At 41.6% G+C, this 54,130-nt stretch carries 71 protein-coding genes and 2 other annotated features; of the genes, 69 read left to right on the top strand and 2 right to left on the bottom strand.

Annotated elements, in window-relative coordinates; genetic code table 11:
* Positions 1-197 precede the first annotated feature (197 nt).
* From radA to salA, 67 genes are all read left to right on the top strand, one after another.
* Entirely contained in the window at positions 198-1,574 is a 1,377-nt protein-coding gene (radA, locus tag AC6CIB_RS22660; RefSeq protein ID WP_427601251.1) for a DNA repair protein RadA, read from the top strand.
* Positions 1,575-1,577: 3 nt separating this feature from the next.
* The gene (disA, locus tag AC6CIB_RS22655; RefSeq protein WP_498284499.1) at positions 1,578-2,651 is read left to right on the top strand and encodes a DNA integrity scanning diadenylate cyclase DisA; all 1,074 of its coding nucleotides are present in this window, start codon (positions 1,578-1,580) and stop codon (positions 2,649-2,651) included.
* Positions 2,652-2,865: 214 nt separating this feature from the next.
* Positions 2,866-3,957: a PIN/TRAM domain-containing protein gene (locus AC6CIB_RS22650; protein ID WP_498284497.1), complete on the top strand. Its 1,092-nt coding sequence runs from the start codon at positions 2,866-2,868 to the stop codon at positions 3,955-3,957.
* A gap of 76 nt (positions 3,958-4,033) precedes the next feature.
* Positions 4,034-4,738, top strand: a complete 705-nt coding sequence (gene ispD, locus AC6CIB_RS22645) for a 2-C-methyl-D-erythritol 4-phosphate cytidylyltransferase (RefSeq protein WP_498284495.1) — start codon at positions 4,034-4,036, stop codon at positions 4,736-4,738.
* Positions 4,731-5,207 carry a 2-C-methyl-D-erythritol 2,4-cyclodiphosphate synthase gene (gene ispF, locus AC6CIB_RS22640; RefSeq protein ID WP_498284493.1) on the top strand — a complete coding sequence of 159 codons (477 nt, stop codon included), beginning with the start codon at positions 4,731-4,733 and terminating at the stop codon, positions 5,205-5,207. Before ispD ends, ispF begins: the two co-directional genes overlap by 8 nt.
* 87 nt (positions 5,208-5,294) lie before the next feature.
* Complete coding sequence (gltX, locus tag AC6CIB_RS22635; protein WP_498284491.1) at positions 5,295-6,752, top strand: glutamate--tRNA ligase; 1,458 nt, start codon at positions 5,295-5,297, stop codon at positions 6,750-6,752.
* Positions 6,753-6,795: 43 nt separating this feature from the next.
* Positions 6,796-7,017, top strand: a binding site (T-box leader).
* A 204-nt stretch (positions 7,018-7,221) separates the two neighbouring features.
* Positions 7,222-7,872 carry a serine O-acetyltransferase gene (gene cysE, locus AC6CIB_RS22630; protein ID WP_498284489.1) on the top strand — a complete coding sequence of 217 codons (651 nt, stop codon included), beginning with the start codon at positions 7,222-7,224 and terminating at the stop codon, positions 7,870-7,872.
* On the top strand, positions 7,869-9,269 hold the full coding sequence (gene cysS, locus AC6CIB_RS22625; protein ID WP_498284487.1) for a cysteine--tRNA ligase: 1,401 nt from the start codon (positions 7,869-7,871) through the stop codon (positions 9,267-9,269). The genes cysE and cysS overlap by 4 nt, the downstream gene beginning before the upstream one ends.
* Positions 9,269-9,688: a Mini-ribonuclease 3 gene (locus AC6CIB_RS22620; protein ID WP_498284485.1), complete on the top strand. Its 420-nt coding sequence runs from the start codon at positions 9,269-9,271 to the stop codon at positions 9,686-9,688. Before cysS ends, AC6CIB_RS22620 begins: the two co-directional genes overlap by 1 nt.
* Before the next feature lie 2 nt (positions 9,689-9,690).
* Entirely contained in the window at positions 9,691-10,434 is a 744-nt protein-coding gene (gene rlmB / locus AC6CIB_RS22615; RefSeq protein WP_498284483.1) for a 23S rRNA (guanosine(2251)-2'-O)-methyltransferase RlmB, read from the top strand.
* A 5-nt stretch (positions 10,435-10,439) separates the two neighbouring features.
* Positions 10,440-10,949, top strand: coding sequence for an NYN domain-containing protein (locus AC6CIB_RS22610; protein ID WP_498284481.1), 510 nt, complete (start codon positions 10,440-10,442; stop codon positions 10,947-10,949).
* A 77-nt stretch (positions 10,950-11,026) separates the two neighbouring features.
* Positions 11,027-11,671, top strand: a complete 645-nt coding sequence (gene sigH / locus AC6CIB_RS22605; RefSeq protein ID WP_374056919.1) for an RNA polymerase sporulation sigma factor SigH — start codon at positions 11,027-11,029, stop codon at positions 11,669-11,671.
* A gap of 72 nt (positions 11,672-11,743) precedes the next feature.
* Entirely contained in the window at positions 11,744-11,890 is a 147-nt protein-coding gene (gene rpmG / locus AC6CIB_RS22600) for a 50S ribosomal protein L33 (RefSeq protein WP_079534455.1), read from the top strand.
* A gap of 48 nt (positions 11,891-11,938) precedes the next feature.
* Entirely contained in the window at positions 11,939-12,118 is a 180-nt protein-coding gene (gene secE, locus AC6CIB_RS22595; RefSeq protein WP_044340513.1) for a preprotein translocase subunit SecE, read from the top strand.
* Positions 12,119-12,287: 169 nt separating this feature from the next.
* On the top strand, positions 12,288-12,821 hold the full coding sequence (nusG, locus tag AC6CIB_RS22590; protein ID WP_498284479.1) for a transcription termination/antitermination protein NusG: 534 nt from the start codon (positions 12,288-12,290) through the stop codon (positions 12,819-12,821).
* Positions 12,822-12,996: 175 nt separating this feature from the next.
* Positions 12,997-13,422: a 50S ribosomal protein L11 gene (rplK, locus tag AC6CIB_RS22585; protein WP_032085258.1), complete on the top strand. Its 426-nt coding sequence runs from the start codon at positions 12,997-12,999 to the stop codon at positions 13,420-13,422.
* 119 nt (positions 13,423-13,541) lie between these two features.
* Positions 13,542-14,243, top strand: coding sequence for a 50S ribosomal protein L1 (gene rplA, locus AC6CIB_RS22580; RefSeq protein WP_498284477.1), 702 nt, complete (start codon positions 13,542-13,544; stop codon positions 14,241-14,243).
* Positions 14,244-14,294: 51 nt separating this feature from the next.
* Positions 14,295-14,439: a sequence feature (ribosomal protein L10 leader region), on the top strand.
* Positions 14,440-14,481: 42 nt separating this feature from the next.
* Positions 14,482-14,982 carry a 50S ribosomal protein L10 gene (gene rplJ, locus AC6CIB_RS22575; protein WP_113970880.1) on the top strand — a complete coding sequence of 167 codons (501 nt, stop codon included), beginning with the start codon at positions 14,482-14,484 and terminating at the stop codon, positions 14,980-14,982.
* A gap of 57 nt (positions 14,983-15,039) precedes the next feature.
* A complete protein-coding gene (gene rplL, locus AC6CIB_RS22570; protein WP_148971233.1) occupies positions 15,040-15,399 on the top strand; it encodes a 50S ribosomal protein L7/L12 in 360 nt (119 codons plus the stop codon).
* A 156-nt stretch (positions 15,400-15,555) separates the two neighbouring features.
* Complete coding sequence (locus tag AC6CIB_RS22565; RefSeq protein WP_498284475.1) at positions 15,556-16,164, top strand: class I SAM-dependent methyltransferase; 609 nt, start codon at positions 15,556-15,558, stop codon at positions 16,162-16,164.
* A 232-nt stretch (positions 16,165-16,396) separates the two neighbouring features.
* Positions 16,397-19,954, top strand: a complete 3,558-nt coding sequence (gene rpoB / locus AC6CIB_RS22560; RefSeq protein ID WP_498284473.1) for a DNA-directed RNA polymerase subunit beta — start codon at positions 16,397-16,399, stop codon at positions 19,952-19,954.
* A gap of 51 nt (positions 19,955-20,005) precedes the next feature.
* Positions 20,006-23,605 (top strand): DNA-directed RNA polymerase subunit beta', encoded by a 3,600-nt coding sequence (gene rpoC / locus AC6CIB_RS22555; protein WP_498284471.1) that lies wholly within the window; start codon positions 20,006-20,008, stop codon positions 23,603-23,605.
* A gap of 160 nt (positions 23,606-23,765) precedes the next feature.
* On the top strand, positions 23,766-24,014 hold the full coding sequence (locus AC6CIB_RS22550; protein WP_498284469.1) for a 50S ribosomal protein L7ae-like protein: 249 nt from the start codon (positions 23,766-23,768) through the stop codon (positions 24,012-24,014).
* Positions 24,015-24,113: 99 nt separating this feature from the next.
* Complete coding sequence (gene rpsL, locus AC6CIB_RS22545; protein WP_032085266.1) at positions 24,114-24,536, top strand: 30S ribosomal protein S12; 423 nt, start codon at positions 24,114-24,116, stop codon at positions 24,534-24,536.
* Positions 24,537-24,580: 44 nt separating this feature from the next.
* Positions 24,581-25,051: a 30S ribosomal protein S7 gene (gene rpsG, locus AC6CIB_RS22540; RefSeq protein ID WP_034765993.1), complete on the top strand. Its 471-nt coding sequence runs from the start codon at positions 24,581-24,583 to the stop codon at positions 25,049-25,051.
* A 51-nt stretch (positions 25,052-25,102) separates the two neighbouring features.
* Complete coding sequence (gene fusA, locus AC6CIB_RS22535) at positions 25,103-27,181, top strand: elongation factor G (RefSeq protein ID WP_498284467.1); 2,079 nt, start codon at positions 25,103-25,105, stop codon at positions 27,179-27,181.
* A gap of 130 nt (positions 27,182-27,311) precedes the next feature.
* Positions 27,312-28,502, top strand: coding sequence for an elongation factor Tu (tuf, locus tag AC6CIB_RS22530; RefSeq protein WP_113970887.1), 1,191 nt, complete (start codon positions 27,312-27,314; stop codon positions 28,500-28,502).
* A gap of 442 nt (positions 28,503-28,944) precedes the next feature.
* Positions 28,945-29,253 carry a 30S ribosomal protein S10 gene (gene rpsJ / locus AC6CIB_RS22525; protein ID WP_007085291.1) on the top strand — a complete coding sequence of 103 codons (309 nt, stop codon included), beginning with the start codon at positions 28,945-28,947 and terminating at the stop codon, positions 29,251-29,253.
* Between the two features lie 35 nt (positions 29,254-29,288).
* Positions 29,289-29,918 (top strand): 50S ribosomal protein L3, encoded by a 630-nt coding sequence (gene rplC / locus AC6CIB_RS22520; protein WP_498284465.1) that lies wholly within the window; start codon positions 29,289-29,291, stop codon positions 29,916-29,918.
* 30 nt (positions 29,919-29,948) lie between these two features.
* Entirely contained in the window at positions 29,949-30,572 is a 624-nt protein-coding gene (gene rplD, locus AC6CIB_RS22515) for a 50S ribosomal protein L4 (protein ID WP_498284463.1), read from the top strand.
* Positions 30,572-30,856 carry a 50S ribosomal protein L23 gene (gene rplW / locus AC6CIB_RS22510; RefSeq protein WP_113970891.1) on the top strand — a complete coding sequence of 95 codons (285 nt, stop codon included), beginning with the start codon at positions 30,572-30,574 and terminating at the stop codon, positions 30,854-30,856. Before rplD ends, rplW begins: the two co-directional genes overlap by 1 nt.
* 31 nt (positions 30,857-30,887) lie before the next feature.
* A complete protein-coding gene (gene rplB / locus AC6CIB_RS22505; protein ID WP_044340525.1) occupies positions 30,888-31,718 on the top strand; it encodes a 50S ribosomal protein L2 in 831 nt (276 codons plus the stop codon).
* 60 nt (positions 31,719-31,778) lie between these two features.
* Complete coding sequence (gene rpsS, locus AC6CIB_RS22500; RefSeq protein WP_148971241.1) at positions 31,779-32,057, top strand: 30S ribosomal protein S19; 279 nt, start codon at positions 31,779-31,781, stop codon at positions 32,055-32,057.
* Between the two features lie 19 nt (positions 32,058-32,076).
* Entirely contained in the window at positions 32,077-32,418 is a 342-nt protein-coding gene (gene rplV, locus AC6CIB_RS22495; RefSeq protein WP_498284461.1) for a 50S ribosomal protein L22, read from the top strand.
* 3 nt (positions 32,419-32,421) lie between these two features.
* A complete protein-coding gene (rpsC, locus tag AC6CIB_RS22490) occupies positions 32,422-33,078 on the top strand; it encodes a 30S ribosomal protein S3 (protein WP_034765973.1) in 657 nt (218 codons plus the stop codon).
* Positions 33,079-33,080: 2 nt separating this feature from the next.
* A complete protein-coding gene (gene rplP / locus AC6CIB_RS22485; RefSeq protein ID WP_034765971.1) occupies positions 33,081-33,515 on the top strand; it encodes a 50S ribosomal protein L16 in 435 nt (144 codons plus the stop codon).
* Positions 33,505-33,708: a 50S ribosomal protein L29 gene (gene rpmC / locus AC6CIB_RS22480; protein ID WP_032085278.1), complete on the top strand. Its 204-nt coding sequence runs from the start codon at positions 33,505-33,507 to the stop codon at positions 33,706-33,708. The genes rplP and rpmC overlap by 11 nt, the downstream gene beginning before the upstream one ends.
* A gap of 20 nt (positions 33,709-33,728) precedes the next feature.
* Positions 33,729-33,992: a 30S ribosomal protein S17 gene (rpsQ, locus tag AC6CIB_RS22475; RefSeq protein WP_032085279.1), complete on the top strand. Its 264-nt coding sequence runs from the start codon at positions 33,729-33,731 to the stop codon at positions 33,990-33,992.
* 44 nt (positions 33,993-34,036) lie between these two features.
* Complete coding sequence (gene rplN, locus AC6CIB_RS22470; RefSeq protein WP_032085280.1) at positions 34,037-34,405, top strand: 50S ribosomal protein L14; 369 nt, start codon at positions 34,037-34,039, stop codon at positions 34,403-34,405.
* A gap of 39 nt (positions 34,406-34,444) precedes the next feature.
* Positions 34,445-34,756: a 50S ribosomal protein L24 gene (rplX, locus tag AC6CIB_RS22465; RefSeq protein ID WP_034765969.1), complete on the top strand. Its 312-nt coding sequence runs from the start codon at positions 34,445-34,447 to the stop codon at positions 34,754-34,756.
* A gap of 26 nt (positions 34,757-34,782) precedes the next feature.
* Complete coding sequence (rplE, locus tag AC6CIB_RS22460) at positions 34,783-35,322, top strand: 50S ribosomal protein L5 (RefSeq protein ID WP_113970893.1); 540 nt, start codon at positions 34,783-34,785, stop codon at positions 35,320-35,322.
* Between the two features lie 24 nt (positions 35,323-35,346).
* A complete protein-coding gene (locus AC6CIB_RS22455) occupies positions 35,347-35,532 on the top strand; it encodes a type Z 30S ribosomal protein S14 (RefSeq protein ID WP_044340528.1) in 186 nt (61 codons plus the stop codon).
* Positions 35,533-35,562: 30 nt separating this feature from the next.
* Positions 35,563-35,961 (top strand): 30S ribosomal protein S8, encoded by a 399-nt coding sequence (rpsH, locus tag AC6CIB_RS22450; RefSeq protein ID WP_060674108.1) that lies wholly within the window; start codon positions 35,563-35,565, stop codon positions 35,959-35,961.
* A 30-nt stretch (positions 35,962-35,991) separates the two neighbouring features.
* Positions 35,992-36,531, top strand: a complete 540-nt coding sequence (rplF, locus tag AC6CIB_RS22445) for a 50S ribosomal protein L6 (RefSeq protein WP_148971243.1) — start codon at positions 35,992-35,994, stop codon at positions 36,529-36,531.
* Between the two features lie 33 nt (positions 36,532-36,564).
* Complete coding sequence (gene rplR, locus AC6CIB_RS22440; RefSeq protein WP_149158145.1) at positions 36,565-36,927, top strand: 50S ribosomal protein L18; 363 nt, start codon at positions 36,565-36,567, stop codon at positions 36,925-36,927.
* A gap of 22 nt (positions 36,928-36,949) precedes the next feature.
* Positions 36,950-37,450 (top strand): 30S ribosomal protein S5, encoded by a 501-nt coding sequence (gene rpsE, locus AC6CIB_RS22435; protein WP_113970896.1) that lies wholly within the window; start codon positions 36,950-36,952, stop codon positions 37,448-37,450.
* A 13-nt stretch (positions 37,451-37,463) separates the two neighbouring features.
* Positions 37,464-37,646 carry a 50S ribosomal protein L30 gene (gene rpmD / locus AC6CIB_RS22430; protein ID WP_044340532.1) on the top strand — a complete coding sequence of 61 codons (183 nt, stop codon included), beginning with the start codon at positions 37,464-37,466 and terminating at the stop codon, positions 37,644-37,646.
* Positions 37,647-37,678: 32 nt separating this feature from the next.
* The gene (gene rplO / locus AC6CIB_RS22425; RefSeq protein ID WP_113970897.1) at positions 37,679-38,119 is read left to right on the top strand and encodes a 50S ribosomal protein L15; all 441 of its coding nucleotides are present in this window, start codon (positions 37,679-37,681) and stop codon (positions 38,117-38,119) included.
* Positions 38,119-39,411, top strand: coding sequence for a preprotein translocase subunit SecY (gene secY / locus AC6CIB_RS22420; protein WP_113970898.1), 1,293 nt, complete (start codon positions 38,119-38,121; stop codon positions 39,409-39,411). Before rplO ends, secY begins: the two co-directional genes overlap by 1 nt.
* 63 nt (positions 39,412-39,474) lie before the next feature.
* The gene (locus AC6CIB_RS22415; RefSeq protein WP_498284456.1) at positions 39,475-40,125 is read left to right on the top strand and encodes an adenylate kinase; all 651 of its coding nucleotides are present in this window, start codon (positions 39,475-39,477) and stop codon (positions 40,123-40,125) included.
* Positions 40,125-40,871, top strand: coding sequence for a type I methionyl aminopeptidase (gene map, locus AC6CIB_RS22410; protein WP_148971245.1), 747 nt, complete (start codon positions 40,125-40,127; stop codon positions 40,869-40,871). The genes AC6CIB_RS22415 and map overlap by 1 nt, the downstream gene beginning before the upstream one ends.
* A gap of 15 nt (positions 40,872-40,886) precedes the next feature.
* Complete coding sequence (locus AC6CIB_RS22405) at positions 40,887-41,210, top strand: KOW domain-containing RNA-binding protein (RefSeq protein WP_148971246.1); 324 nt, start codon at positions 40,887-40,889, stop codon at positions 41,208-41,210.
* Positions 41,203-41,421 (top strand): translation initiation factor IF-1, encoded by a 219-nt coding sequence (gene infA / locus AC6CIB_RS22400; protein ID WP_034765945.1) that lies wholly within the window; start codon positions 41,203-41,205, stop codon positions 41,419-41,421. Before AC6CIB_RS22405 ends, infA begins: the two co-directional genes overlap by 8 nt.
* Before the next feature lie 38 nt (positions 41,422-41,459).
* Complete coding sequence (gene rpmJ / locus AC6CIB_RS22395) at positions 41,460-41,573, top strand: 50S ribosomal protein L36 (protein WP_003156543.1); 114 nt, start codon at positions 41,460-41,462, stop codon at positions 41,571-41,573.
* 24 nt (positions 41,574-41,597) lie between these two features.
* Positions 41,598-41,963 carry a 30S ribosomal protein S13 gene (gene rpsM, locus AC6CIB_RS22390; protein ID WP_034765943.1) on the top strand — a complete coding sequence of 122 codons (366 nt, stop codon included), beginning with the start codon at positions 41,598-41,600 and terminating at the stop codon, positions 41,961-41,963.
* Between the two features lie 25 nt (positions 41,964-41,988).
* Entirely contained in the window at positions 41,989-42,378 is a 390-nt protein-coding gene (gene rpsK, locus AC6CIB_RS22385) for a 30S ribosomal protein S11 (RefSeq protein WP_032085294.1), read from the top strand.
* 171 nt (positions 42,379-42,549) lie between these two features.
* Positions 42,550-43,494, top strand: coding sequence for a DNA-directed RNA polymerase subunit alpha (locus AC6CIB_RS22380; RefSeq protein WP_034765941.1), 945 nt, complete (start codon positions 42,550-42,552; stop codon positions 43,492-43,494).
* Positions 43,495-43,540: 46 nt separating this feature from the next.
* The gene (rplQ, locus tag AC6CIB_RS22375) at positions 43,541-43,903 is read left to right on the top strand and encodes a 50S ribosomal protein L17 (protein ID WP_034765940.1); all 363 of its coding nucleotides are present in this window, start codon (positions 43,541-43,543) and stop codon (positions 43,901-43,903) included.
* 284 nt (positions 43,904-44,187) lie between these two features.
* Entirely contained in the window at positions 44,188-45,024 is an 837-nt protein-coding gene (locus AC6CIB_RS22370) for an energy-coupling factor ABC transporter ATP-binding protein (protein WP_498284452.1), read from the top strand.
* The gene (locus AC6CIB_RS22365) at positions 45,000-45,869 is read left to right on the top strand and encodes an energy-coupling factor ABC transporter ATP-binding protein (RefSeq protein WP_498284450.1); all 870 of its coding nucleotides are present in this window, start codon (positions 45,000-45,002) and stop codon (positions 45,867-45,869) included. The genes AC6CIB_RS22370 and AC6CIB_RS22365 overlap by 25 nt, the downstream gene beginning before the upstream one ends.
* The gene (locus AC6CIB_RS22360) at positions 45,866-46,663 is read left to right on the top strand and encodes an energy-coupling factor transporter transmembrane component T family protein (protein WP_498284448.1); all 798 of its coding nucleotides are present in this window, start codon (positions 45,866-45,868) and stop codon (positions 46,661-46,663) included. The genes AC6CIB_RS22365 and AC6CIB_RS22360 overlap by 4 nt, the downstream gene beginning before the upstream one ends.
* 14 nt (positions 46,664-46,677) lie before the next feature.
* Complete coding sequence (truA, locus tag AC6CIB_RS22355; protein ID WP_498284446.1) at positions 46,678-47,430, top strand: tRNA pseudouridine(38-40) synthase TruA; 753 nt, start codon at positions 46,678-46,680, stop codon at positions 47,428-47,430.
* A 183-nt stretch (positions 47,431-47,613) separates the two neighbouring features.
* Complete coding sequence (rplM, locus tag AC6CIB_RS22350) at positions 47,614-48,051, top strand: 50S ribosomal protein L13 (protein WP_498284444.1); 438 nt, start codon at positions 47,614-47,616, stop codon at positions 48,049-48,051.
* 22 nt (positions 48,052-48,073) lie between these two features.
* Positions 48,074-48,466: a 30S ribosomal protein S9 gene (gene rpsI / locus AC6CIB_RS22345; RefSeq protein ID WP_482630783.1), complete on the top strand. Its 393-nt coding sequence runs from the start codon at positions 48,074-48,076 to the stop codon at positions 48,464-48,466.
* Between the two features lie 234 nt (positions 48,467-48,700).
* The gene (locus tag AC6CIB_RS22340) at positions 48,701-49,147 is read left to right on the top strand and encodes a DUF2521 family protein (protein ID WP_498284442.1); all 447 of its coding nucleotides are present in this window, start codon (positions 48,701-48,703) and stop codon (positions 49,145-49,147) included.
* A 104-nt stretch (positions 49,148-49,251) separates the two neighbouring features.
* Positions 49,252-49,980, top strand: coding sequence for an N-acetylmuramoyl-L-alanine amidase CwlD (cwlD, locus tag AC6CIB_RS22335; RefSeq protein WP_498284440.1), 729 nt, complete (start codon positions 49,252-49,254; stop codon positions 49,978-49,980).
* Positions 49,981-50,118: 138 nt separating this feature from the next.
* Positions 50,119-51,168, top strand: coding sequence for an iron-sulfur carrier protein/transcriptional regulator SalA (salA, locus tag AC6CIB_RS22330; protein WP_498284438.1), 1,050 nt, complete (start codon positions 50,119-50,121; stop codon positions 51,166-51,168).
* 58 nt (positions 51,169-51,226) lie between these two features.
* Here the strand turns inward: salA and gerD are convergent, their stop codons facing one another.
* Positions 51,227-51,874: a spore germination lipoprotein GerD gene (gerD, locus tag AC6CIB_RS22325; RefSeq protein ID WP_498284436.1), complete on the bottom strand. Its 648-nt coding sequence runs from the start codon at positions 51,872-51,874 to the stop codon at positions 51,227-51,229.
* A 149-nt stretch (positions 51,875-52,023) separates the two neighbouring features.
* Here gerD and AC6CIB_RS22320 point away from each other — a divergent pair, with 149 nt between their 5' ends.
* The gene (locus tag AC6CIB_RS22320) at positions 52,024-52,659 is read left to right on the top strand and encodes a KinB-signaling pathway activation protein (RefSeq protein ID WP_498284434.1); all 636 of its coding nucleotides are present in this window, start codon (positions 52,024-52,026) and stop codon (positions 52,657-52,659) included.
* 46 nt (positions 52,660-52,705) lie between these two features.
* Here the strand turns inward: AC6CIB_RS22320 and pdaB are convergent, their stop codons facing one another.
* Positions 52,706-53,455, bottom strand: coding sequence for a polysaccharide deacetylase family sporulation protein PdaB (pdaB, locus tag AC6CIB_RS22315; protein WP_498284432.1), 750 nt, complete (start codon positions 53,453-53,455; stop codon positions 52,706-52,708).
* Between the two features lie 140 nt (positions 53,456-53,595).
* Between pdaB and AC6CIB_RS22310 the strand changes: the two genes are divergently transcribed.
* A complete protein-coding gene (locus AC6CIB_RS22310) occupies positions 53,596-53,826 on the top strand; it encodes a hypothetical protein (protein WP_498284430.1) in 231 nt (76 codons plus the stop codon).
* Positions 53,827-54,130: the final 304 nt, after the last annotated feature.

The following is a 54,130-nucleotide window of genomic DNA, read 5'->3' as shown; positions in this document are numbered from 1 at the left end:
TCCCTCGAGATCATAAGTCAATCTCGCCAAAAAGGCAAAGACCGCCTTTTCAGCGAGCTTGCCTTATGCTTGTCGGGCCAGATCGAGCCACCTGCGCTTTTCTTGTAACCATTACATAAAACCGATACAATCATTCCCAAAGGGTACTTATATGGAATGGTTAGAGTACAAATAGAGTAAAAGAGGAGAAGAATAGATTGGCAAAGAAAAAGACAAAGTTTGTATGTTCATCATGTGGATATGAGTCTGCTAAATGGATGGGGAAATGTCCAGGATGTAACGAGTGGAACACGATGGTGGAAGAGGTTGAGATGACTGGGAAGAAGCCTCGTGGGTCGTTTATGCATTCTGAAAATAGCGGGCCTACTAAAGCAGAAAAGCTTATCTCAATCGAAACAAAGCAAGAACCAAGAGTATTGACCGAGTCGAAAGAGCTGAATCGGGTGTTGGGTGGGGGAGTCGTTCCGGGATCACTTGTGTTGATCGGTGGAGATCCGGGAATCGGAAAATCTACTTTATTGCTCCAAGTTTCTGCCCAGCTGGCTGATCAAAAGCAGAAGGTTTTATATATATCCGGAGAAGAATCCATCAAGCAAACAAAACTTCGGGCAGATCGATTACATGTGAAATCCGATGATCTATATATATTTGCAGAAACAAATCTTGAATTGATTCACCAGACGATTGAACAGATCTCACCTGATTTTGTCATCATCGACTCGATTCAAACGATTTTTCACCCTGAAGTGACATCTGCTCCAGGCAGTGTTTCTCAGGTAAGGGAATGTACAGCCGAATTAATGAGAATAGGGAAAACAAAAGGCATCGCCATCTTTATTGTAGGGCATGTTACAAAAGAAGGATCGATTGCAGGGCCTCGTTTATTGGAGCATATGGTTGATACCGTGCTGTATTTTGAAGGGGAGCGTCATCATTCGTATCGCATTTTAAGAGCCGTGAAGAATCGCTTCGGATCGACGAATGAGATGGGGATTTTTGAAATGAAAGAGCTTGGCTTGGAGGAAGTCGCAAATCCTTCTGAGATTTTCCTGGAGGAGCGCTCCCAAGGCGCGGCAGGCTCAACGGTTGTTGCTTCCATGGAAGGTACAAGACCCGTTCTAGTGGAGATACAAGCCCTTGTCACTCCAACCAGCTTCAACAACCCACGACGAATGGCAACGGGGATTGATCATAGCCGTGTTTCACTCATTATGGCCGTATTGGAGAAACGGGCAGGAATGCTATTGCAGCAGCAGGATGCCTATCTGAAAGTGGCAGGTGGAGTTAAACTGGATGAACCGGCGATTGATTTGGCCGTTGCAGCGAGTATTGCGTCGAGCTTTCGGGATAAAGCGTCAAGGGCCCACGATTGTATCATTGGAGAAGTTGGTTTGACAGGTGAAATAAGAAGGGTTTCGAGGATTGAGCAACGTGTCCAGGAAGCGGCTAAATTAGGTTTTAAACGTGTGATTATTCCCCAAAATAACTTAAGTGGGTGGCAGCCTCCTTCTGATATAGAGGTCACAGGAGTATCAAATATAAACGAAGCGCTGGCTATTATTTTAGGAGGATAGGAAATGGAAGATAAGAAGGCAAGAGAGAAGTCCATGTCGGATATATTACAATTCGTTGCTCCTGGTGCCCCGATCAGGGATGGCATTGATAATGTGCTGAGAGCCAATACAGGAGGGCTCATTGTTGTTGGCTACAATGATAAGGTGAAATCTGTACTGGACGGCGGATTTCATATTAATTGCGCTTTTTCTCCTAGCTATCTATATGAGCTGGCCAAGATGGATGGGGCAATCATCCTGAATGAAGCAGGTACGAAGATAATTTTGGCCAATGCACAGTTGGCTCCCGATGTGTACGTTCCTTCCACTGAAACTGGAATGAGACACCGTACGGCTGAGCGGGTTGCAAGACAAACCAATGCCCTTGTCATCGCCATCTCTCAACGGAGGAACGTCATCACCCTGTATCAAGGTAACTTTCGATATGCATTAAAGGACATCTCTGTCATCTTGACGAAGGCCAACCAGGCGATTCAAACATTGGAGAAGTATAAGGTGGTTCTGGATCAGAGCATTTCTAATTTATCGGTGCTGGAGTTTGAGGAGCTTGTCACACAAAGCGACCTACTGCAAGTTCTTCACAGATTCGAAATGGTTTTAAGGATTAAGAACGAGCTATTGACCTATTTAAGCGAGCTGGGTGTGGAAGGAAGGTTGATCCGCCTGCAGATGAATGAGCTATTGGCGGACATTGAAGATGAGGCGATGCTCATTATAAGGGATTATTCCCAGGAGAGAAATATCAAGCCGTTCGAACTCCTCTATAAATTTCAGGAGCTTGTGCATTCAGAAGTATTAGAGGATAATGTCCTATTAAAGTTATTAGGCTATCATGGGTATGTTCATCATGATGATGCCATCTATCCAAGAGGATATCGCGTGTTGAATAAGATCCCCCGTTTGCCTATTGTGATCATCGAAAACCTTATTACAAGGTTCGAAACCCTTCCTAATGTAGTGAGTGCTTCTGTGGATGATTTGGATGAAGTGGAAGGAATCGGAGAGGTCAGGGCCCGGAAAATCAAAGAGGGGTTAAAACTAATCAAGGAACAAACGTTTGCCGATCGACAGTTATAGGTATGTGGTCCTGCATTTACCAAAAATAGTATAATTGAAGCATTTTCAAAAAATTGACAGTCTTTTAAAGACATGTTAGCCTTCACTTAAGGAAGCTAGTAAAATGCGTTAAGTTTATCAAAATGGTTTCCATTCGATTAAATTTAAAATTTTTAAGGGCTAAGACGTTTCAAAAATAGTAAATTGTTTATAATGAATAGGAGGAGGTGAGGGAATGTTAAAAAGAATCGTTCAAGCGTGCTTCCTTATCGTCGGGGGAACACTGGGGATATTTCTTCTTCCCGAATTATTTACCGTCATAAATTTATCAGACATTCCTTTAATTAATAACCCTTATATGACTGCTATATTTGGTGCCATTATTTTTTATATTCTTACGTTTTGGGCAGTCGAGTATGTCGTCAATTTCGTCAAGTGGTTTGAAGATAGTTTAGTAAAAGCTCCAGTAACGGATCTGTTATTTGGCAGTTTAGGTCTTATTATCGGTCTTTTTGTTGCGTATCTGTTTGGGATTCCTTTCAATCAAATGGAGATTCCGATTGTCAACACAGTGGTTCCGATTCTATTAACGTTGCTTCTTGGATATTTAGGATTTCAAGTTGGCTTTAAGAAAAGGGATGAGCTGGTCGGTCTGTTTGGTACTTCAAATAGGGGTAAGAAAAAAGAGACTGACGAAGATTCTGATGAAGCGGGTGTGAAAACCCTGAAGTTACTGGATACGAGTGTGATTATCGATGGTCGTATCGCAGATATCTGTCAAACTGGATTTTTAGAAGGAATTGTCGTGATTCCACAGTTTGTGCTGGAAGAGCTTCAGCATATTGCGGATTCTTCAGACGTATTAAAACGAAACCGTGGACGACGCGGGCTTGATATCCTGAATCGAATTCAAAAGGAGCTTCCTGTAGAGGTTCAGATTTATGAAGGTGACTTCGAGGAAATTCAGGAAGTTGATTCGAAGCTGGTGAAATTAGCGAAGCTTACGAATGGGATCGTTGTAACAAATGATTTCAACTTGAATAAAGTATGCGATCTTCAAGGTGTACAAGTATTGAATATTAATGATTTAGCAAACGCCGTTAAGCCTGTTGTATTACCTGGAGAAGAATTGAAGGTTCAGGTAATCAAAGATGGGAAAGAACATAACCAAGGGATCGCCTATCTCGATGATGGTACGATGATCGTAGTGGAAGAAGGACGCAATTATATCGGCAAGTACATCGATGTACTCGTAACATCCGTTCTTCAAACCTCTGCAGGCAGGATGATCTTTGCTAAGCCCAAACAATTAGAAAAAGCTTTATAAGTAATCATTGCCCGGACTCTATTGATTCAGTAAGGTATAATAAATAGTATTACTCAAGTGTTAAAGGAGTTATCGTATGGAATATGAAGTTGTCATTCCGGCTGCAGGACAAGGGAAACGAATGAAAGCGGGCAAGAATAAACTGCTCCTCGAGCTAAATAGTTGTCCAGTCATTATTCATACACTGCGCGTTTTTGAACATGACTCCCATTGTCAGGGAATCTATCTAGCGATTCATCCATCGGAGCGGGATGCGTTCAAGAGTTTATTAGAACATTTCGGTATTACGAAGGTCGTTAAGCTTGTAGATGGAGGGGAAGAAAGACAGCATAGTGTATACAATGCATTGCTTGAGGTTGATCATGAAATTGTTCTTGTACACGATGGAGCAAGGCCCTTTATTAAAAAATCCACGATTCACCAGTTAGTAGAAAAAACTCTTTCAACAGGAGCTGCCATTGCTGCTGTTCCTGTTAAAGATACGATTAAAAAAGTACTGGATGGGGAAGTCGAGGAAACGATTGAACGCTCAAGCTTGTGGATGGTTCAAACTCCACAAGCTTTTCGTGTTTCATTGTTGAAAAAAGCGCACGGGGAAGCGGAGCAAGATGGTTTTCTTGCAACAGACGATGCTTCTCTCGTGGAACGAATGGATGTTGAGGTTGCTGTTGTGGAGAGTGATTACGACAATATTAAACTGACGACACCTGAGGACTTATTTTTTGCTGAGGCCATTTTGAAGAAGCAAGAGGAAATGAGTGGAGGAGACAAACATGTTTAGGATCGGACAAGGATTTGATGTTCATCAATTGGTAGAAGAGAGACCTCTGATTATGGGAGGCATAACCCTACCGTATGAAAAAGGGTTATTAGGTCATTCAGATGCAGATGTACTATTACATGCTGTAGCGGATGCATGTTTGGGGGCTATTGCAGCAGGGGATATCGGTAAGCATTTTCCAGATACAGATCCCGAATTCAAAGATGCAGATTCAGCTAAGCTTCTTGAGCATGTATGGGCTCTTGTGAAAGAGGAAGGGTATGAGTTAGGGAATATCGATTGCACGATCATTGCGCAGAAACCGAAGATGGCTCCTTATATTGATGAAATGAGAAAAAGCATCGCAACGTTATTAGAAGCAGATATTGCTCAAGTAAACGTAAAAGCCACAACCTCTGAGCAGCTTGGTTTTACCGGGAGAGGCGAAGGGATTGCAGTGCAAACAACCGTGTTGATCAAAAAGAAGTAAGGGGACAAATTCGCTTTATTCCCTTTGATAACGGTGTTAAAATAGGTCAGAGACTTTAATGCAGGAATACAAAGAGGAGGAAATCAAATGACAAAAGAAGTACGCGTCCGTTATGCTCCAAGTCCAACGGGTCATTTACATATTGGGAATGCAAGAACCGCTTTATTTAATTACTTATACGCTCGCAGTGTAGGTGGAAAGTTCATCATCCGTATTGAAGACACGGATAAGAAACGTAATATTGAAGGCGGAGAAGAAAGTCAGCTTAAATATCTTCAATGGCTTGGAATCGATTGGGACGAAAGCGTAGATAAGCCTGGTGACTATGGCCCTTATCGCCAATCAGAGCGTAATCATATTTATGAGCAGTATCTAAACGAGCTGCTGGAAACAGGACAAGCCTATAAGTGCTACTGTACGGAAGAAGAGCTTGAAGCGGAACGTGAAGCGCAATCAGCATCAGGTCAAATGCCCCGTTACTCCGGGAAATGCCGCAACCTGACGAAAGAAGAGCAAGAACGTTTAGCAGCAGAAGGCCGTCAACCGAGCATTCGTTTCCGCGTTCCTGCAGGGAAGGTCTATTCTTTCAATGATATCGTGAAAGAAGATGTAGCATTCGAGTCAGACGGAATCGGTGATTTTGTCATTGCGAAAAAAGACGGAACGCCAACGTATAACTTTGCCGTTGCGGTAGATGATTATCTGATGAAAATTTCACACGTTCTACGCGGGGAAGATCATATTTCCAATACGCCAAAACAATTAATGATTTTTGAAGCTCTTGGATGGGAAGCACCCGTCTATGGACATATGACATTAATCGTTAATGAAAGCCGTAAAAAGCTAAGTAAGCGTGATGAAAGTATCATTCAGTTCATCGAGCAATACGAAGCATTAGGTTATTTACCGGAAGCTTTATTCAACTTCATTGCGTTACTAGGCTGGTCTCCAAAAGGAGAAGAAGAGCTATTTTCTAAAGAGGAGTTTATAGAAATCTTTGACCCTGAACGTCTATCGACTTCTTCTGCTCTGTTTGATAATCAGAAGCTTACATGGATGAACAATCAGTACATGAAGAATTTGGAGTTAAGTCAAGTTGTGGAGCTATCACTTCCTCACTTAATCAGTGCGGGTAAACTGGATGAGAATATGTCAGACGAGCAGCGTGAATGGGCGAGTCGTGTCATCTCTTTATACCAGGAGCAAATGAGCTTCGGTGCTGAAATCGTAGAGCTGTCTGACATGTTCTTCAAGGAAGATCTTGAATATGATGATGATGCCAAAGCGGTCTTGGAAGAAGAGCAGGTTCCTGAAGTTCTTCAAGCCTTCTTGAATGAAATCGAAGCTCTTGAAAACTATGAAGCCGCAGAAATTAAATCGTCTATCAAAGCGGTGCAAAAGTCGACTAGTCATAAAGGGAAAAAGCTGTTTATGCCGATCCGTGTAGCGGTAACTGGTCAGACGCATGGTCCTGAATTACCGAATGCGATTGAGCTTTTAGGGAAAGATACCGTTAAACATCGTCTGCAAATTCTTTTAGGTTAACATTTTGAAGGAAATGTAATATAGTAAGAGTATCACAATAAATGATATCGCGTTGATGAGGAGAAGTAAGAAAAGGATGCTTAGTAGAGAGAACCATCACCGGCTGAAAGTGGTTTAAGCCCCTCCAATTCTGAAATGCACCTCTGAGCCCGTTACTGAAATATAGTAGGTAAAGGCGGTTTCCTACCGTTAATAGGATTTGAGTTGGGGAAGGTTGTTTTTCTTCTCAATCAGAGTGGAACCGCGCTATCTAAGCGTCTCTGTCAGTTTATTGACAGGGGCGTTTTTTTATTGTCTAACCAAGCCGCCTGCGCTTTTCTGATTGTCCAGCTCCGGCGGCTAGGCCCTCGAGGTCATAAGCCAAACTCACCCAAAAGGCAAAGGACGCCTTTAGGGCAAGTTCGTCTTATGCTTGTCGGACCTAACCAAGCCGCCTGCGCTTTTATTTTTTCGAAGAGAGGGGATCCGAATGTTTAAGTCATTTAAGGAAGATATAGAAGTAGTGTTTGATCAGGATCCGGCTGCGAGGAATTATATCGAGGTCATCCTTACGTATTCGGGTCTTCATGCCATTTGGGCCCATCGCATTGCCCATGCTTTTTTCAAAAGGAAATCCTTTTTTATCGCTCGCGTTATTTCACAGGTAAGCCGCTTTTTCACCGGTGTAGAGATTCACCCGGGGGCAAAGATTGGCCGCCGATTCTTCATTGATCATGGGATGGGAGTCGTGATTGGTGAAACGTGTGAAATCGGAGATAATGTTACGCTCTTTCAAGGGGTTACCCTTGGTGGAACAGGCAAAGAAAAAGGGAAGCGGCATCCTACGATTCAGGATAATGCCCTTATCGCCACAGGAGCGAAAGTATTAGGATCGATTGTAGTTGGGGAAAATTCTAAAGTAGGGGCAGGATCGGTCGTGCTTAAAGATGTTCCACCAAACTCAACCGTCGTTGGTATTCCGGGGAAGGTCGTCATTCAGGATGGCGTCAAGATACAGAAGGATCTGAATCACTGTGATCTCCCGGATCCAATGAATGATCGTATGAAACAACTGGAAATGGAATTGAACGAGGTAAAATCATTATTAAGGGAATATGAAGGAAGGAGTCGATCATATTGACGATTCGTTTATATAACACATTGACAAGAAAAAAAGAGGAATTTAAACCCCTGGAAGAGGGTAAAGTCAAAATGTATGTGTGCGGGCCGACGGTTTATAACTATATTCATATAGGAAATGCACGCCCTGCCATTGTCTTCGATACGGTGAGACGCTATTTGGAATACAGAGGCTATGGTGTTCAATTTGTCTCTAACTTCACAGATGTGGATGATAAATTGATTCGGGCTGCAAAGGATTTGGGAGAGGATGTACCTACGATTGCCCAGCGCTTTATCCAGGCATATTTTGAAGATACCGGAGCACTTGGATGCAAGAAAGCGGATGTTCATCCGACTGTAACAGACAATATTGATACCATCATTGATTTTATCGCTGCTCTTGTTGAAAAAGGGTTTGCTTACGAATCACAAGGCGACGTTTATTATCGTACAAGAAAGTTTGATGGCTACGGTAAGCTTTCTCATCAGCCGATCGATGAGCTTAAAGCAGGTGCCCGCATAGATGTAGGGGATAAAAAAGAAGATGCCCTTGATTTCGTATTATGGAAAGCAGCGAAAGAAGGGGAAATTTCTTGGGAAAGCCCATGGGGTGAAGGGCGTCCTGGCTGGCATATTGAATGCTCTGCCATGGCAAAGCGCTACCTGGGGGATACCATCGATATTCACGCCGGTGGACAAGATCTAACCTTCCCTCATCACGAGAATGAAATCGCACAATCAGAAGCACTTACAGGAAAGCCATTCGCAAAGTACTGGATGCACAATGGATATATTAATATTGATAATGAGAAAATGTCTAAATCACTGGGGAATTTTGTATTGGTTCATGACATCATCAAAGAACAGGATCCACAAGTCCTTCGTTTCTTTATGCTATCTGTTCATTACCGTCATCCAATCAACTACAATTTAGAGCTTCTTCAAAATGCAGGGTCCGCTTTAGATAGAATAAAGACAGCTTATGAGAACTTGAAACACCGTAAGGAATCAAGTACAGACTTAACGGATAACAACCGGGAATGGCTGGACAAAATCGCTGAATTAAAAGCGCAGTTCATCTCTGAAATGGATGATGATTTTAACACAGCCAACGGAATTTCCGTATTATTCGAATTATCCAAGCAAGCCAATTATTATTTGATGGAGAAGAATACAGCTACGGAAGTCATTGATACGTTCTTGTGCCAATTCGAAGATTTCTTCTCTGTCCTGGGACTAAGCCTTCAGGAAGCAGAACTGTTGGATGAAGAAGTGGAAGAACTGATCGAAAAACGCATTCAGGCACGTAAAGATCGTAACTTCCAATTAGCAGATGAAATTCGTGACACGTTAAAAGAGATGAATATCATCCTGGAAGATACTCCTCAAGGCATTCGCTGGAAAAGAGGATCTTAATGCTGCATGAGATAAATGAACAAATCGATGCGAAACAAATCAATGCACTTGCACTGGCTTATATGGGGGATGCTGTATATGAAACGTATGTACGGCAGCTCCTATTAACAAAAGGAAAGATTAAACCAAATCAGCTGCACAGAGCGGCGACGAAGTATGTGTCTGCTAAAGCTCAAGCGGCTATTCTCAGAACGTTGTTCGATCAGGACGTCTTAACGGTAGAAGAGATTTCGATTGTCAAGCGCGGCCGGAATGCGAAATCCGGGACAACGCCAAAAAACACCGATGTACAAACGTATAAACACAGCACTGCTTTTGAGGCACTTATTGGATATTTGTTTTTACTTAATCGGACAGAGCGATTAGAGGAACTGTTGAAGATGATATTTGAACAAGCCCAGGCAGGAAAGGAGGAGTAGAAATGAGTAAAGATTTTATCGGAGGTAGAAATCCGGTTATGGAAGCATTGAAATCAGGAAGGGATATCAATAAGATTTGGATAGCAGAAGGTTCTCAGAAAGGCTCCATCCAGCAAATTGTTGGACTTGCTAAAGAATCGAAAGTGATGGTTCAATACGTTCCGAAGAAGAAGATTGAACAAATGGTATCGGAAAATCATCAAGGGGTCGTGGCTTCTGTAGCTGCTTATCAGTATGCGGAAATCGATGAATTGTTTCATAGAGCCAAACAAAAAGGGGAAGATCCATTTATACTGATCCTGGATGAATTAGAGGATCCACATAACCTGGGTTCGATCATGAGAACAGCGGATGCTGCAGGTGCCCATGGAATCATCATCCCGAAGAGGAGAGCAGTGGGGCTTACGTCAACAGTAGCGAAAGCATCCACGGGCGCCATAGAGCACATTCCGGTTGCACGTGTAACCAACCTGTCGAGGGCGGTTGATGAACTGAAAGAACGTGGTGTATGGGTGGCAGGAACGGATGCGAAAGGAAAGCAGGATTTCCGCCAGTTGGATGGTACGCTGCCTATCGGCTTAATTATCGGAAGCGAAGGTAAAGGGATGAGCAGAATACTCAGAGACAAATGTGATTTCCTTGTTCAGTTGCCAATGATCGGTCATGTAACATCATTAAACGCTTCGGTGGCAGCTAGTATTTTAATGTATGAGGTCTATCGTAAACGCCACCCATTGGGAGAATAGCAGAGATGGATATTCTCCTTGTGGACGGCTATAACATAATCGGTGCCTGGTCAGAGCTGAATGAGTTGAAACATAAAGATTTAGCTGCAGCAAGAGATCGCCTTGTAGAGCAAATGGCAGAATATCAAGGATATACGGGCTACCGAGTCATCGTCGTGTTCGATGCTTATTACGTTCAGGGGATTGCCCGTAAGTATAAAAATTATAAGGTAGAAGTCATTTTCACTAGAGAAAATGAAACAGCGGATGAACGAATTGAAAAATTAGCCATTGAGTTAAGTAATATTAAAACTCAAATTCATGTAGCAACTTCTGATTTTACGGAGCAATGGGCGATTTTTGGTCAGGGAGCCCTCCGTAAATCAGCAAGGGAGCTTCTGACGGAAGTAAAAGTCATCGAAAAAAAAATCGAAAGAAAAGTACGGAACTCAAGTGATAAAAGGCCGGCTTCCAAGATCCAATTATCAGATGAAGTTGCTGAAATTTTCGAAAAATGGCGACGTGGGGAACAATGAGAGGTTGACGATTGAATTTTCTGTAATGTATAATATTTCTATCTATTGTTTTGCGCGGGGGGATGTGTGTGAGCAATATCACCAGGACAGAAGCATTTGATAATCGATTAGAAGGCATGGATGATGAAGAGATAATAGAAGCCGTCCATCAGGGTCACAGCGAAGCGTTAGATTTTTTAATCAGGAAATATCGGAATTTTGTAAGAGCAAAAGCCCGCTCGTATTTTTTAATTGGGGCAGATAAGGAAGATATCGTCCAGGAGGGTATGATTGGATTATACAAAGCGATCCGTGATTATAAAGAGGACAAGCTGACTTCTTTTAAAGCGTTTGCAGAGCTTTGTATAACAAGACAAATCATTACAGCCATTAAGACAGCCACGAGACAGAAGCATATACCGCTGAATTCTTATGTTTCATTGGATAAGCCCATTTATGATGACGAGTCTGACCGAACGCTCTTAGATGTTATTTCAGGTGCGAAAGTAATGGATCCGGAAGCGCTAATTATCAATCGTGAAGAATTCGATAATATGGAAGACAAGATGGCTCAGTTATTAAGTGATCTTGAGAGGAAAGTCCTGGCTCTCTATTTAGACGGGCAATCCTATCAGGAGATATCTGAAGAACTGAACCGCCATGTGAAATCCATCGACAATGCCTTGCAGCGAGTGAAAAGAAAGCTCGAACGATACTTGGAAGTTCGCGAAATAACGATGTAAAGTCATATTGACACAAATTGGTGGTCGTGTTATTTTTGATAGGACTTACTATGGATAGTATAGGTGGAATATATGACTACTAAATTAATACTTGCTTGTACGGTGTGTGGTTCCAGAAATTATAGTGTACCGGGTAATCGTAATCAAGCAGTTCGATTAGAATTAAAGAAATTCTGTAATACATGTAATGCTCACACCCTACACAAAGAAACAAAATAGTGGAGCACCAAGTCTTGCGTATTGATATTAGTTGGAGGTTACAAACGGATGTTTAAATTCTTTCGCAATGTTGCATCAGAAATGAGAAAGGTCAGCTGGCCTAAACGTAAAGAGTTAACACGCTATACGATTACCGTTATCACAACAGTGGTATTTGTTGCCCTTTTCTTTGCTGTCATTGACCTGGGCATCTCAGAACTTATGCGATTGATCATTGGTTCTAAGTAAGAGAAACATAGAATTAGTTGTATATATACCGTGAAAGCATGGTATAATGAATGTTAATAGAGTACATGACCTTAGAGCCCGTTATCTTTTTACGGGTTTTTTCATTTGGAGAAAAAGGCGAAAGAGTATTCTTAAATAGCGAGGAGGGACGGACGTTTAGTCCTATTAAATGGAGAAGAATTGGTATGTAGTTCATACTTATTCAGGATACGAGAATAAGGTTAAAGCAAACCTTGAGAAACGTGTTGAAACGATGGGGATGCAAGACAAAATCTTCCGCGTGATCGTACCTGAAGAAGAAGAAACAGATTTTAAGAACGGTAAGAAGAAAGTCGTTAAGAAGAAAGTATTCCCTGGTTACGTGATTGTTGAAATCGTCATGACGGATGATTCCTGGTATGTTGTACGTAATACACCTGGAGTTACCGGATTTGTCGGTTCATCGGGATCCGGATCAAAGCCTACTCCGTTACTGCCGGAAGAAGTAACAAATCTTCTGAAGCAAATGGGCATGACAGAGAAAAAGGTAGAGATCGACTTCGACTTAGGAGAAACAGTAAAAGTAAACGAAGGTCCGTTTGCAAACTTCACTGGCTCAATCGAAGAGATAGATAATGCGAAAGCAAAAGTGAAAGTTCATGTTAATATGTTTGGCAGAGATACCCCGGTAGAACTGGATTTCTCCCAAATTGATAAATTATAATGGAAAAGAACTTGAAATCATTCTGAAAAAATGGTACTATTTCATAAGTCAGTGCGTCTCCACAAAGAGATACTGAAATTAATAGACGTTCTTTATGTTGATAAAGACATTTTTTACATGAGTGGGAGGGTGAAAAACCCAATAACCACATCACGGACTTAAGGAGGTGTGTCTCGTGGCTAAAAAAGTTATCAAAATGGTTAAATTGCAGATTCCTGCCGGTAAAGCTAATCCAGCTCCACCAGTTGGTCCTGCACTAGGTCAAGCAGGTGTTAACATCATGGGATTCTGTAAGGAATTCAATGCTCGTACAGCAGATCAAGCTGGCTTAATCATTCCTGTTGAAATTACGGTATTTGAAGACCGTTCATTTACATTCATCACAAAAACTCCACCCGCTGCAGTTTTACTTAAAAAAGCAGCTGGTATCGAGTCTGGTTCAGGCGAACCAAACAGCAAGAAAGTGGCAACACTTAAACGCGACAAAGTACGTGAAATTGCTGAAACAAAAATGCCTGACTTAAATGCAGCTAGTGTTGAATCAGCTATGCGCATGGTAGAAGGAACTGCGCGCAGCATGGGTATCGTCATCGAAGACTAATCCCTGCTTCGTTAAAGGTCCTGTTGAACGAGGTTGCGATGATGAAATGTACGTTTCACTCGCAACCTTATTTCGTGGGAGGTTATTCCGCTAAAACCACATATAGGAGGAAATATAAAATGGCAAAAAAAGGTAAAAAGTTTCTTGAAGCTCAAAAGCTTGTAGATCGTACTACAGCTTACTCAGTTGAAGAAGCAATCGAATTAGTTAAGAAAACAAACTTTGCTAAGTTTGACGCAACGATTGAAGTGGCGTTCCGCTTAGGTGTAGATACTCGTAAAAACGACCAGCAGATCCGTGGAGCAGTTGTACTTCCACATGGAACTGGTAAAACTCAAAAGGTTCTTGTATTCGCTAAAGGCGATAAAGCAAAAGAAGCAGAAGCTGCTGGCGCTGATTTCGTAGGTGATGCAGATCTTATCAACAAAATCAACCAAGGTTGGTTCGAGTTCGACGTAATCGTAGCAACTCCGGACATGATGGGTGAAGTTGGTAAACTTGGTCGTGTATTAGGACCTAAAGGTTTAATGCCAAACCCTAAAACTGGAACAGTTACATTCGACGTAACAAAAGCTGTTAATGAAATCAAAGCAGGTAAAGTTGAATACCGTGCTGACAAATCAGGTAACGTTCACGTTCCTGTTGGAAAGATTTCATTCGACAACGAAAAGCTTGTTGAAAACTTTGCTACAATGTATGAAACAATGCTTAAAGTTAAACCTGCTGCTGCAAAAGGAACTTACATGAAAAACGTTTCTGTAACTTCCACTATGGGACCTGGCGTTAAAGTCGATCCTTCATCTTTCGCAGTTAAGGCATAATTTGGTATTGACTTACTAAGAACTAGTGATTATAATTAGTTCTGTTGTTAAAAAACGAATACATTTGTACCGTAGACAGTAGGTGCTCGTTAAGAGCTTAATGCCCTGCCGAGGTAATTGCGATAAAATAACCGCTTATAGCGTGTTTGCAATGCCCTTATGTCTACCTTGATATAAGGGCATTTTTTATTGGATGACGGTATAAATGTTCATCAGTCAATCTACAGGAGGTGTAATGATGAGCAGCATTCTAGAACAAAAGAAACATATCGTTGGAGAAATCTCTGACAAACTAAAAAACAGTGTATCTACAATCGTTGTAGATTACCGTGGTCTGGATGTTTCCGAAGTAACTGAGCTTCGTAAACAACTCCGTGAAGCTGGCATCGACTTCAAAGTGTACAAAAACACTATGGTACGTCGTGCGGCAGAAGAAGCTGGTCTTGAAGGGTTAAACGAATTCTTAACTGGTCCTAACGCAATCGCGTTCAGTAGTGAAGAAGTAGTTGCGCCTGCAAAGATTATTAACAGCTTTGCTAAAGAACACGAAGCGCTTGAAATCAAAGCGGGTGTCATTGAAGGAACAATCACTTCAGTTGAGGATGTTAAAGCAATCGCTGAACTTCCAAGCCGCGAAGGACTTCTTTCTATGCTACTCAGCGTGCTTCAAGCACCAATGCGCAACTTTGCATTGGCAACAAAAGCCGTTGCAGATCAAAAAGAAGAGCAAGGCGCGTAAGTTAAAGCAAGTCGTTTAAATAAAAATTAAGCACACATTACAAGGAGGAAATTTAAAATGAGTAAAGAGCAAATCATTGACGCGATTAAAGAAATGTCAGTTCTTGAATTAAATGATCTAGTTAAAGCAATCGAAGAAGAATTCGGAGTAACTGCTGCTGCACCTGTAGCTGTAGCTGCTGGTGGCGGAGAAGCTGCTGCAGAAAAAACTGAATTCGACGTAATTCTTGAGAGCGCTGGATCTCAAAAAATCAAAGTTATCAAAGTTGTTCGTGAAATCACAGGTCTTGGCCTTAAAGAAGCGAAAGAAGTTGTTGATAACACTCCAAAAGCTCTTAAAGAAGGTATTTCTAAAGAGGAAGCTGAAGAACTTAAAGCTAAACTTGAAGAAGTTGGAGCTGGCGTAGAAGTTAAGTAATGATTGTATAGATGAAAAGCTCGCTATATTTGGCGGGCTTTTTTCTTGTCTGGCTTCTAACAGAATATAAACATGGATGTTTATCGTCCGTTATCTTCAGTCCTTTTGGGAATGATGGTTAATAGACGTGATGTAAGAATGGATGGAGATGATATAATGACCAATCACTATTATTCTCATAACCCTGATGTAGAGAGTAACCCCCAAACGATCACCTTTGAATTAAGAGGACATGCGTTCCGTTTTAAAACGGATCAAGGTGTCTTCTCGAAGAAGGAAGTTGACTTTGGTTCAAGAGCTTTAATAGAAACGTTTGAATTACCTGGCGTAACGGGTCCGTTACTGGATGTCGGTTGTGGGTATGGCCCGATCGGTTTGGCTTTAGCGAAAGACAATGATGATCGTATGGTTCATATGATTGATGTAAACGAGAGAGCGTTGGCTTTAGCGAAAGAAAATGCTAGAGAGAATAAAGTTCAAAACGTGAGCATCTATCAAAGTGACCGATATAGGAATGTCGTTGAAACGGAATTTGCGGCCATTTTAACGAACCCGCCGATAAGAGCAGGGAAAGAAACGGTTCATTCGATTCTTGAAACTAGTTATGACTACCTGAAGGAGAATGGTGAATTATGGGTCGTTATTCAGAAGAAACAAGGTGCTCCATCTGCCATGGAAAAAATGGAAGAATTGTTTTCAAATGTAGAAATTGTCGCTAGAAAAAAGGGATACTACATCTTGAAATCGGTAAAAGAAATCCGTTGACGTAGCTTTACTGCTATGATAACATTATAAAATGCAAAAATATTATTTTCCGGTATTATGTCCATATGTATACATATTGGATAAATTGGAAAAGATTATAAAATAATAGTTCGTCATTTGAAAATGAGGTTTTATCATTAAAACCCTTTTTCTTTTTGTCTTGTGTAGAGTAGCATTCCTACTTGAAGGCATATAGACACAACCAAAACGCTTGATTTGAGGGGTGAATCAGTTGACAGGTCAACTAGTTCAGTATGGACGACACCGCCAACGCAGAAGTTTTGCGCGTATCAGTGAAGTTTTAGAATTACCGAATTTAATCGAAATTCAAACTTCCTCGTATCAATGGTTTCTTGATGAGGGGTTAAGAGAAATGTTCCGTGACATTTCTCCGATTGAGGACTTCACTGGTAATCTCTCTTTGGAATTTATTGACTACAGTCTGGGAGAGCCAAAGTACTCGGTGGAAGAATCAAAGGAAAGAGATGTTACTTACTCTGCACCGCTTAGAGTGAAAGTCCGTCTTGTGAACAAGGAAACAGGAGAAGTAAAAGATCAAGACGTATTTATGGGTGACTTCCCATTAATGACAGACACAGGTACTTTTGTCATTAATGGTGCTGAGCGCGTTATCGTATCTCAGTTAGTACGTTCACCTAGTGTTTACTTTAGCGGAAAAGTAGATAAGAACGGAAAGAAAGGGTTTACTGCTACCGTTATACCAAACCGCGGAGCTTGGCTTGAGTATGAAACAGATGCGAAAGATGTTGTATATGTGCGAATTGATCGAACTCGCAAACTACCGGTAACGGTTCTTTTACGTGCCCTTGGGTTTGGCTCTGATCAAGAAATCATCGATTTAATCGGTGATAATGAGTACATTCGTAACACACTCGAGAAAGACAACACGGAAGGTATCGACAAGGCATTGCTCGAGATTTACGAGCGTCTGCGTCCAGGAGAGCCTCCTACAGTAGAAAATGCTAAAAGTTTACTCGTTTCTCGTTTCTTTGATCCTAAGCGTTATGACTTAGCAAACGTTGGACGTTACAAAATGAACAAAAAGCTTCACATTAAGAACCGTTTATTCGGTCAAACTCTAGCAGAAACTCTAGCAGATCCGGAAACGGGTGAGATTCTGGCGGAGAAAGGCACGGTTCTTGATCGTCGCGCTCTTGATAAGGTTATTCCTTATTTAGAAAATGGCATCGGGTTTAAAAACTACCAACAGTCTGGTGGCGTGTTAGAAGAAGACGTCGTTCTTCAATCTATCAAAATCTATTCTCCTAACGAAGAGGGAGAATTTGAGATTAATGTCATCAGCAATGCGTATGTTGAAGAAGAGGTTAAGTACATTACACCTGCAGATATCATCTCTTCCATTTCGTACTTCTTTAACTTATTACACGGAGTAGGACTAACGGATGATATTGACCACTTAGGTAACCGTCGTTTACGTTCGGTAGGTGAATTGCTTCAAAATCAATTCCGCATCGGTTTATCACGTATGGAGCGTGTAGTTCGTGAAAGAATGTCCATTCAGGACACGAACACGATCACGCCTCAACAACTGATCAACATTCGACCGGTAATCGCATCAATTAAAGAGTTCTTTGGAAGCTCTCAATTGTCTCAATTTATGGATCAAACGAATCCTCTTGCAGAATTAACGCACAAACGTCGTCTTTCTGCTTTAGGACCTGGTGGATTAACGCGTGAACGTGCAGGATTTGAAGTGCGTGACGTACATTACTCCCACTATGGTCGTATGTGTCCGATTGAAACGCCTGAGGGACCAAACATCGGACTGATCAACTCACTTTCTTCATTTGCGAAAGTGAATAAATTCGGCTTTATTGAAACGCCGTATCGTCGTGTTGACCCTGATACAGGGAAAGTAACCGATCGTATCGATTACTTGACAGCAGACGAAGAAGATAACTATGTAGTGGCACAAGCAAACGCACGTCTTGGTGATGACGGAGCATTCCTTGATGAAGAAGTCATCGCTCGTTTCCGTGGTGAAAACACGGTTATCAAGCGTGAACGTCTGGACTACATGGATGTATCTCCTAAACAAGTAGTATCAGCTGCGACAGCATGTATTCCTTTCTTAGAGAACGATGACTCTAACCGTGCTCTTATGGGAGCGAACATGCAGCGACAAGCAGTGCCTTTAATGAATCCGGAATCACCGATCGTCGGAACAGGTATGGAACACGTATCTGCGAAGGACTCTGGTGCAGCAGTGATTTGTAAATATGAAGGTATTGTAGAAAAGGTTGAAGCGAAACAAGTTTGGGTACGTCGTGTGAAAGAAATCGACGGTCAAGAAGTAAAAGGTGACCTCGATAAATATCGTATGCAAAAATTCATCCGTTCTAACCAGGGTACATGTTACAACCAGCGTCCGATCGTAAGTGAAGGCGACCGTGTAGTTAAAGGAGAGATCCTTGCTGATGGTCCTTCAATGGAAAAAGGTGAATTAGCCTTAGGACGTAACGTAATGGTTGGATTCATGACTTGGGACGGTTACAACTATGAAGATGCGATCATCATGAGTGAACGTCTTGTAAAAGACGATGTATATACTTCTATTCATATTGAAGAATATGAGTCTGAATCTCGTGATACGAAATTAGGACCTGAAGAGATCACTCGTGATATTCCAAACGTTGGTGAAGATGCACTTCGCAATCTTGATGAACGTGGAATTATCCGCATCGGTGCGGAAGTAAAAGATGGCGACTTACTTGTCGGTAAAGTAACGCCTAAAGGTGTAACAGAGTTGACTGCTGAAGAACGCTTATTACATGCAATCTTCGGTGAGAAAGCTCGTGAAGTCCGGGATACATCTCTCCGTGTACCACATGGTGGGGGAGGAATCATCCTCGATGTCAAAGTCTTCAATCGTGAAGACGGCGATGAATTACCACCAGGTGTAAACCAGCTTGTACGTGTATACATCGTTCAGAAGCGTAAGATTTCTGAGGGTGACAAAATGGCTGGACGTCACGGTAACAAAGGTGTTATCTCTAGAATCCTTCCTGAAGAAGACATGCCGTTCTTACCAGACGGAACACCGATCGATATTATGTTGAACCCATTAGGGGTACCATCACGTATGAATATCGGACAGGTGCTTGAACTTCACTTAGGTATGGCAGCAAGATATCTTGGTGTACATGTCGCTTCACCGGTATTTGATGGAGCACGTGAGGAAGACGTATGGGCAACCATCGAAGAAGCCGGTATGGCACGTGATGCGAAAACCGTTCTTTATGATGGTAGAACAGGTGAACCGTTTGATAACCGTGTATCAGTGGGGATCATGTATATGATCAAGCTTGCTCACATGGTCGATGACAAACTTCACGCACGTTCAACAGGTCCTTATTCACTTGTTACGCAGCAGCCACTCGGGGGTAAAGCTCAATTCGGTGGCCAGCGTTTCGGTGAGATGGAGGTATGGGCACTTGAAGCTTATGGTGCTGCTTACACTCTACAAGAAATTCTAACGGTTAAGTCTGATGATGTTGTGGGTCGTGTGAAAACATACGAAGCCATTGTCAAAGGTGAAAACGTTCCTGAACCTGGAGTTCCGGAATCCTTCAAGGTTCTGATCAAAGAGCTTCAAAGTTTAGGTATGGATGTTAAGATCCTCTCTAGTAACGAAGAAGAAATTGAAATGCGTGACTTAGAGGACGAAGAAGAAGTACAGCAAGCAGACACGCTAAATATCTCTGAATCTAATGCACAAGAATCCGAGACAGTAGGGTCAAAAGAATAAATTTAGAGCAATTAGGGTTAGAGCCTGTAGATTAAAAGGGAGGTAGGCCCCTTGCTAGATGTAAATAATTTTGAGTATATGAAAATTGGTTTAGCTTCCCCCGATAAGATCCGTTCGTGGTCTTTCGGGGAGGTCAAAAAACCTGAAACGATTAACTATCGTACATTAAAACCTGAAAAAGATGGTTTGTTCTGTGAACGTATCTTCGGTCCTACGAAGGACTGGGAATGTCACTGTGGAAAATACAAGCGTGTACGCTATAAAGGCGTCGTTTGTGACCGCTGTGGTGTTGAAGTAACGAAGGCTAAAGTTCGTCGTGAACGCATGGGTCACATTGAACTGGCTGCCCCTGTATCCCACATCTGGTACTTCAAAGGAATTCCAAGCCGTATGGGACTTGTTTTAGACATGTCTCCCCGTGCTTTGGAAGAAGTTATTTACTTCGCTTCCTATGTTGTAACAGAACCGGGTGACACGGCTCTGGAAAGAAAGCAACTTCTTTCTGAGAAAGAGTACCGTGCGTATCGTGAGAAATACGGAGTAAAATTCCAAGCTGCAATGGGAGCTGAAGCGATTAAAAAGCTTCTTCAAGACATTGACTTGGATAAAGAAGCTGATTTCCTTAAAGAAGAACTGAAGACAGCTCAAGGTCAACGCCGTACCCGTGCAATCAAACGTTTAGAAGTGGTGGAATCTTTCAGAAACTCAGGAAATGATCCGGACTGGATGATTCTTGATGTACTACCTGTCATTCCTCCAGAGCTTCGCCCGATGGTTCAGCTTGACGGTGGACGCTTTGCAACTTCTGACTTAAATGATTTATATCGTCGTGTTATTAACCGTAATAACCGTCTGAAGCGTTTATTGGACCTTGGTGCCCCAAGCATCATCGTTCAAAACGAGAAGCGTATGCTTCAAGAAGCGGTGGACGCTTTAATTGATAATGGTCGCCGTGGCCGTCCAGTTACCGGACCAGGAAACCGTCCATTAAAATCCCTTTCACATATGCTTAAAGGGAAGCAAGGTCGTTTCCGTCAGAACCTTCTTGGTAAACGTGTTGACTATTCAGGTCGTTCTGTAATCGTCGTTGGACCTAACCTTAAGATGTATCAATGTGGTCTTCCTAAAGAAATGGCACTTGAGTTATTCAAACCATTTGTTATGAAAGAACTTGTTGAAAAGGGATTGGCTCACAACATTAAGAGTGCAAAACGCAAGATCGAACGCGTACAACCGGAAGTATGGGATGTATTAGAAGGGGTTATTAAAGAACATCCAGTTCTCTTAAACCGTGCACCTACTCTTCACAGACTTGGTATTCAAGCATTTGAACCAACTCTTGTCGAAGGTAGAGCGATCCGTCTTCACCCACTTGTATGTACTGCATACAACGCGGATTTCGATGGTGACCAAATGGCGGTTCACGTACCTCTATCTTCTGAAGCACAAGCTGAAGCACGCATGCTGATGCTTGCTGCCCAAAACATTCTTAATCCGAAAGACGGTAAGCCAGTTGTTACTCCGTCCCAGGATATGGTATTAGGTAACTATTACCTGACACTTGAGCGTGAAAATGCTGTTGGTGAAGGTATGATCTTTACAGATGCTAATGAAGTTATCCTTGCGTATCAAAATGGATATGTTCACTTGCATACTCGTATTGCGATCCATGCAAGCACCATCAACAACAAAACGTTTACTGAGAAACAAAATCAACAATTATTATTAACTACGGTTGGTAAAGTGATCTTTAACGAGATCTTACCAGATACCTTCCCGTTCATTAACGAACCAACAAGAACGAACTTGGAAGTAGCTACTCCTGAGAACTACTTTGTTGACCCGGCAACGGACGTTAAAGAGGTATTCCAAAATCGTGAGTTAATCAACCCATTCAAAAAAGGTTTCTTAGGGAATATCATTGCGGAAGTATTCAAGAAGTTCGCTATCACAGAAACGTCTCGTATGCTTGATAAAATGAAAGACTTAGGATTCAAATACTCTACTAAAGCCGGTATTACGGTTGGTATCGCAGATATCGTCGTACTAGCGGAAAAAGAAAAAATCTTAATCGAAGCGCAAAGTAAAGTAGACAACGTATTAAAACAATTTAAACGTGGTCTTATTACAGAGGATGAGAGATATGATCGCGTCATCTCAATCTGGAGCGCTGCGAAAGATACCATTCAAGGTAAATTAATGGCGACACTGGATAAGCGCAACCCAATCTTCATGATGAGTGATTCAGGTGCCCGTGGTAACGCATCTAACTTTACTCAGCTTGCTGGTATGCGTGGACTGATGGCCAACCCGGCTGGTCGTATCATTGAATTACCGATCAAATCAAGTTTCCGTGAAGGTTTAACGGTTCTTGAGTACTTTATCTCTACACATGGTGCCCGTAAAGGTCTTGCCGATACAGCACTGAAAACAGCTGACTCAGGTTACCTGACACGTCGTCTTGTTGATGTGGCTCAAGATGTGATTGTTCGTGAAGAAGACTGTGGAACGGACAGAGGCTTACTTGTAGGCTCCATTAAAGAGGGTACCGAAATCATCGAACCTCTTGAAGAACGTTTACTTGGTCGTTATTCACGTAAAACATTACGTCACCCTGAGACAGATGAAATCATCATCACAGAAAATCAGCTGATCACAGAAGACTTAGCTAAGACGATCATTGATGCTGGTGTCGAACATGTTTCGATCCGTTCTGCTTTCACATGTCACACGAGACATGGGGTTTGTGAGAAATGTTACGGAACGAACTTGGCAACAGGTCAAAAAGTCGAAGTAGGGGAAGCTGTTGGGATCATCGCTGCTCAATCCATCGGGGAACCTGGTACACAGTTAACGATGCGTACGTTCCATACTGGTGGGGTTGCAGGAGACGATATCACTCAAGGTTTACCGCGTATCCAAGAGATCTTCGAAGCGCGTAACCCTAAAGGTCAAGCCGTTATTTCTGAAATTGATGGTGTAATTACTTCCATCAGTGAAGGAAAAGATCGACAGTACGAAATTACCGTTCAAGGTGACGTGGAAACGAGAAGTTACACAGCTCCTTACACAGCCCGCTTGAAATTCGCTGTGAACGATAAAGTAGCACGCGGTCAGGAGATCACTGAAGGTTCAATCGATCCTAAAGAACTTCTTAAAGTGCGTGATGTGTCAGCTGTTCAGGAATACTTGCTGCGTGAGGTACAAAAAGTATACCGTATGCAAGGGGTTGAAATCGGCGACAAACACGTTGAGGTCATGGTTCGTCAAATGTTACGCAAGGTTCGTGTTATTGATGCGGGTGAATCTGAGGTACTTCCAGGTACTCTTATGGACATCCATCAATTTAGAGATGCGAACGAAAAAGCACTATTTGGCGGAAAGCTTCCAGCAACAGGACGTCCTGTACTGCTCGGAATCACCAAAGCTTCACTTGAAACGGACTCCTTCTTATCAGCAGCATCGTTCCAGGAAACAACTCGTGTGCTAACGGACGCTGCCATTAAAGGAAAACGTGATGAGTTACTTGGATTGAAAGAAAATGTTATCATCGGTAAATTGGTTCCTGCCGGTACAGGTATGCAACGTTACCGCAAGGCAGAGCCGGTATTAGCAGAAGATACTAGTGAAGAAACAGTAACAGTAGAGTAATCTATTTAGGCTAACTCTTAGGCGCGTTTGATTGCTCAAACATAAGCTCTAAGAGTTAGCTTTTATAAATCTTTTAAATCTTTGTTGACATAGAGATTTTAAGATGATAATATATTCAAGGTTGCTCCTATTAATAACCTGTTACTTTGGAGGATAAGAAATGTCTTATGAAAAAGTAGCGCAGGCTAAAGAAATTATTGTAGGAACAAAGCAAGCAGTGAAAGCTCTAAAAACAGGTCATGTACTAGAAGTTGTTATTGCGGAGGATGCTGATCCCAAAGTTACAGCGAAAGTAGTTCAGGCCGCTATTGATCTTAAAGTATCGGTTAACAAAGTGGATTCTATGAAGAAACTTGGTAAATCGTGCGGAATAGATGTTGGAGCAGCAGCTGTTGCGATTATACAGTAAAATAGTTTTTGTAGAAGCTATCTGCAAAAACTTTACTTTTACCCAAAAAAGAACCACCTGGATGTGTGGGCTTACCAAATAAGAAGGGAGGAAAACAAAATGCCAACTATTAACCAATTAGTTCGCAAGCCTCGTCAGTCTAAATCAACTAAATCAAAGTCACCTGCACTTAACAAAGGTTATAACAGCTTTAAGAAAGTGCACACGAACTTGTCTTCTCCACAAAAACGTGGTGTATGTACTCGTGTTGGTACAATGACTCCAAAGAAACCAAACTCGGCACTACGTAAATATGCTCGTGTTCGTTTAACAAATGGAATCGAGGTTACTGCTTACATTCCTGGTATCGGACATAACCTTCAAGAGCACAGTGTTGTTCTTATCCGTGGAGGACGTGTAAAGGATTTACCAGGGGTACGTTATCACATCGTACGTGGTGCGCTTGATACAGCTGGAGTTGAAGGCCGTATGCAAGGACGTTCTAAATACGGAACTAAGCGCCCTAAAGCAGCTAAAAAATAATAAAAAAATCATAAATTCATTTCTCGTTGAAAGGAGGAAATCACATGCCACGTAAAGGTCCTGTAGCAAAAAGAGACGTTTTACCTGATCCAATGTACAATTCAAAACTAGTTACTCGTTTAATCAACAAAATCATGATTGACGGTAAAAGAGGTAAAGCTCAAAAGAAACTATACGCTGCGTTTGATATCATTAGCGAGCGTTCAGGTAAAGATGCAATGGAAGTTTTCGATGCAGCTCTAAAAAATATCATGCCGGTATTAGAAGTTAAAGCTCGTCGTGTTGGTGGTTCAAACTATCAAGTACCTGTAGAGGTGCGTCCAGAGCGTCGTACTACATTAGGTCTTCGTTGGTTAGTAAACTACTCTCGTCTTCGCGGTGAGAAGACAATGGAAGAGCGTTTAGCTAACGAAATCCTTGATGCAGCTAATAACACTGGAGCTTCTGTTAAGAAGCGTGAAGATACACACAAGATGGCTGAAGCGAACAAAGCGTTTGCTCACTATCGTTGGTAATCTGATCAAAAACATTCAAATCATTCTCATATAAGGAAGGAGAAAGACCGCATGCCTAGAGAGTTCTCCTTAGAAAACACTCGTAATATCGGTATCATGGCTCACATCGATGCTGGTAAAACAACTGCAACTGAGCGTATCCTATTTTATACAGGTCGTATCCATAAAATTGGAGAAACTCACGAAGGTGCTTCTCAAATGGACTGGATGGAGCAAGAGCAAGAACGTGGTATCACTATCACTTCTGCTGCGACAACAGCTCAATGGAAAGGCCATCGTATTAACATCATCGATACACCGGGACACGTAGACTTCACTGTTGAAGTTGAGCGTTCACTCCGTGTACTTGATGGTGCAGTAGCAGTACTTGATGCTCAATCTGGTGTTGAGCCTCAAACTGAAACAGTATGGCGCCAAGCAACAACTTACGGGGTTCCCCGTGTTGTGTTCGTTAACAAAATGGACAAAATCGGTGCTGACTTCCTTTATTCTGTAGGTACACTTCATGAGCGTTTACAAGCGAATGCACATCCAATTCAGCTTCCAATCGGTGCTGAGGATGATTTCGAAGGTATCATCGACTTAGTAGAAATGAAAGCATACTTCTATGAAGATGACCTTGGAACACGTGCAGAAGCTCGTGACATTCCTGAAGAGTACAAAGATCAAGCTGAAGAATACCGCGGAAAGTTAATTGAAGCTGTTTCTGAACTTGATGAAGAGCTAATGATGAAGTACTTAGAAGGTGAAGAGCTTTCTAACGAAGAAATCAAAGCTGCTATCCGTGCGGCAACACTGACTGTTGAGTTCTACCCGGTAGTTTGTGGATCTGCATTCAAAAACAAAGGGGTTCAATTATTAATTGACTCAGTTATCGACTATCTTCCAGCGCCAACAGACGTTGAAGATATCAAAGGTTTTGTACCTGAAACAGAAGAAGAAGTAACTCGTCCATCTACAGACGATGCGCCATTCTCTGCTTTAGCGTTCAAAGTTGCAACTGACCCTTATGTTGGTAAATTAACATTCTTCCGTGTTTACTCTGGTGTTCTTGAGTCAGGATCATACGTAAGAAACTCTTCAAAAGGAAAACGTGAACGTGTAGGTCGTATCCTGCAAATGCATGCTAACTCCCGTGAAGAAATTTCTAAAGTATATGCTGGAGACATTGCAGCAGCAGTTGGTCTGAAAGATACTTCTACTGGAGATACACTATGTGATGAAAAGAGTTTGGTTATTCTTGAATCCATGGTATTCCCAGAGCCGGTAATCTCACTATCTGTTGAGCCTAAATCAAAAGCTGACCAAGATAAAATGACTACTGCTCTACAAAAACTTCAAGAGGAAGATCCAACATTCCGTGCGCATACTGACCAGGAAACAGGTCAAGTTATCATCGCGGGTATGGGTGAGCTTCACTTAGATATCATCGTTGACCGTATGAAACGTGAATTTAAAGTAGAAGCAAACGTAGGTGCTCCTCAAGTATCTTACCGTGAGACTTTCCGTGATACGGCTAAAGTTGAAGGTAAGTTCGCCCGTCAATCTGGTGGACGTGGACAATTCGGACACGTTTGGATCGAATTCTCACCTAACGAAGAAGGTAAAGGATTCGAATTCGAGAACGGTATCGTCGGTGGTGTAGTTCCTCGTGAATACATCCCTGCAGTACAAGCCGGTCTATCTGACGCTTTAGAAAATGGTGTCTTAGCTGGTTTCCCACTTGTTGATGTTAAAGCAAGATTATTCGATGGTTCATACCATGATGTTGACTCCTCTGAAATGGCGTTTAAGATCGCTGCTTCTATGGCACTTAAGAATGCCGCTTCTAAATGTAAGCCGGTAATCTTAGAGCCAATGATGAAGGTTGAGGTTGTTATCCCTGAGGAATACCTTGGAGATATCATGGGTGATGTAACTTCTCGTCGTGGACGTGTAGAAGGTATGGAAGCACGCGGTAACGCTCAAGTCGTTAAAGCGTTCGTACCTCTATCAGAAATGTTTGGATATGCAACTTCCCTTCGTTCTAACACACAAGGACGTGGAACATACTCCATGCACTTCGATCACTATGAAGAAGTACCTAAATCGATTTCTGAAGAGATCATCAAAAAAAATAAAGGTGAATAATTGATTTATTCCCTTATATAAAGTATAAATACTATTGTAAGCATTACTGGTTCAGGGGCGGCAACAAACTGCCTCTGGATTAGCCTAACAAATATACTTATTTTCTTTAAAATTAAAGGAGGATTTTCAAATGGGTAAGGAAAAATTTGATCGTTCCAAGCAACATGCGAATATCGGTACAATCGGTCACGTTGACCATGGTAAAACAACTCTAACAGCTGCAATCACAACTACACTTCACAAGAAGTATGGTCGTGGAACTGCAATGGCATATGACCAAATTGACGGTGCTCCAGAAGAAAGAGAGCGTGGAATCACAATCTCTACTGCACACGTTGAGTATGAAACTGATACTCGTCACTATGCACACGTTGACTGCCCAGGACATGCTGACTATGTTAAAAACATGATCACTGGTGCAGCACAAATGGATGGTGGGATCCTAGTAGTTTCTGCTGCTGATGGCCCAATGCCACAAACTCGTGAGCACATCCTTCTTTCTCGTCAAGTAGGTGTTCCATACCTAGTTGTATTCATGAACAAATGTGACATGGTAGACGACGAAGAGCTACTTGAATTAGTAGAAATGGAAGTACGTGACCTTCTTTCTGAGTACGATTTCCCTGGCGATGACGTACCAGTAATCAAAGGTTCTGCTCTTAAAGCTCTTGAAGGAGAAGCTGAGTGGGAAGAAAAAATCTACGAACTTATGGAAGCTGTAGATAGCTACATCCCAACTCCAGAGCGTGACACTGAAAAGCCATTCATGATGCCTGTTGAGGATGTATTCTCAATCACAGGTCGTGGTACAGTTGCTACTGGTCGTGTTGAGCGTGGACAAGTTAAAGTTGGAGACACTATCGACATCATTGGTCTTTCTGAAGAGCCAAAATCTACAACTGTAACAGGTGTAGAAATGTTCCGTAAGCTTCTTGACTATGCTGAAGCTGGAGACAACATCGGTGCACTACTTCGTGGTGTAGCTCGTGAAGATATCCAACGTGGACAAGTACTTGCTAAGCCAGGTACAATCACTCCACACACAAAGTTCAAAGCAGAAGTTTATGTTCTTTCTAAAGAAGAGGGTGGACGTCACACTCCATTCTTCACTAACTACCGCCCACAGTTCTACTTCCGTACAACTGACGTAACTGGTATCTGTAACCTTCCTGAAGGTGTAGAAATGGTTATGCCTGGCGATAACATCGAAATGACTGTTGAGCTTATCGCTCCAATCGCTATCGAAGAAGGTACTAAGTTCTCTATCCGTGAGGGTGGACGTACTGTAGGTGCTGGAGTAGTAGCTACAATCACTGAGTAATCATTGATATCAAAAACAGATGGACATCATGTCCATCTGTTTTTTTGCGTCTATATAGGCATTCACTTTGGAGATCCTTCCCAACTACATCAATCTTAAATTGAAAGTAGTCGAGTTTCTTCTATATATATTCTATGAATCATTTCTATATTACTGACTGTTGAGAATAAGTATAGTGGTTATATTTAATATTGTGAAAATAATATATAGCCTTGAAAATATTAGGCTTCGTTTGTATAATAGAGAAAGTGTGCAAAACATAAAGAATTTGCAAGAAACAGTTGCATCTTCTAGGTGTTTTAGTTATAATAGACAATGTTGGTCTTTGACTGCGATGAAACAGAAGGTTGCTGACACACACGGCCGCTTTGCCATGGCGAGTGTGTGGGAAATTTCTGTGGAGAATGTCTATTCAAAAATAGGCGATAAAGGAGGGAAAATAATGGCAAAACAAAAGATTCGTATCCGTTTAAAGGCTTATGATCACAGAATTCTTGATCAATCAGCTGAGAAAATTGTTGAAACAGCAAAACGTTCTGGTGCGGCGGTTTCTGGACCGATCCCACTACCAACTGAAAAGTCTGTTTACACAATCTTACGTGCTGTGCACAAATACAAAGATTCTCGTGAGCAATTCGAAATGCGTACTCATAAACGCTTAATCGACATTGTAAACCCAACACCTCAAACAGTTGATGCGCTTATGCGTTTAGACTTACCATCAGGTGTAGATATCGAAATCAAACTTTAATTCATAAAAACCATAATTATTAGGAGGTGTGACTTATGACCAAAGGAATCTTAGGAAGAAAGATTGGTATGACTCAAGTTTTCGCTGAAAACGGTGATCTTATCCCTGTAACTGTTATCGAAGCTGCTCAAAACGTTGTACTTCAAAAGAAATCTATCGATGTTGATGGCTACGAAGCTATCCAAGTAGGTTTTGAAGACAAACGTGAAAAGCTTTCTAACAAACCAGAGAGAGGCCACGTTGCTAAAGCTGAAACTGCTCCTAAGCGCTTCATCCGTGAAATCCGCGGTGTAAACGTAGAAGAGTACGAAGTTGGTCAAGAAGTCAAAGTTGATATTTTCGCGGCAGGCGAAATCGTAGATGTAACAGGAGTTTCAAAAGGTAAAGGATTCCAAGGTGCAATCAAGCGTCATAACCAATCTCGCGGACCTATGTCCCATGGTTCTCGTTACCACCGTCGTCCTGGTTCAATGGGTCCTGTTGATCCAAACCGTGTATTCAAAGGTAAATTACTACCTGGACGTATGGGCGGAGAGCAAATTACAATTCAAAATCTTGAAATTGTAAAAATTGATGCTGATCGTAACCTTATCTTAGTAAAAGGGAATGTACCTGGACCTAAGAAACAACTGATCAAAGTAAAGTCAGCTATTAAAGCAAACTAATAGAACTTTTCAAGAAAGGAGGAAACAAGAATGCCGAAAGTAGCATTATTTAACCAAAGCGGTTCTAAAGTTGGTGATATCGAACTTAATGACACTGTTTTTGGTATCGAACCAAACAAACATGTAATGTTTGAAGCAGTATTGATGCAAAGAGCTTCTTTACGTCAAGGTAATCACAAAGTAAAAAATCGTTCTGAAGTACGTGGCGGTGGGCGTAAGCCTTGGCGTCAAAAAGGAACTGGCCGTGCTCGTCAAGGGTCAATCCGTTCTCCACAATGGCGCGGTGGTGGTACTGTATTTGGACCAGTTCCACGCAGCTACAGCTACAAACTTCCTAAGAAAGTTCGTCGCTTAGCGATCAAATCTGCTCTTTCTTCTAAAGTAGTAGAAGAAAACATTTTAGTATTAGAAGCATTATCATTCGATGCTCCTAAAACAAAAGAATTTGCTAACGTTCTTAAAGGTCTTTCAGTTAACTCTAAAACATTAGTTATCACTGATGGAATCGACGAAAACGTAGCACTTTCAGCTCGTAACATCCCTGGTGTAACTGTTGTTCCTGCTGATGGAATTAGCGTTCTGGATGTATTAGGACACGACAAACTAGTGATCACTAAATCAGCTGTTGAAAAAGTAGAGGAGGTGCTTGCATAATGGATGTACGTGAAATCATTAAGCGCCCCGTAATTACAGAGGCTTCAACTGATCTTATGTCTGAGAAAAAGTATACTTTCGAAGTTGATACTAGAGCGAACAAAACTCAAGTAAAAGACGCTGTTGAAGTAATCTTTGACGTGAAAGTAGATAAAGTTAACATCATGAACTACAAAGGTAAGTTCAAACGTATGGGTAAACACGCTGGTTACACTAACAAGCGTCGTAAAGCAATCGTTAAACTTACTGCTGATAGTAAAGAAATCGAATTCTTTGAAGTATAAAATTCTTTAATTAAGAAGAGGAGGGAAAAACATGGCGATTAAAAAGTATAAACCTACCTCTAATGGTCGTCGCGGCATGACTAGTTCTGATTTCGCTGAAATCACTACAGATTCTCCGGAAAAGTCACTTTTAGCACCCCTACACAAAAAGGGTGGCCGTAACAACCAAGGTAAGTTAACAGTTCGTCATCAAGGTGGCGGTCATAAGCGCCAATACCGTATCATCGATTTCAAACGTGAAAAAGATGGTATACCTGGACGCGTTGCTACGATCGAATACGATCCAAACCGCTCAGCAAACATTGCACTAATTAACTACGCTGATGGGGAAAAACGTTACATTCTTGCACCGAAAACAATCGAAGTAGGTATGGAAGTAATGTCTGGACCTGAAGCAGATATTAAAGTGGGTAATGCATTACCACTTATCAACATCCCAGTTGGTACAATCGTACACAATATCGAACTTAAACCAGGTAAGGGTGGCCAGTTAGTACGTTCAGCTGGAACTTCTGCTCAAGTACTTGGTAAAGAAGGTAAATATGTACTTGTACGTCTTAACTCTGGTGAAACTCGTATGATTCTTTCTGCTTGTCGTGCTACTGTAGGTCAAGTTGGGAATGAACAACACGAACTTATCAACATTGGTAAAGCCGGACGTTCTCGTTGGTTAGGTAAACGCCCAACAGTTCGTGGTTCTGTAATGAACCCTAACGATCACCCACACGGTGGTGGTGAAGGTCGCGCTCCAATCGGACGTAAATCACCAATGTCTCCATGGGGTAAACCTACTCTTGGATACAAGACACGTAAGAAAAACAACAAATCAGATAAATTTATTGTGCGTCGTCGCAAAAAATAACGGGATTGTACTACGGTTCCTGAAAAGAGCCGTAGATCAATCACGAAGGGAGGTTCAAACATGGGTCGTAGCTTAAAAAAAGGACCTTTTGTTGATGATCATTTAATGAGTAAGGTTGAGAAATTGAACGAAACTGAAGGCAAACAAGTTGTTAAAACTTGGTCTCGTCGCTCAACGATCTTCCCAGCATTCATCGGTCACACTATCGCAGTTTACGATGGTCGTAAACATGTACCTGTATACGTCACTGAAGACATGGTAGGACACAAGCTTGGTGAATTCGCACCATCTCGTACTTACAAAGGTCATGCAAGTGATGATAAGAAAACAAGACGCTAATTGAGAGGAGGGTATCCTAATGCAAGCAAAAGCTGTTGCAAGAACAGTACGTGTTGCTCCTCGTAAAGTACGTTTAGTCGTTGATCTAATCCGAGGTAAGCAAGTTGGAGAAGCGGTTGCTATTTTAAAGCATACACCTAAAGCTGCTTCACCAGTAATCGAAAAAGTACTTAAGTCTGCTATTGCGAACGCAGAGCACAACTTTGACATGGATATTAATAGCCTAGTGGTAACTGAGGCTTATGTAAATGAAGGACCAACACTTAAACGTTTCCGTCCTCGTGCGATGGGACGTGCAAGTCAAATTAACAAACGTACAAGTCACATTACACTTGTCGTATCAGAAAAGAAGGAGGGATAAGCTGTGGGTCAAAAAGTACATCCGGTCGGACTTCGTGTCGGTATAATCCGTGATTGGGAATCTAAATGGTACGCAGATAAAGATTACGCTAATCTATTACACGAAGACATTAAAGTACGTGAATATATTGCAAAACGTTTAGTAGACGCTTCCGTTTCTAAAGTAGAAATCGAACGCGCTGCAAATCGTATTAACATTACTGTTCATACAGCTAAGCCTGGTATGGTTATCGGTAAAGGTGGTACAGAAGTTGAAGCTCTTCGTAAGGCTCTTAACGAACTTACTTCAAAACGTGTACACATCAACATCGTTGAAATCAAAAGAGCTGACGTTGATGCTAAACTAGTAGCAGAAAACATCGCTCGTCAATTAGAAAATCGTGTTTCATTCCGTCGTGCTCAAAAGCAATCTATCCAACGTGCTATGCGTGCTGGTGCAAAAGGAATCAAAACACAAGTATCTGGTCGTTTAGGCGGAGCAGATATCGCTCGTGCAGAACATTACAGTGAAGGTACTGTTCCACTTCATACACTACGCGCTGACATTGACTATGCTCATGCAGAAGCTGACACAACTTATGGTAAGCTTGGCGTTAAAGTATGGATCTACCGTGGAGAAGTTCTTCCTACAAGAAAGAAATCTGAGGAAGGAGGCAAATAATTATGTTATTACCTAAACGCGTTAAACATCGTCGCGAACACCGCGGAAAAATGCGTGGACGTGCTAAAGGCGGTCAAGAGGTAGCGTTCGGTGAATACGGTTTACAAGCAGTTGAAGCTTCTTGGATCACAAACCGTCAAATCGAATCAGCTCGTATCGCTATGACTCGTTACATGAAACGTGGCGGTAAAGTATGGATTAAAATCTTCCCTCATAAACCTTACACTGCAAAACCTTTAGAAGTACGTATGGGTTCAGGTAAAGGTGCTCCAGAAGGTTGGGTAGCAGTAGTTAAGCCTGGAAAAATCATGTTTGAAATCGCTGGTGTGTCTGAAGAGGTAGCTCGTGAAGCACTTCGTCTAGCATCACACAAACTTCCAATCAAAACGAAGTTTGTAAAACGTGAGGAAATTGGTGGTGAATCAAATGAAAACTAATGAAATTCGTGACCTAACCACTGCTGAAATTGAACAAAAAGTAAAAACTCTAAAAGAAGAGTTATTTAACCTTCGCTTCCAACTTGCGACTGGGCAATTAGAAAATACAGCTCGCATCCGTGAAGTCCGCAAAGGGATCGCTCGTATGAAAACTGTAATCCGTGAAAGAGAGATCGGGGTTAACAATCGATAAATGAGAGGAGGTTTGCTTAAATGAGTGACCGCAACCAACGTAAGGTATACACTGGCCGTGTTGTTTCCGACAAAATGGATAAAACAGTAACGGTTATGGTAGAAACTTATAAAAAGCATTCTCTATACGGCAAGCGCGTTAAGTACTCTAAGAAGTTTAAAACTCATGATGAGAACAACGAAGCAAAAGTAGGCGATATCGTACGTATCATGGAGACTCGTCCACTATCTGCTACAAAACGTTTCCGTTTAGTAGAAGTTGTTGAAAAAGCAGTTATTATCTAATATATTTGTTCGGATATTTTATATTCCGAAGGGAGGTTACCTACATGATTCAACAAGAATCACGTTTAAAAGTTGCTGACAACTCTGGTGCTCGTGAAGTATTAACTATCAAAGTGCTTGGTGGTTCTGGACGCAAAACAGCTAACATCGGTGATGTTATCGTGTGTACAGTAAAACAAGCAACACCAGGTGGCGTTGTTAAAAAAGGTGACGTAGTAAAAGCGGTTGTTGTACGTACTAAATCTGGTGTACGTCGTCAAGACGGTACTTACATTAAGTTCGACGAGAACGCTTGTGTAATTATCCGTGACGATAAGGGACCACGTGGAACTCGTATCTTCGGACCTGTTGCTCGCGAACTACGTGACAGCAACTTTATGAAAATTGTATCTTTAGCTCCAGAAGTTCTTTAATAGATATTAGCATTGGGCCATTCAAGGAGGTGCGATGAAATGCATGTAAAAAAAGGCGATAAAGTAATGGTCATTACTGGGAAAGATAAAGGCAAAACAGGTGTTGTTCTTGCTTCATTCCCTAAGAAAGACCGAGTGCTAGTTGAAGGAATTAACGTTGTAAAAAAACACGCTAAGCCTTCACAGATGAACCCGCAAGGCGGAATCATCAGCCAAGAAGCATCTATCCATGTATCAAATGTTATGCTTCTAGATCCGAAATCTAACGAGCCAACTCGTGTAGGTTATAAGACAGAAGACGGCAAAAAAGTACGTGTAGCAAAAAAATCAGGTGAAGTTCTAGATAAATAGTACGATTAAGAAGGGAGGTATTCTGAATGAACCGCCTAAAAGAAAAATTTCAACAAGAAATCAGTCCAGCTCTAGTGAGCAAATTCAATTACAAATCAGTAATGGAAGTACCTAAAGTTGAAAAGATCGTTGTCAACATGGGTATCGGTGAAGCTGTTCAAAACTCAAAAGCTCTTGATGTAGCTGTTGATGAGTTGACTCAAATCACTGGTCAAAAGCCAGTTGTAACGAAAGCTAAAAAATCTATCGCAGGCTTCCGTCTTCGTGAAGGTATGCCTATCGGTGCAAAAGTTACTCTTCGCGGAGAGCGTATGTACCAATTCTTAGATAAATTAATTTCTGTTTCACTTCCACGTGTACGTGACTTCCGTGGTGTTTCTAAAAAAGCATTCGACGGTCGCGGTAACTATACATTAGGAGTTAAAGAGCAATTGATTTTCCCTGAGATTGACTATGACAAAGTGTCTAAAGTACGTGGTATGGATATCGTAATCGTAACAACTGCGAACTCAGACGAAGAAGCTCGTGAATTATTGACACAAATCGGAATGCCATTCCAAAAGTAATCGCTATATAAGGGAGGCGAAAATGTGGCTAAAAAATCTATGATTGCGAAACAAAAACGCGCGCCAAAGCATAATGTTCAAGCGTACACTCGTTGCGAACGTTGCGGACGTCCTCATTCAGTAATCCGTAAATTCAAGCTTTGCCGTATTTGTTTCCGTGAACTTGCATACAAGGGTCAGATTCCTGGCGTTAAGAAAGCTAGTTGGTAATACCCTATATTGGGAAGGAGGTAAATTATTATGACAATGACAGATCCAATTGCAGATTTGCTTACTCGCATCCGTAATGCGAACATGGTTCGTCACGAAAGATTAGAAGTTCCTGCTTCTAACATCAAGAAAGAAATTGCAGAAATCCTTAAACGTGAAGGTTTCGTACGTGACGTAGAATATGTAGAAGATAACAAGCAAGGTGTTATCCGCATTTTCTTAAAATATGGAGCAAACAACGAACGTGTAATTACTGGATTAAAGCGTATCTCTAAACCTGGTTTACGTGTATATGCGAAATCTACAGAAGTACCTAGAGTATTAAACGGTTTAGGTATCGCACTAGTTTCTACTTCTACAGGTGTTTTAACTGATAAAGAAGCTCGTGCTCAACAAGTAGGCGGAGAAGTACTAGCTTACGTTTGGTAATATTTTTTATATGAATGGAGGTGCAACAGGATGTCACGTGTAGGAAAACTACCAATCGAAATTCCATCTGACGTTACTCTAACAGTAGGTGAAGATAACACTGTAACTGTAAAAGGACCTAAAGGGGAACTTTCTCGTACATTCAATTCTGATATTAAAGTAGAATTAGAAGGAAACGTAGCAACAGTTACTCGCCCTTCTGATGCAAAAGAACACCGCGCGTTACACGGTACAACTCGTGCCCTAATCGCGAACATGGTTGAAGGTGTATCTAAAGGATTCCAAAGAAATCTTGAGCTAGTCGGTGTAGGTTACCGTGCTCAAAAACAAGGTACTAAGCTTGTACTTAACGTTGGTTACTCTCACCCAGTTGAGATCGAACCAGAACAAGGTATTGAGATCGAAGTACCGGCAAACACAAAGATATCTATCAAAGGTATCGATAAAGAACGTGTTGGAGCACTAGCTGCAAACATTCGTGCTGTACGCTCTCCTGAGCCTTACAAAGGAAAAGGTATTCGCTACGAAGGTGAATATGTTCGTCGTAAAGAAGGTAAAACAGGTAAATAATGCCGCGTAGGCAAAAGAAAGGAGTGACCGTAGGTGATTACTAAGCCAGATAAGAACAAAACACGTAAGAAGAGACATGCTCGTGTCCGTTCAAAAATTACTGGAACTGAAACTCGTCCTCGTTTGAACGTTTTCCGTTCTAACAAAAATATCTACGCTCAACTTATCGATGACGTGAACGGTGTTACTCTAGCAAGTGCATCTTCTCAAGATAAAGATTTCGATCTAGACTCAGCTGCTACTATCGATGCAGCAGCAAAAGTTGGAGAACTAGTTGCGAAACGTGCAGTAGATAAAGGAATGAAATCCGTGGTATTTGACCGTGGTGGATATTTATATCATGGCCGTATCAAAGCTTTAGCTGAAGCAGCTCGTGAAAACGGCTTAGAATTTTAATTAAAAAGGAGGGACAATCCAGATGCGTCGTATTGATCCAAGTAAACTAGAATTTGAAGAACGCGTAGTTACAATCAATCGTGTTGCGAAAGTTGTTAAAGGTGGACGTCGTTTCCGTTTCGCTGCTCTTGTAGTAGTAGGCGACAAAAACGGTCACGTTGGTTTCGGAACGGGTAAAGCTCAAGAGGTACCTGATGCAATCCGTAAAGCGATTGAAGATGCGAAGAAAAATCTAATTGAAGTTCCTATGGTTGATGGTACAACACCTCACCTAGTAACTGGACGATTTGGTGCTGGTCAAATTCTGATCAAACCTGCTTCTGCGGGTACAGGAATTATTGCTGGTGGACCTGTTCGTGCCGTACTTGAATTAGCTGGTGTTCAAGATATCCTATCTAAATCTTTAGGATCTAACACTCCAATTAACATGGTTCGCGCTACTATCGAAGGTTTAAAACAATTAAAGCGTGCTGAAGACGTTGCAAAATTACGTGGTAAATCAGTAGAAGAGATATTAGGATAAGGGAGGGATAACGATGGCTAACAAACTAGAAATTACCCTCACTCGCAGTACAATTGGTCGTCCACAAGATCAACGTAAAACTGTTGAAGCTTTAGGACTTCGCAAAATGCATCAAACAGTTGAACAACAAGATAATGCTGCTATCCGCGGTATGATCAACAAAGTTGCTCACCTTGTAACGGTTACAGAAAAATAATCGATTTCTTTCGAAAAAAAGGAGGTGCCGACATGAAATTACATGAGTTAAAGCCTACAGAAGGTTCACGTAAAGTCCGCAATCGTGTAGGACGTGGTATTGGTTCAGGTAATGGAAAGACTTCTGGTAAAGGTCATAAAGGACAAAACGCTCGTTCAGGTGGCGGAACTCGTCCTGGCTTTGAGGGTGGTCAAACACCATTATTCCAACGTCTACCAAAACGTGGATTCACAAACATCAATCGTAAAGAATATGCAATCGTCAATCTTGACGCATTGAATCGCTTCGAAGATGGTACAGAAGTTACTCCAGCTCTACTTGTAGAAACTGGCGTAGTGAGTAACGAAAAAGCGGGAATTAAGATTCTTGGTAAAGGTTCAATCGAGAAAAAGCTTACAGTAAAAGCACAAAAATTCTCAACCACTGCTAAAGAAGCTATCGAAGCTGCTGGCGGTACATCCGAGGTGATCTAATGTTTCAAACTATCTCCAATTTTATGCGCGTGGGTGATATAAGAAATAAAATTATTTTCACCCTTCTAATGTTAATAGTCTTCCGTCTTGGTACCTTTATTCCGGTACCAAACGTAGACGCTAATGTATTGAAAATGCAAGACCAGGCAGGAATTCTCGGGTTCCTGAATACATTTGGTGGCGGTGCACTGCAAAACTTCTCCATCTTTGCGATGGGAATTATGCCTTACATTACTGCTTCTATCATCGTACAACTCCTGCAAATGGATGTTGTTCCGAAGTTTACAGAGTGGTCTAAGCAAGGTGAAGTCGGACGCCGAAAATTAGCTCAGTTCACACGTTATTTCACCATCGTTCTCGGATTTATCCAAGCTTTAGGTATGTCCTATGGTTTCAATAGAATATATGGTGGAATGCTTATCCAAAGCCCTGGAGTTAGTACGTACCTACTAATAGCGTTAGTTCTAACAGCTGGTACGGCTTTTCTTATGTGGTTAGGTGAACAAATTACGGCTAAAGGTGTGGGGAATGGTATTTCGATCCTGATCTTTGCAGGTATCGTTGCTGCTATCCCTAACACAGTAAACCAAATCTATGCTCAACAAATTGAAGGGGCAGGCGAACAGCTCTTCCTTCGAATTGTGGTTCTTGCACTTCTTGTTTTAGCAGTTATTGCAATCGTGGTTGGTGTCGTGTTTATTCAACAAGCACTTCGTAAAATTCCGATTCAATATGCAAAACGTTTAGTGGGGCGTAGTCCGGTTGGTGGACAATCAACACATCTACCGTTAAAGGTAAATGCTGCGGGTGTTATTCCAGTTATCTTTGCGATATCTTTCATAATTACGCCACAGACCATTTCATCTTTCTTCGGAGAAAATGATGTGACAAGTACTATTCAGTACATCTTTGATTACACTAAACCAGTTGGTATGATCATCTATGTAGCTCTGATCGTTGCCTTTACGTATTTCTATGCTTTCATTCAAGTGAATCCAGAACAAATGGCTGAAAACTTGAAGAAGCAAGGTGGATATATCCCTGGTATTCGTCCAGGTAAAACCACACAAGAGTATCTCACTCGCGTTCTGTATCGTCTAACATTTGTTGGGGCAATCTTCTTAGCTGTCATCTCGATTCTTCCTGTTTTCTTCATTAACTTTGCGGGATTACCTCCTGCAGCTCAAATCGGTGGAACAAGCTTACTCATCGTAGTAGGGGTTGCACTTGAGACAATGAAGCAACTGGAAGCGCAGTTAGTGAAACGTCACTACAAAGGATTTATTAAATAAGAGGGTTTTCGGGAACATATTGTTCCTGAAGCCATTTTATAGACAATTAGGGGGAGTTCGAGAGTGAATATAGTTCTTATGGGCTTACCAGGCGCAGGAAAAGGCACTCAAGCTGAAAAGATCGTAGATAAATATGGTATCCCCCATATATCTACTGGCGATATGTTCCGTGCAGCTATTAAAGGCGGTACTGAACTAGGCTTGAAGGCTAAATCATTCATGGATAATGGCGACCTTGTTCCTGATGAAGTAACAATCGGTATCGTTCGTGAACGTTTAAGCAAAGAGGACTGTGAAAAAGGCTTCTTACTGGATGGGTTTCCAAGAACGGTTGCTCAGGCAGAAGCACTTGAAAACATCCTGGCTGATCTTGGTAAAAAAATGAATTATGTCATTAATATAAATGTAGATAAGGACATCCTGATGGAGCGCTTGACAGGTCGCAGGATCTGTAAAGAGTGCGGCGCTACTTATCATCTTGTCTTTAATCCGCCAACAGAAGAGGGCGTTTGTGATCGCTGCAGCGGCGAGTTATATCAACGCGCAGATGATAACGAAGAAACGGTTCAAAACCGTTTAGACGTAAACATCAAGCAAACTCAACCACTATTGGCTTACTACGAAGATAAAGGCTATCTGAAAAACATTGACGGTCAACAAGACATCCATAGAGTGTTTGATGACATTGATGAACTACTTGGAGGCCTTTCATAATGATCATTTCGAAAACTCCGAGAGAGATTGAGATTATGCGGCAAGCTGGAAAGATTGTGGCATTAACTCATGCGGAATTGCAAAAGCATATTTCTCCGGGAATATCGACGAAGGAATTGGATGCAATTGCTGAAAAATTCATTCGTAAACATGATGCAATTCCATCTTTTAAAGGGTATAATGGGTTTCGTGGCAGCATCTGTGCTTCCGTCAACAATGAGTTGGTTCATGGAATTCCAGGCGATCGGGTATTAAAGGATGGCGATATAATCAGCATCGATATCGGTGCTAAATATAACGGTTATCACGGTGACTCAGCTTGGACATACCCAGTTGGAACAATAGATGATGAAACCCAGAAGCTTCTGGATGTTACGGAAGAATCATTATTTCTGGGACTTAAGGAAGCTAAACCAGGCGAGCGTCTGTCGAATATCTCTCATAGTATACAAACATTTGTTGAGGCTAATGGCTTTTCTATCGTTCGAGAGTATGTGGGACACGGAGTTGGTCAAGACTTACATGAGGACCCGCAAATTCCTCATTATGGACCACCCAACAAAGGTCCTCGTTTAAAGCCTGGCATGGTACTGGCTATTGAACCAATGGTTAATGCAGGAAGTCGATATGTTAGGACGTTATCAGATAACTGGACAGTCGTCACAGTAGATGATAAAATGTGTGCGCACTTTGAACACACCATTGCAATTACTGAAGACGGCTATGAGATATTGACGAAAGCCTAAGTGAAGGTGATTGGATTGATCGAGTCGGATTCGACGATTCCGAGGATTGGCCAGATTGTTCAAACCCTTAAAGGGAGAGAAACTGGAAGCTACTCGGTCGTTGTTCAGCAATTGGATGAACGTTTTGTACTCATAGCAGATGGAGATCGAAGAAAGTTTGATCGCGCCAAGCGAAAGAACATCGCTCATCTTCACTTGTGTGACTATGTTTCTCCAGAAGTTCAAAACAGTATTATAGAAACAGGAAGAGTAACGAACGGTAAACTGCGTTATGCCGTTTCAAAGTTTGTTAACGAAGTGTTAAATGATGAGAAGAAGGGAGACATGTTCGATGGCTAAGGATGATGTAATTGAAGTTGAAGGTAAGGTCGCCGAGACTTTGCCCAATGCGATGTTTAAGGTAGAATTAGAAAATGGTCATACAGTACTGGCACATGTTTCAGGAAAGATCCGTATGCATTTCATTCGTATCCTACCTGGTGACAAGGTAACAGTAGAATTATCACCGTATGACTTAACTCGTGGTAGAATCACTTATCGTTATAAATAATCTATTGCACTCCGTACTATTAAGGAGGTTAGAATAAGATGAAAGTTAGACCATCTGTTAAGCCAATCTGCGAAAAATGTAAAGTTATTCGTAGAAAAGGTAAAGTTATGGTTATCTGTGAAAACCCTAAACACAAACAAAAACAAGGCTAATCTTAAAGGAGGTGCGCTATCACTATGGCACGTATTGCTGGTGTAGACATTCCACGTGACAAACGTGTTGTCATTTCATTAACATACATCTACGGTATTGGTAAAAATACTGCAGCGAAAATCTTATCTGAAGCTGGTGTATCTGAGGATACTCGCGTTCGCGATCTTACAGACGACGAACTAGGAAAGATTCGTGATATCGTTGATAAATTAAAAGTAGAAGGTGATCTTCGTCGTGAAGTATCACTAAACATCAAACGTCTTATGGAAATCGGTTCATACCGCGGTCTTCGTCACCGTCGTGGACTACCTGTTCGTGGACAACATACGAAGAACAATGCTCGTACACGTAAAGGTCCTCGTAAGACTGTAGCTAACAAGAAAAAATAATAGGTAAAGGAGGTTACTTCTTAGTATGGCACGTAAAACAAACACTCGTAAACGTCGTGTGAAAAAGAATATCGAAGCTGGTATTGCACACATTCGTTCTACATTCAATAACACAATCGTAACTATTACTGATGTTCACGGAAATGCTGTTGCTTGGTCAAGTGCAGGTTCACTAGGATTCAGAGGTTCTCGTAAATCCACTCCATTCGCAGCGCAAATGGCAGCTGAAACTGCAGCGAAAGCTTCTCAAGAACATGGTTTAAAAACTCTTGAAGTAACAGTTAAAGGTCCTGGTGCTGGTCGTGAAGCAGCTATCCGTGCTCTTCAAGCAGCAGGTCTAGAAGTTACTGCAATCAGAGACGTTACTCCAGTTCCTCATAATGGATGCCGTCCACCAAAACGTCGCCGCGTTTAATTTTTCTGTATAAATTTTGTATCGTTGTCTATAATGGGATATGATACAAGATACGTTCATTCAGAAAAGTAACCAGTTGTTGGTGCACAATAGGGAACGTAAACATGGGGAATTTCGGACTTTAACTTATTTAGCCCGGAGTTTCGACGTTTTGAAGGAGGGTAAATATTAATGATCGAAATTGAAAAGCCAAAAATTGAAACGGTTGAGATCAGCGATGATGCCACATATGGAAAGTTCGTCGTAGAACCACTTGAGCGTGGATATGGTACAACTTTGGGTAACTCCTTACGTCGTATCCTACTATCGTCACTCCCAGGTGCTGCTGTCACATCTATTCAAATAGATGGAGTACTGCATGAGTTTTCAACAATTGAAGGCGTCGTAGAGGATGTCACATCCATCATTTTGAATATCAAGAAGTTAGCGTTAAAGATCTACTCTGATGAAGAAAAAACGCTAGAAATTGATGTACAGGGCGAAGGAGTTGTAACGGCTGCTGATATTACTCATGATAGTGATGTTGAAGTGTTAAATCCTGATTTACACATCGCAACATTATCTAAGAGTGGACACTTCCGTGTGCGTTTAAGCGCATCCCGTGGACGTGGATATAGACCAGCAGACCAGAACAAACGTGAGGATCTTCCTATTGGCGTGATCCCAATCGATTCTATTTACACTCCAGTTTCACGCGTTAACTATCAAATAGAAAATACTCGTGTTGGTCAAATGACGAACTACGATAAACTTTCTCTTGATGTATGGACTGATGGAAGTATTGGACCAAAAGAAGCTATTTCTTTAGGTGCTAAGATTCTAACAGAACACTTAAATATTTTCGTTGGCCTTACAGATGAAGCGCAGAATGCTGAAATCATGGTAGAAAAAGAAGAAGACCAAAAAGAAAAAGTTCTTGAGATGACGATCGAAGAATTAGATCTTTCTGTTCGTTCTTATAACTGCCTGAAGCGTGCTGGAATCAATACTGTTCAAGAGCTTGCTAACAAGACAGAAGAAGATATGATGAAAGTGCGTAACTTAGGACGTAAATCACTTGAAGAGGTTAAAGTTAAACTTGAAGACCTTGGACTTGGCTTACGTAAAGACGACTGATAACATCTTCTTTCATATATAGATTCAACAAAGGAGGGAACCCTTAATGGCTTACAGAAAGTTAGGACGTACCAGCGCTCAACGTAAAGCAATGCTACGTGATTTAGCTACAGACCTAATCATTAACGAGCGCATCGAAACAACTGAAACTCGTGCGAAAGAGCTTCGTTCAGTTGTGGAAAAAATGATCACTTTAGGTAAACGTGGTGACATTCACGCGCGTCGTCAAGCTGGTGCATTCATTCGTAAAGAAGTTGCAAACGCTGAAAACAACCAAGATGCTCTACAAAAGTTATTCTCTGACATCGCTCCTCGTTACACAGAGCGTCAAGGCGGATATACTCGCATTATGAAGGTTGGTCCTCGCCGTGGTGACGGTGCTCCAATGGCAATCATCGAATTAGTTTAATAATTCGTGACTGCTAACATTAAGGGCAGGACAGTTAATCCTTAACTGCTTCTTTGCCCTTTTTGTATAAGTGCATGTTGATGAAAAGCAGAGCGTTACGATGAGCAGCTCCGGCTGACTCGTCTAGCTCGTGCATCCCTTCCAACTTCTATTTTCATAGAAGCTGTTCAATGGTTGAACAAGAAAAGATCTCTTTTCTTTGGTTGGGGTGCAGGCTTTTTTTTATATGCAGAGATTTTTTTGAGCAGAGCTGAGTATGGAAGAGCGTAGAGGAGGTTACGAAATTGAAGGGAATTATTAAAGTAGACGATGTACATTTCAGTTACCCTGATCAGAATTCCTACGCCCTTAAAGGCATTAGTCTGACTGTCAATCAAGGTGAATGGTTAGCGATTGTGGGTCATAACGGATCCGGTAAGTCGACTCTTGCCAAAATGTTGAATGGACTTCATTTTCCTGAGAAAGGGAGGGTAACGGTGGACGGGATCGTTCTTGAGGAGAGCTCTATTTGGGACATTCGTTCAAAGCTGGGTATGGTCTTTCAGAATCCCGATAATCAGTTTGTTGGTGCTACAGTAGAAGATGATGTGGCTTTTGGGTTAGAAAACCATGGGGTACCTTATGAATCGATGGTACAGCGAGTCAATGATGCTTTAAAAAGTGTCCATATGGAGGATTTTCTTAATCAAGAGCCGCACCATTTATCAGGTGGTCAAAAGCAGCGTGTAGCGATCGCAGGGGTCGTAGCCCTTCAACCATCGATCATCATCTTAGATGAAGCGACATCGATGCTTGATCCCAAAGGAAGAAAAGAAGTTCTTGAAACAGTACGCAAGCTGAAAGAGGAAGAAAACCTGACGGTGATCTCCATCACCCACGACCTCGAGGAAGCGACCAAAGCAGATCGAATGATTGTATTAAATCAAGGGACGGTCTTTAAGGAAGGAACCCCGGAGGAAATTTTCTTATTAGAGGACGAGTTAATCAAGCTGGGCCTGGACTCTCCTTTTACAATCAAGCTTTCTGGAGCCCTTAAAGAGGCAGGTATTCCCTTGTCTAAAACCTATTTTACAGAAGAAGAGTTGGTGAATGAGTTATGCAAATCACATTTCAACAGGTAGAATACCGATATTCATTCAACACTCCATTCGAAAAACTTGCCCTTCAAGATATCAATCTTTCCATCCCGACAGGTCAATTTCTCGCGGTGATCGGTCACACCGGTTCAGGGAAATCAACACTCCTGCAGCATTTAAACGGACTGTTAAAGCCTACGGAGGGCCTTGTCCAAGTAGGAGAGCATCAAATAAAAGCCAATCAAAAGGCAAAAAGCTTAAAGCCGGTCAGACAGAAGGTAGGCATCGTCTTTCAATTTCCTGAGCATCAGTTGTTTGAAGAAACCGTACTTAAAGACATCTGTTACGGACCAATGAACTTTGGAGTATCCGAAGAAGATGCGATAAGAAGAGCCAAGGAACTGATCGTAAAGGTTGGACTTTCAGAAGAAGTACTTAATAAATCCCCTTTTGATTTATCAGGTGGACAAATGAGACGTGTAGCCATTGCAGGTGTACTTGCTATGAATCCGGAGGTCATTGTACTCGATGAACCTACTGCGGGACTCGATCCAAGGGGTCAACGTGAAATCATGGACATGTTCTATGAGCTTCATAAAGAAAAAGGACTGACGACCATTCTCGTCACCCATAGCATGGAAGACGCTGCTCATTATGCAGAAGAGATTGTGATCATGCAGAAAGGCCATCTTAAGAGAAAAGGAAGTCCTGAAGAGATATTCTCTTCAGCGGATGAACTGTTTAAGATGGGATTGGACGTGCCAGACGTCGTTCGTTTTCAATATCAATTTGAACACAGTTCAGGGAAGAAGCTACCGAAGACCTGTTTAACGATAGAGGAATTAGCTTCAGCCATCCGTACAGTCAGGGACGGAGGTGAAGTCCTATGATGGAGAAAATGATCTTTGGTCGCTACGTACCTGCCAAATCCATCCTTCATCAAATGGATCCGAGGGCAAAACTATTATTTATCTTTGGATTTATATGTGTCGTCTTTCTGGCAAATAATTTAGTTACGTATGCACTGCTCGGTCTATTTACGTTTAGCGCACTCATACTTTCTAATCTTTCCTTGCGTTTTATTATCGGCGGATTGAAGCCTATCCTATGGTTGATTCTGTTTACGTTCTTTTTACACGTGTTTTTCACCAAGGAAGGCCCCGTCATCCTGGACTTAGGCGTGTTATCTGTTCATGAAGAGGGGTTAAGGCAGGGGATCTTTATTTCTTTACGATTCTTTTATCTGATTCTCGTCACGTCTTTATTAACGCTGACGACCTCCCCTATCACGATTACGGACGGTCTCGAGACGCTTTTGAACCCATTGAAAAAAGTGAAGTTTCCCGTTCATGAGCTGGCTCTAATGATGTCAATCTCCTTACGATTCATTCCGACTTTGATGGAGGAAACGGATAAAATCATGAAGGCTCAAATTGCAAGGGGAGCTGAGTTTTCTTCCGGTCCTATCAAAGATCGGATCAAAGCCATCATCCCTTTACTGATCCCTCTTTTCGTCAGTGCCTTTAAACGTGCAGAGGACCTGGCAACAGCCATGGAAGCAAGAGGGTATCAAGGCGGAGAGGGCAGGACGAAATATCGGCTGTTATCCTGGCATAAGAAGGATACGGGTTCTTTAGTAGTGCTGGCCCTTTTAACAGTTGTATTGATTACTTTTAGAGGATAACGGGAGTGTCGTGTATGCAGAGAGTGAAGTGTACCATCGCTTATGATGGCACCTATTTTCATGGTTATCAGGTACAACCCAATCAGCGAACCATCCAAGGGCTAATAGAAGATATTCTGTCCACAATCCATAAAGGAGAAAGAATCCGGATCAGTGGGTCGGGGAGGACCGACGCTGGTGTTCATGCGAACGGTCAGGTTTTTCATTTTGATACACCCTTATTCATTCCTGAAGAGAAATGGCCGGTCGTGCTGAACACACGTTTACCGGATGAAGTAACCGTTAAAGAAGCTGAGTTTGTTCCAACTGAATTCCACTCAAGGTTCTCTGTCGTACAGAAGGAATATCGCTACCGTGTTTATACGGGAGAGGCGAGAAGTCCGTTTAACCGTCACTACGCCCTTCATTATCCTTACAATTTATCTGTAACGGATATGGAGCATGCTGGACGGCATCTAATCGGAGAGCACGACTTCACGAGCTTTTGTTCGGCTAAAACAGAGGTAGAAGATAAAGTAAGAACGATTCACCATATTGAGATTCAGAAGCACGGGGAAGAAATCATTTTTTCATTTGTAGGAAATGGATTTCTCTATAATATGGTGAGGATACTGGTTGGTACATTATTAGAGGTGGGTTCTGGAAATATCCAAGTAGAAGAGGTTCCTGGGATACTGGATGCCAGGGATCGTAATCGGGCAGGGAAGACTGCACCTCCTCACGGACTTTATCTGTGGAAGGTCGACTATGAACCTATTGTGAAATAGGAATTTATATTCCTTTCAAAAAAAAATTCTAAAACAACTAATCCTGGTGTAACATTCTCTTGACAATAGACTGGGAACAAGATAATATAGCATATGGTATGTTATTAACCCCACGATAAGCCCCGGAAACTTATTGTGATTAGAAAATAAATACTACGGATTCATTAAATAGGAGGTTAAATCATGCGTACAACGTATATGGCAAAAGCCAACGAAATCGATCGTAAATGGTTCGTTGTAGATGCTGAAGGCAAAACTCTAGGACGTTTAGCTAGTGAAGTTGCTTCTATTCTACGCGGCAAACACAAACCAACATTCACACCACATGTTGACACTGGTGATCATGTAATCATTCTTAATGCTTCAAAAATTGAACTAACTGGGAAAAAGCTTACGGACAAGATCTACTACCGTCACACTAATCACCCAGGTGGTTTAAAACAACGTACAGCATTAGAAATGCGTACAAACTACCCAGAGAAAATGTTAGAGCTTACTATCAAAGGTATGCTTCCAAAAGGTTCTCTAGGTCGTCAAATGTTCAAGAAATTACATGTATATGCTGGAGCAGAGCACCCGCATCAAGCACAACAACCTGAAGTTTACGAACTTCGTGGATAATTAATAAGAGGAGGTTATTATCTTGGCTCAAGTTCAATATTACGGAACTGGTCGTCGTAAGAGCTCAGTAGCTCGTGTACGTTTAGTACCAGGTAACGGAAACATTGTTATCAATGATCGTGAAGTAGAAGTATATATCCCATTCGCAGCACTAAGAGAAGTAATTAAGCAACCACTAGTTGCAACTGAAACTCTTGGTAACTATGACGTTTTAGTAAACGTTCATGGTGGAGGCTATTCTGGTCAAGCTGGTGCGATCCGTCACGGAATCGCTCGTGCTTTACTACAAGCAGACCCTGAGTACCGTGGAACTCTAAAACGCGCTGGATTATTAACTCGTGACTCTCGTATGAAAGAGCGTAAAAAATACGGTCTTAAAGGTGCACGTCGCGCGCCACAATTCTCTAAGCGTTAATTATTATCTCAAAAAAAAGCCCAACCGATTCTTATCGGTTGGGCTTTTTTTGTTGGGTTTGAGGGACGGACCTCCAACTTCACCAAATATCAGGTGTTCTCACCAGCTCATACATGGATTCATCCCCTTCAAAGGATTAAAACTGGAGGTCCGTCCCTCAAAAAAATTGGTAACAGTTACTCGAATGAAGTGTTGTGTTAAGTAGGAAAATACGTTCAAAGGGGTGGATGATCTTTGAACGTTATTACAACTTTCAATACAAAGAGAAGAGAAAAGCAAATTAAGACGGAAAGAACATTGCTGAAAGAGATTTCGATTAAAATGCTTCAGGAGAGTGTCCGAAAGCATTTTGGATATATAAAGGTTCAAGGCGGCGTATTTATGCAGCAGGGCTTTGATGAGGCATGCTTTGATGTGGCCATTGAAGCCTATCTGCTCGGTGGAAAGGTCAGCAGGTTTGGTTATACTGGCGAACCCGCCGACGTCGTGAAAAAGCGGTGCGAGGAAGAATTAAAACACTTTATTGATACACTTTATAATTTCTGGTTGTATTGGTCTGAGATGGGCGTCTCGAACCAAGTGGATGAATCCTTTTATTTCTGCTGCGAGCACTTTGTGGAAACATGGTGGTCAGAAGGGTATGAAAAGGGGATCAAGCGTCATAAACTGCGTTTGAATTAATCATTTCAGTTCTAAAAATCATTCTTGTCCCATATTTTTTAGTAAGGACAGCGGAGCTAAAAGAGGTTTTACTCCGGGTTGAAACTGGAAATGGGAGGACTGGAATGATTCAGAAACTAAAGGTTATCGGGATGATTTCTGCACTGGCTATATTATTATTCATTATTCAATATAAGATTCTGGACAAGGATACGTGGGATTCCTGGAATCTCCCCTTATCAGGTAAAATTATCTATATAGATCCCGGGCATGGCGGGCCGGACGGTGGGGCTGGTGATCAGGATGCCCTTGAAAAGGACATTGCTTTAAATGTGTCTCTGATGATAAGAGATTATCTCCAGGAACAAGGGGCTCTCGTGATCCTGACACGTGAAAAAGACGAAGATCTTGCCGATGAAGGAACCAAAGGATACAGCCGCCGAAAAGTGGAGGATTTAAAGAAGAGGCTAAGCTTAATCAATGAATCTGAAGCAGACATATTTTTAAGTATCCATCTGAACTCCATTCCATCTGCTAAGTGGAGCGGTGCCCAAACATTCTATAATCCAAAGTATAAAGAAAATAAAGCCCTTGCAAAAGCCATTCAAGGGGAACTTATACGTAATTTAGAAAACACGACACGTGAAGCGAAGGGCCTTCAAAATGTGTATATCTTAAAACACGCCAAAAAGTCAGGAGCATTAGTGGAAATCGGGTTTTTATCCAATCCGGGCGAGCGGGCTGACTTACTTAAAGAAGACTACCAGCAAAAAATCGCTGCCTCTGTATACCAGGGAGTTCTCAATTATTTAACAATGGAAGATGAAGACAAAGAAAAAGCTGATGAGGAATAACCTCTCAGCTTTTTTTAATGAATCATATTATTATTCAACAAAAGCATTCAAAACCTTTTGATCATTCATTCAACTAAGAATATGTTATACTGAAAGCAGATTGATTGAAAACGAATACATAGAAAAGGGTGGTTATTCATGTTAACTGAACAACAGACACGCGAACTTTTATTTGGATTAAAAGATCCTTTTTTAAATAAAACGTTAGAAGAAACAAACGGTATCGCAGACATTTCAATTAAGGAAGAAAAGAAGCATGTAAGCGTTAAGATCGCCATTGCCAAGACAGGTACTGGTGAACAAATGCAATTCCAACAAAAGATCGTACAAGTCTTAAAGGATAACGGAGCGGAATCTGTCGGGATCCGGTTCACGGATCTTCCGCAGGAAGAGCTTGAAAAGCATAGAGGATCCGGTGTTCAAGGAACTGATTTATTATCACCTGCAAGTAAAACAACCTTTATCGCGATTGCCAGCGGAAAAGGCGGAGTAGGAAAGTCAACGGTTTCTGTTAACTTAGCTGTGTCGTTGGCCCGTCAAGGCAAAAAAGTCGGGCTCGTGGATGCGGATATTTACGGGTTCAGTGTTCCGGATATGATGGGAATCGTGAAACGACCGGTTGTTCGGGGAGAAAGAATTATTCCGGTAGAACGTTTTGGTGTAAAAGTCATCTCTATGGGCTTCTTTGTAGAAGACAATGCTCCCGTTATTTGGAGAGGCCCGATGCTCGGGAAAATGCTGAATAATTTCTTCTCAGAAGTAGAGTGGGGAGAACTGGACTATTTACTGCTGGACCTGCCGCCGGGAACAGGAGACGTTGCCCTAGATCTTCACACGATGCTTCCACATTGTAAGGAAATCATCGTAACAACACCGCATCCAACAGCAGCATTCGTAGCGGCTCGAGCAGGTGCCATGGCACTGCAAACCGATCATGACATTCTTGGTGTGGTTGAGAACATGTCCTACTTCGAAAGTAAATTAACAGGCGAAAAAGAATTCGTATTCGGTCAGGGCGGAGGAGAGAAGCTAACGGAAGAACTTCGTACCGATTTATTAGGCAAGCTTCCACTTCAACAGCCTGATTGGAACGAAGAGGATTTTGCTCCTTCCATCTACGCTGAGGACCACCGTTTAGGGCAGATCTATGGTGACATCGCTCATAAAGTGATTGAAAAACTATCTTAATGAAACTTAATAAAGGACAAATGCTGAGGATTACCCCGCATTTGTCCTTTTTAAAAATTTATTGGCCTCCGCCACCGCTACCGGTACCTCCAGAATCTCCAGATTCTCCGCCACCGCCGGATTCTCCGCCGCCTTGTTCACCACCGCCAGTTTTACCGCCTTCTTTCATTTCACCGGCAGCCTTCAATAATACATCCTGAATCTTAGCCTTAAACAGAGGGCTTTCAAATGTTTCCGTAATGACTTTTTGCAGATGTTCCCTATATTCTTGGCTTTTTAATGCTTCAGTCAGTTCCTTCTTGAATTCAGGGTCCTTTAATAGATCCATCATCATTCCTTGATACTCGGGATCCTTCATGAGGTCTTTGAGCAATTTTTCATTTCCATCCTTCATGCTTTTAGCCATCGCTTCGGCAAACTTAGGGTCTTCGAAGGATTTCTTCCAGAATTCAGTTCCTTTTTCAGAGGTTAACGTCTTCGAAATCGTATCCGTCACAACCCCTTGGTCCATAATAAGCTCTGATTTCATTTTATCATCAGACATGACTTCTTGAATCGCTTTTTTTCCATCGTCGGTCTTTAATATATCGACAACCATTTTCTTGGTTTCTTCATAATCCATTTTACCACTGCCTGTATCTCCACCACCGCCACAAGCGGATAGAAGAAGAATCGACAGTAGAAAAAGAAAGGAATATCTTTTCATGGGTAGGCTCCTTCCATACAAATTCCCTTACCCTTAATATGAGAAAAAACGAAAAAAATATACACAAGGAAAACTGGAACCTGGATTTTTTATAGTAGCGTTGGTACAATCAAAAGAGTGTATATTTTTTTATTTGGAGGAAAATAGAAGTGACCATCCGCAATTGGATTCGTTTTTTTATTCATACGTTAGTGATTGGTGGAGCTGTGACTGGTGGAGCCGCACTTCTCATTAGATGGGATCAGTTCGGACCATACATTCAAGACGGAGACGTGATTGGAATATTATCAAGTCTACTTTGGTTTATATTTGTAGGTTTCACATTTAGTGTAATCAGTCAGATGGGTTATTTCGCTTATTTAACCATCCATCAATTCGGGATGGGAATGTTTAAGAGCTTATGGAATCCTGTTCAAGTGGTACTGATTGCCCTTGTCCTGTTTGATTTAATCTACTTCCGATTCAGAGCTTTCGCTGAGGAAGGTGAGTCGTATACGCCTTATATTTTTCTGGGAATCGGAATCCTGGTCGTTGGCTTAATCGTAGCTTATATGAAGAATCAGCAATCAGAAGCCAAGACGAACACATTTGTGTCTGCCTTATTCTTTATGATAGTTGTAACGACACTGGAATGGTTGCCGGTCCTACTGGTGAATTCCGTTAAATGGCTGTACCTTATGCTGCTCGCCTTATTGGCATGTAATGCATTCCAGCTTCTGCGTCTTCCTAAATATATCGAGAAGTCCCAATTGGAAAGACAACGTAAGCAGCCGACTAAGAGTTAAACAAATAAAAGCCCGCTGATGAGATCCCTTTATCAGCGGGCTTTTATTACTGTATGAGGGAAGACTTGGCATCCCCGTTTGAAATCATGTCTGAAACCGTAATGAAGTTACCTTTTCCTTTCAACTCTTTCACAATGGTAGGTAAAGCGGATTTCGTTTGTTTAGCTGAATCCGATGCGTGAAGGAGAATGATGTCCCCTTTTTTGGCTTTCTTCACATTATTGATAATTTCATCTACACCAGGATTCGTCCAATCTTTAGAGTCTACACTCCAGTGAACCACAGTAAGTCCAAGAGAGTCAGCTACCTTCAATGTTTCTTTATCAAAGTGACCCGTTGGCACGCGTAATAACTTCACATCTTTTACATTCAGCTTCTTAAAAACGGTATCGGCTTTTAAAATATCCTGCTTGATCTTATTTGGTTCCATATCCGTATAATCGGTATAGGCATAGCCAAGATTTCCGATTTCATATCCCTGCTTCACAATTTGCTCCACTAAATCAGGGTGTCTCTCAGCCCAGGCTCCGGAAAGAAAGAAGGTAGCGGACTGGACATTCATCTTCTTTAATTCATCAAGGATCGGCTTGGCTTTTTCATCTCCCCAACCGATATTGAATGTAATCGCGACTCCCTTTTCCCCTCTGTAGATCGCTTTCGGTCCATCCTTCGTACTAAAAACAGAAAGAGTCGAAAGGTTACTGCTATATACAAACAAGGCAGTAAAAAATGAAATCACGATAATCAGACTGATGTGCTTTAACTTCTTAGCATTAACTGTGTGAAACGTATTCAATATTTCATCCCCCCGTTCAACCGTCTATCTTTACTAAAGATATGCATGTCCCCGGAAAAAATATCTATCTTATAAAAAAATGATTATAAATTTCTTATAATGGAAAAAACTACAAATACAAACATTAAGGGGTGACATACTTGCTGGGGTTAATGATTAATGACAGAGAGAAACAAGAAATAGAGTATTTGTTAAAAAGAGAAATGGATGAAATACTGTTCGATCTAAAAGATTCTCGAATTGATCATATCGTTAAGAGAGCAATGGATGAACGGTACAAAATCTTATTTTCACTCTTTAAAAGGTTTGCCAGTCATAGGGAATGTCTAAAGTATATGAAGACGGCAACGAATAAGAAAGAAACATATTGATGAAAATCAGCTTCCGTATGTATCTGAACGGGAGCTTTACTATTTGTGCCCTATTAGTGAATGATGGGTGCGGCTAGCTGAATAAGAGTTGGGAGTGTTAAAGAGGTAATGTGTTTGAAATATTTTTTAAAAAAGTTCATGAAATGTATTGACCCCTCCCGATAAACTTGGTATATTAATAAACGTCGCTGAAACGCAGTGAATTATTTATAAGAAACACCAATAAATAATTTAAAAAAACAGTTGACATTACATTATGATATGTGATAAATTAATAAAGTCGCTCCAAACGGAAGTGACGCAC

This window comes from Rossellomorea sp. GQ25, assembly GCF_059758515.1.
Note: the sequence above shows the minus strand (reverse complement) of the source record. Positions and strands in the feature narration are given on the sequence as shown.

Coding starts and splice junctions, on each gene's coding strand:
- AC6CIB_RS22610 (WP_498284481.1), top strand. CDS start 10,440: ATGGATATTCTCCTTGTGGACGGCTATAACATAATCGGTGCCTGGTCA.
- rplQ (WP_034765940.1), top strand. CDS start 43,541: ATGGCTTACAGAAAGTTAGGACGTACCAGCGCTCAACGTAAAGCAATG.
- salA (WP_498284438.1), top strand. CDS start 50,119: ATGTTAACTGAACAACAGACACGCGAACTTTTATTTGGATTAAAAGAT.
- rpmG (WP_079534455.1), top strand. CDS start 11,744: ATGACTACTAAATTAATACTTGCTTGTACGGTGTGTGGTTCCAGAAAT.
- secE (WP_044340513.1), top strand. CDS start 11,939: ATGTTTAAATTCTTTCGCAATGTTGCATCAGAAATGAGAAAGGTCAGC.
- cwlD (WP_498284440.1), top strand. CDS start 49,252: ATGATTCAGAAACTAAAGGTTATCGGGATGATTTCTGCACTGGCTATA.
- truA (WP_498284446.1), top strand. CDS start 46,678: ATGCAGAGAGTGAAGTGTACCATCGCTTATGATGGCACCTATTTTCAT.
- rplJ (WP_113970880.1), top strand. CDS start 14,482: ATGAGCAGCATTCTAGAACAAAAGAAACATATCGTTGGAGAAATCTCT.
- rplW (WP_113970891.1), top strand. CDS start 30,572: ATGGATGTACGTGAAATCATTAAGCGCCCCGTAATTACAGAGGCTTCA.
- rplD (WP_498284463.1), top strand. CDS start 29,949: ATGCCGAAAGTAGCATTATTTAACCAAAGCGGTTCTAAAGTTGGTGAT.
- infA (WP_034765945.1), top strand. CDS start 41,203: ATGGCTAAGGATGATGTAATTGAAGTTGAAGGTAAGGTCGCCGAGACT.
- AC6CIB_RS22380 (WP_034765941.1), top strand. CDS start 42,550: ATGATCGAAATTGAAAAGCCAAAAATTGAAACGGTTGAGATCAGCGAT.
- rplC (WP_498284465.1), top strand. CDS start 29,289: ATGACCAAAGGAATCTTAGGAAGAAAGATTGGTATGACTCAAGTTTTC.
- AC6CIB_RS22650 (WP_498284497.1), top strand. CDS start 2,866: ATGTTAAAAAGAATCGTTCAAGCGTGCTTCCTTATCGTCGGGGGAACA.
- rplM (WP_498284444.1), top strand. CDS start 47,614: ATGCGTACAACGTATATGGCAAAAGCCAACGAAATCGATCGTAAATGG.
- secY (WP_113970898.1), top strand. CDS start 38,119: ATGTTTCAAACTATCTCCAATTTTATGCGCGTGGGTGATATAAGAAAT.
- disA (WP_498284499.1), top strand. CDS start 1,578: ATGGAAGATAAGAAGGCAAGAGAGAAGTCCATGTCGGATATATTACAA.
- gltX (WP_498284491.1), top strand. CDS start 5,295: ATGACAAAAGAAGTACGCGTCCGTTATGCTCCAAGTCCAACGGGTCAT.
- rplO (WP_113970897.1), top strand. CDS start 37,679: ATGAAATTACATGAGTTAAAGCCTACAGAAGGTTCACGTAAAGTCCGC.
- AC6CIB_RS22620 (WP_498284485.1), top strand. CDS start 9,269: ATGCTGCATGAGATAAATGAACAAATCGATGCGAAACAAATCAATGCA.
- AC6CIB_RS22565 (WP_498284475.1), top strand. CDS start 15,556: ATGACCAATCACTATTATTCTCATAACCCTGATGTAGAGAGTAACCCC.
- rpmD (WP_044340532.1), top strand. CDS start 37,464: ATGGCTAACAAACTAGAAATTACCCTCACTCGCAGTACAATTGGTCGT.
- gerD (WP_498284436.1), bottom strand. CDS start 51,874: ATGAAAAGATATTCCTTTCTTTTTCTACTGTCGATTCTTCTTCTATCC.
- cysE (WP_498284489.1), top strand. CDS start 7,222: ATGTTTAAGTCATTTAAGGAAGATATAGAAGTAGTGTTTGATCAGGAT.
- rpsM (WP_034765943.1), top strand. CDS start 41,598: ATGGCACGTATTGCTGGTGTAGACATTCCACGTGACAAACGTGTTGTC.
- AC6CIB_RS22550 (WP_498284469.1), top strand. CDS start 23,766: ATGTCTTATGAAAAAGTAGCGCAGGCTAAAGAAATTATTGTAGGAACA.
- rplF (WP_148971243.1), top strand. CDS start 35,992: ATGTCACGTGTAGGAAAACTACCAATCGAAATTCCATCTGACGTTACT.
- tuf (WP_113970887.1), top strand. CDS start 27,312: ATGGGTAAGGAAAAATTTGATCGTTCCAAGCAACATGCGAATATCGGT.
- rpsH (WP_060674108.1), top strand. CDS start 35,563: ATGACAATGACAGATCCAATTGCAGATTTGCTTACTCGCATCCGTAAT.
- rpmC (WP_032085278.1), top strand. CDS start 33,505: ATGAAAACTAATGAAATTCGTGACCTAACCACTGCTGAAATTGAACAA.
- rpsG (WP_034765993.1), top strand. CDS start 24,581: ATGCCACGTAAAGGTCCTGTAGCAAAAAGAGACGTTTTACCTGATCCA.
- AC6CIB_RS22365 (WP_498284450.1), top strand. CDS start 45,000: ATGCAAATCACATTTCAACAGGTAGAATACCGATATTCATTCAACACT.
- rplP (WP_034765971.1), top strand. CDS start 33,081: ATGTTATTACCTAAACGCGTTAAACATCGTCGCGAACACCGCGGAAAA.
- rplX (WP_034765969.1), top strand. CDS start 34,445: ATGCATGTAAAAAAAGGCGATAAAGTAATGGTCATTACTGGGAAAGAT.
- rplE (WP_113970893.1), top strand. CDS start 34,783: ATGAACCGCCTAAAAGAAAAATTTCAACAAGAAATCAGTCCAGCTCTA.
- ispF (WP_498284493.1), top strand. CDS start 4,731: ATGTTTAGGATCGGACAAGGATTTGATGTTCATCAATTGGTAGAAGAG.
- rplA (WP_498284477.1), top strand. CDS start 13,542: ATGGCAAAAAAAGGTAAAAAGTTTCTTGAAGCTCAAAAGCTTGTAGAT.
- rpsK (WP_032085294.1), top strand. CDS start 41,989: ATGGCACGTAAAACAAACACTCGTAAACGTCGTGTGAAAAAGAATATC.
- rplV (WP_498284461.1), top strand. CDS start 32,077: ATGCAAGCAAAAGCTGTTGCAAGAACAGTACGTGTTGCTCCTCGTAAA.
- rpsJ (WP_007085291.1), top strand. CDS start 28,945: ATGGCAAAACAAAAGATTCGTATCCGTTTAAAGGCTTATGATCACAGA.
- rplL (WP_148971233.1), top strand. CDS start 15,040: ATGAGTAAAGAGCAAATCATTGACGCGATTAAAGAAATGTCAGTTCTT.
- rpsE (WP_113970896.1), top strand. CDS start 36,950: ATGCGTCGTATTGATCCAAGTAAACTAGAATTTGAAGAACGCGTAGTT.
- ispD (WP_498284495.1), top strand. CDS start 4,034: ATGGAATATGAAGTTGTCATTCCGGCTGCAGGACAAGGGAAACGAATG.
- AC6CIB_RS22360 (WP_498284448.1), top strand. CDS start 45,866: ATGATGGAGAAAATGATCTTTGGTCGCTACGTACCTGCCAAATCCATC.
- nusG (WP_498284479.1), top strand. CDS start 12,288: ATGGAGAAGAATTGGTATGTAGTTCATACTTATTCAGGATACGAGAAT.
- rpsQ (WP_032085279.1), top strand. CDS start 33,729: ATGAGTGACCGCAACCAACGTAAGGTATACACTGGCCGTGTTGTTTCC.
- map (WP_148971245.1), top strand. CDS start 40,125: ATGATCATTTCGAAAACTCCGAGAGAGATTGAGATTATGCGGCAAGCT.
- fusA (WP_498284467.1), top strand. CDS start 25,103: ATGCCTAGAGAGTTCTCCTTAGAAAACACTCGTAATATCGGTATCATG.
- rpsS (WP_148971241.1), top strand. CDS start 31,779: ATGGGTCGTAGCTTAAAAAAAGGACCTTTTGTTGATGATCATTTAATG.
- rlmB (WP_498284483.1), top strand. CDS start 9,691: ATGAGTAAAGATTTTATCGGAGGTAGAAATCCGGTTATGGAAGCATTG.
- rpsL (WP_032085266.1), top strand. CDS start 24,114: ATGCCAACTATTAACCAATTAGTTCGCAAGCCTCGTCAGTCTAAATCA.
- rpmJ (WP_003156543.1), top strand. CDS start 41,460: ATGAAAGTTAGACCATCTGTTAAGCCAATCTGCGAAAAATGTAAAGTT.
- rplN (WP_032085280.1), top strand. CDS start 34,037: ATGATTCAACAAGAATCACGTTTAAAAGTTGCTGACAACTCTGGTGCT.
- rplB (WP_044340525.1), top strand. CDS start 30,888: ATGGCGATTAAAAAGTATAAACCTACCTCTAATGGTCGTCGCGGCATG.